Source organism: Terrabacter sp. Soil811, from assembly GCF_001429655.1.
GTDB lineage: Bacteria > Actinomycetota > Actinomycetes > Actinomycetales > Dermatophilaceae > Terrabacter.
This window is the reverse complement of the sequence record NZ_LMSX01000013.1, coordinates 1-57,671: the sequence shown is the minus strand read 5'-3', so window position 1 is coordinate 57,671 and position 57,671 is coordinate 1. Positions and strand designations below refer to the sequence as shown.

44 protein-coding genes (1 of these 44 running past the window's edge) are annotated in these 57,671 nt (G+C 71.1%); 36 read left to right on the top strand and 8 right to left on the bottom strand.

The features are described 5' to 3' along the window. The 4 genes in view from ASH01_RS21320 to ASH01_RS21305 are tightly spaced (at most 59 nt apart) and all read left to right on the top strand, a layout consistent with a single transcriptional unit that may run on beyond the window. Positions 1–1,812, top strand: partial view of a bifunctional acetate--CoA ligase family protein/GNAT family N-acetyltransferase gene (locus tag ASH01_RS21320; protein ID WP_082620076.1) — the 3' portion only. 888 nt of this gene lie to the left of the window's left edge; 1,812 of the gene's 2,700 nt are visible here — the last part of the coding sequence; the start codon falls outside the window, past its left edge; the stop codon is at positions 1,810–1,812. A gap of 59 nt (positions 1,813–1,871) precedes the next feature. Further along, the gene (locus ASH01_RS21315) at positions 1,872–2,471 is read left to right on the top strand and encodes a DUF5998 family protein (RefSeq protein WP_056781029.1); all 600 of its coding nucleotides are present in this window, start codon (positions 1,872–1,874) and stop codon (positions 2,469–2,471) included. A gap of 10 nt (positions 2,472–2,481) precedes the next feature. Continuing rightward, the gene (locus ASH01_RS21310) at positions 2,482–3,642 is read left to right on the top strand and encodes an alkaline phosphatase family protein (RefSeq protein WP_056781259.1); all 1,161 of its coding nucleotides are present in this window, start codon (positions 2,482–2,484) and stop codon (positions 3,640–3,642) included. Between the two features lie 11 nt (positions 3,643–3,653). Continuing rightward, a complete protein-coding gene (locus ASH01_RS21305; RefSeq protein ID WP_020145510.1) occupies positions 3,654–4,346 on the top strand; it encodes a thymidine kinase in 693 nt (230 codons plus the stop codon). Positions 4,347–4,462: 116 nt separating this feature from the next. Here the strand turns inward: ASH01_RS21305 and sepH are convergent, their stop codons facing one another. Continuing rightward, positions 4,463–5,935 carry a septation protein SepH gene (gene sepH / locus ASH01_RS21300; RefSeq protein ID WP_056781026.1) on the bottom strand — a complete coding sequence of 491 codons (1,473 nt, stop codon included), beginning with the start codon at positions 5,933–5,935 and terminating at the stop codon, positions 4,463–4,465. Positions 5,936–6,112: 177 nt separating this feature from the next. On the opposite strand from sepH, the gene ASH01_RS21295 reads away from it, so the two are divergent. From ASH01_RS21295 to ASH01_RS21285, 3 genes are read left to right on the top strand one after another with little or no spacing between them, the layout of a single operon-like run. Then, on the top strand, positions 6,113–6,748 hold the full coding sequence (locus ASH01_RS21295) for a trimeric intracellular cation channel family protein (protein WP_056781024.1): 636 nt from the start codon (positions 6,113–6,115) through the stop codon (positions 6,746–6,748). Between the two features lie 59 nt (positions 6,749–6,807). Then, positions 6,808–7,935 (top strand): ferrochelatase, encoded by a 1,128-nt coding sequence (locus ASH01_RS21290; RefSeq protein ID WP_056781020.1) that lies wholly within the window; start codon positions 6,808–6,810, stop codon positions 7,933–7,935. A 10-nt stretch (positions 7,936–7,945) separates the two neighbouring features. Further along, the gene (locus ASH01_RS21285) at positions 7,946–8,833 is read left to right on the top strand and encodes an inositol monophosphatase family protein (RefSeq protein WP_056781016.1); all 888 of its coding nucleotides are present in this window, start codon (positions 7,946–7,948) and stop codon (positions 8,831–8,833) included. Positions 8,834–8,961: 128 nt separating this feature from the next. Here ASH01_RS21285 and ASH01_RS21280 read toward each other — a convergent pair whose 3' ends face one another. Further along, on the bottom strand, positions 8,962–9,147 hold the full coding sequence (locus tag ASH01_RS21280) for a hypothetical protein (protein WP_020145515.1): 186 nt from the start codon (positions 9,145–9,147) through the stop codon (positions 8,962–8,964). Between the two features lie 348 nt (positions 9,148–9,495). Here ASH01_RS21280 and ASH01_RS21275 point away from each other — a divergent pair, with 348 nt between their 5' ends. The 5 genes from ASH01_RS21275 (at position 9,496) to ASH01_RS21255 (ending at position 12,369) form a co-directional block, all read left to right on the top strand. Next, positions 9,496–9,795: a DUF4193 domain-containing protein gene (locus tag ASH01_RS21275; protein WP_020145516.1), complete on the top strand. Its 300-nt coding sequence runs from the start codon at positions 9,496–9,498 to the stop codon at positions 9,793–9,795. Positions 9,796–9,848: 53 nt separating this feature from the next. Then, complete coding sequence (gene dut / locus ASH01_RS21270; RefSeq protein ID WP_056781014.1) at positions 9,849–10,346, top strand: dUTP diphosphatase; 498 nt, start codon at positions 9,849–9,851, stop codon at positions 10,344–10,346. A gap of 95 nt (positions 10,347–10,441) precedes the next feature. Continuing rightward, positions 10,442–11,200, top strand: a complete 759-nt coding sequence (locus tag ASH01_RS21265; protein ID WP_056781011.1) for a DUF3710 domain-containing protein — start codon at positions 10,442–10,444, stop codon at positions 11,198–11,200. A gap of 10 nt (positions 11,201–11,210) precedes the next feature. Next, positions 11,211–11,639 carry an OB-fold nucleic acid binding domain-containing protein gene (locus tag ASH01_RS21260; RefSeq protein ID WP_200959055.1) on the top strand — a complete coding sequence of 143 codons (429 nt, stop codon included), beginning with the start codon at positions 11,211–11,213 and terminating at the stop codon, positions 11,637–11,639. Then, on the top strand, positions 11,632–12,369 hold the full coding sequence (locus ASH01_RS21255) for a DUF3159 domain-containing protein (protein WP_082620075.1): 738 nt from the start codon (positions 11,632–11,634) through the stop codon (positions 12,367–12,369). The genes ASH01_RS21260 and ASH01_RS21255 overlap by 8 nt, the downstream gene beginning before the upstream one ends. A gap of 24 nt (positions 12,370–12,393) precedes the next feature. On the opposite strand, the gene ASH01_RS21250 is transcribed toward ASH01_RS21255, so the two are convergent. After that, positions 12,394–13,080 carry a potassium channel family protein gene (locus ASH01_RS21250; protein ID WP_056781009.1) on the bottom strand — a complete coding sequence of 229 codons (687 nt, stop codon included), beginning with the start codon at positions 13,078–13,080 and terminating at the stop codon, positions 12,394–12,396. Between the two features lie 23 nt (positions 13,081–13,103). Next, positions 13,104–13,766 carry a potassium channel family protein gene (locus tag ASH01_RS21245; protein ID WP_056781006.1) on the bottom strand — a complete coding sequence of 221 codons (663 nt, stop codon included), beginning with the start codon at positions 13,764–13,766 and terminating at the stop codon, positions 13,104–13,106. A 205-nt stretch (positions 13,767–13,971) separates the two neighbouring features. Here ASH01_RS21245 and ASH01_RS21240 point away from each other — a divergent pair, with 205 nt between their 5' ends. Further along, positions 13,972–15,933, top strand: coding sequence for an APC family permease (locus ASH01_RS21240; RefSeq protein WP_056781248.1), 1,962 nt, complete (start codon positions 13,972–13,974; stop codon positions 15,931–15,933). Then, positions 15,930–17,204 carry a class I SAM-dependent RNA methyltransferase gene (locus ASH01_RS21235; RefSeq protein WP_056781002.1) on the top strand — a complete coding sequence of 425 codons (1,275 nt, stop codon included), beginning with the start codon at positions 15,930–15,932 and terminating at the stop codon, positions 17,202–17,204. Before ASH01_RS21240 ends, ASH01_RS21235 begins: the two co-directional genes overlap by 4 nt. Before the next feature lie 123 nt (positions 17,205–17,327). On the opposite strand, the gene ASH01_RS21230 is transcribed toward ASH01_RS21235, so the two are convergent. After that, entirely contained in the window at positions 17,328–20,405 is a 3,078-nt protein-coding gene (locus ASH01_RS21230) for a hypothetical protein (RefSeq protein WP_056780998.1), read from the bottom strand. 227 nt (positions 20,406–20,632) lie between these two features. Here ASH01_RS21230 and ASH01_RS21225 point away from each other — a divergent pair, with 227 nt between their 5' ends. From ASH01_RS21225 to ASH01_RS21195, 7 genes are all read left to right on the top strand, one after another. Continuing rightward, complete coding sequence (locus ASH01_RS21225) at positions 20,633–22,411, top strand: HNH endonuclease signature motif containing protein (RefSeq protein WP_056780996.1); 1,779 nt, start codon at positions 20,633–20,635, stop codon at positions 22,409–22,411. A 126-nt stretch (positions 22,412–22,537) separates the two neighbouring features. Continuing rightward, a complete protein-coding gene (locus ASH01_RS21220) occupies positions 22,538–22,963 on the top strand; it encodes an acyl-CoA thioesterase (RefSeq protein ID WP_162263918.1) in 426 nt (141 codons plus the stop codon). A gap of 80 nt (positions 22,964–23,043) precedes the next feature. Further along, positions 23,044–23,499, top strand: coding sequence for an Hcp family type VI secretion system effector (locus tag ASH01_RS21215; protein ID WP_162263917.1), 456 nt, complete (start codon positions 23,044–23,046; stop codon positions 23,497–23,499). A 143-nt stretch (positions 23,500–23,642) separates the two neighbouring features. Further along, positions 23,643–24,821 carry a methyltransferase gene (locus ASH01_RS21210; protein ID WP_162263916.1) on the top strand — a complete coding sequence of 393 codons (1,179 nt, stop codon included), beginning with the start codon at positions 23,643–23,645 and terminating at the stop codon, positions 24,819–24,821. 97 nt (positions 24,822–24,918) lie between these two features. Next, positions 24,919–27,723 (top strand): aconitate hydratase AcnA, encoded by a 2,805-nt coding sequence (gene acnA, locus ASH01_RS21205; protein ID WP_056780983.1) that lies wholly within the window; start codon positions 24,919–24,921, stop codon positions 27,721–27,723. 125 nt (positions 27,724–27,848) lie between these two features. Continuing rightward, positions 27,849–29,000, top strand: coding sequence for a C39 family peptidase (locus ASH01_RS21200; protein WP_056780981.1), 1,152 nt, complete (start codon positions 27,849–27,851; stop codon positions 28,998–29,000). A 114-nt stretch (positions 29,001–29,114) separates the two neighbouring features. Then, positions 29,115–30,422 (top strand): peptidase C39 family protein, encoded by a 1,308-nt coding sequence (locus ASH01_RS21195; protein WP_056780978.1) that lies wholly within the window; start codon positions 29,115–29,117, stop codon positions 30,420–30,422. Between the two features lie 31 nt (positions 30,423–30,453). Here ASH01_RS21195 and ASH01_RS21190 read toward each other — a convergent pair whose 3' ends face one another. Further along, positions 30,454–31,221 (bottom strand): VOC family protein, encoded by a 768-nt coding sequence (locus ASH01_RS21190; protein ID WP_056781246.1) that lies wholly within the window; start codon positions 31,219–31,221, stop codon positions 30,454–30,456. Positions 31,222–31,252: 31 nt separating this feature from the next. Here ASH01_RS21190 and ASH01_RS21185 point away from each other — a divergent pair, with 31 nt between their 5' ends. The 10 genes from ASH01_RS21185 to ASH01_RS21140 all read left to right on the top strand — a co-directional run bounded on the left by ASH01_RS21185 (position 31,253) and on the right by ASH01_RS21140 (position 40,820). Then, positions 31,253–31,645, top strand: a complete 393-nt coding sequence (locus ASH01_RS21185) for a hypothetical protein (RefSeq protein ID WP_156023365.1) — start codon at positions 31,253–31,255, stop codon at positions 31,643–31,645. A gap of 160 nt (positions 31,646–31,805) precedes the next feature. Then, positions 31,806–33,671, top strand: a complete 1,866-nt coding sequence (dxs, locus tag ASH01_RS21180) for a 1-deoxy-D-xylulose-5-phosphate synthase (protein ID WP_056780975.1) — start codon at positions 31,806–31,808, stop codon at positions 33,669–33,671. Between the two features lies 1 nt (position 33,672). Then, entirely contained in the window at positions 33,673–33,990 is a 318-nt protein-coding gene (locus ASH01_RS21175; protein WP_056780972.1) for a hypothetical protein, read from the top strand. Positions 33,991–34,141: 151 nt separating this feature from the next. Further along, a complete protein-coding gene (locus tag ASH01_RS21170) occupies positions 34,142–35,362 on the top strand; it encodes a substrate-binding domain-containing protein (RefSeq protein WP_056780969.1) in 1,221 nt (406 codons plus the stop codon). A gap of 16 nt (positions 35,363–35,378) precedes the next feature. Next, a complete protein-coding gene (locus ASH01_RS21165) occupies positions 35,379–36,113 on the top strand; it encodes an ABC transporter ATP-binding protein (RefSeq protein WP_056780966.1) in 735 nt (244 codons plus the stop codon). Continuing rightward, positions 36,110–36,862 (top strand): ABC transporter ATP-binding protein, encoded by a 753-nt coding sequence (locus ASH01_RS21160; RefSeq protein ID WP_056780963.1) that lies wholly within the window; start codon positions 36,110–36,112, stop codon positions 36,860–36,862. Before ASH01_RS21165 ends, ASH01_RS21160 begins: the two co-directional genes overlap by 4 nt. Further along, complete coding sequence (locus ASH01_RS21155) at positions 36,859–37,743, top strand: branched-chain amino acid ABC transporter permease (RefSeq protein ID WP_056780959.1); 885 nt, start codon at positions 36,859–36,861, stop codon at positions 37,741–37,743. The genes ASH01_RS21160 and ASH01_RS21155 overlap by 4 nt, the downstream gene beginning before the upstream one ends. Then, positions 37,740–38,876 carry a branched-chain amino acid ABC transporter permease gene (locus ASH01_RS21150; protein WP_082620073.1) on the top strand — a complete coding sequence of 379 codons (1,137 nt, stop codon included), beginning with the start codon at positions 37,740–37,742 and terminating at the stop codon, positions 38,874–38,876. Before ASH01_RS21155 ends, ASH01_RS21150 begins: the two co-directional genes overlap by 4 nt. Then, positions 38,873–39,805, top strand: coding sequence for an alpha/beta fold hydrolase (locus ASH01_RS21145; protein WP_056780954.1), 933 nt, complete (start codon positions 38,873–38,875; stop codon positions 39,803–39,805). Before ASH01_RS21150 ends, ASH01_RS21145 begins: the two co-directional genes overlap by 4 nt. 70 nt (positions 39,806–39,875) lie before the next feature. Then, entirely contained in the window at positions 39,876–40,820 is a 945-nt protein-coding gene (locus ASH01_RS21140) for a DUF1254 domain-containing protein (RefSeq protein WP_056781241.1), read from the top strand. Between the two features lie 27 nt (positions 40,821–40,847). Here ASH01_RS21140 and ASH01_RS21135 read toward each other — a convergent pair whose 3' ends face one another. Next, entirely contained in the window at positions 40,848–42,737 is a 1,890-nt protein-coding gene (locus ASH01_RS21135) for a helix-turn-helix domain-containing protein (RefSeq protein WP_082620072.1), read from the bottom strand. A 68-nt stretch (positions 42,738–42,805) separates the two neighbouring features. After that, positions 42,806–43,627, bottom strand: a complete 822-nt coding sequence (locus tag ASH01_RS21130) for a 3-hydroxybutyrate dehydrogenase (protein ID WP_082620071.1) — start codon at positions 43,625–43,627, stop codon at positions 42,806–42,808. 202 nt (positions 43,628–43,829) lie between these two features. Between ASH01_RS21130 and ASH01_RS21125 the strand changes: the two genes are divergently transcribed. The 5 genes from ASH01_RS21125 to ASH01_RS21105 all read left to right on the top strand — a co-directional run bounded on the left by ASH01_RS21125 (position 43,830) and on the right by ASH01_RS21105 (position 57,063). Continuing rightward, positions 43,830–45,392 carry a carboxylesterase/lipase family protein gene (locus tag ASH01_RS21125; RefSeq protein ID WP_235509690.1) on the top strand — a complete coding sequence of 521 codons (1,563 nt, stop codon included), beginning with the start codon at positions 43,830–43,832 and terminating at the stop codon, positions 45,390–45,392. 20 nt (positions 45,393–45,412) lie between these two features. After that, positions 45,413–46,222, top strand: coding sequence for a 2-oxo acid dehydrogenase subunit E2 (locus ASH01_RS21120; protein WP_056780949.1), 810 nt, complete (start codon positions 45,413–45,415; stop codon positions 46,220–46,222). Between the two features lie 1,361 nt (positions 46,223–47,583). Then, entirely contained in the window at positions 47,584–50,328 is a 2,745-nt protein-coding gene (locus ASH01_RS21115) for a CBM96 family carbohydrate-binding protein (RefSeq protein WP_056780946.1), read from the top strand. A gap of 1 nt (position 50,329) precedes the next feature. Beyond that, on the top strand, positions 50,330–56,809 hold the full coding sequence (locus ASH01_RS21110; protein WP_156415701.1) for an RHS repeat-associated core domain-containing protein: 6,480 nt from the start codon (positions 50,330–50,332) through the stop codon (positions 56,807–56,809). Next, entirely contained in the window at positions 56,809–57,063 is a 255-nt protein-coding gene (locus ASH01_RS21105; protein ID WP_056780938.1) for a S1 RNA-binding domain-containing protein, read from the top strand. The genes ASH01_RS21110 and ASH01_RS21105 overlap by 1 nt, the downstream gene beginning before the upstream one ends. Positions 57,064–57,671 lie beyond the last annotated feature (608 nt).

Genomic DNA, 57,671 nt, shown 5'->3' with positions numbered 1-57,671 from the left:
GGGGTCAAGGCGCTCCTCGTCCTGTCGGCCGGGTTCGCGGAGGCGGGCGAGGAAGGAGTCCGCCTGCAGGAGAAGCTCCGTCGTCGAGTGCGCCGCGCCGGCATGCGCATCGTCGGACCCAACAGCTTCGGCCTCATCAACAACGACCCGTCCGTGCGCCTCAACGCCACCCTCGCCTCGGTCATCCCCGAGTCGGGTCGGCTCGGCCTCTTCGCCCAGAGCGGTGCGCTCGGGGTCGCGGTGCTCGCCTCGGCGGCCCGCCGCGGCCTCGGCATCTCGGTGTTCGCGTCGGCCGGCAACCGCGTCGACGTCTCGGGCAACGACCTCATGCAGTACTGGATCGACGACCAGGAGACCGACACGGTCGGGCTCTACCTCGAGTCGATGGGCAACCCGCGCAAGTTCTCACGCATCGCCCGAGCGCTCGCGGCGGTCAAGCCCGTGGTCGTGGTCAGCTCGGGGGTGTCGAGCTTCGCCGCCCCTCCCGGGCACCGCACCAGGGTGACCAACGTGCCCCCTCAGGCGTTCGACGCCCTGCTGCGCCAGGCCGGCGTCATCCGCGTCGAGAACGTCCACCAGCTCTTCGACGTCGCCCAGCTGACGCTCCACCAGCCGTTGCCGAAGGGCGACCGCGTCGCCATCGTCGGCAACTCCGACGCCCTCGGCGCGCTGAGTGCGAGCGCGTGCGTCAGCTGGGGACTGCGGGTGACGCACGGCCCCGTCTCGCTGCCGCCGCAGGCCTCGGCCGAGGAGTTCGCCGCCGCGCTCGACGCGGCCTTCGCCGACCCTGAGGTCGACAGCGTCGTCGCCGCCTTCATCCCGCCCCTCGTGACCCAGGACGAGGAGGTGCACATGGCGGTCCGCACCATCGTCGCCGACCACGAGAAGCCTTGTGTCGCGACGTTCCTCGGCATGCGGGGTGTCGGTGACGGTCTCTCCTACGAGCAGCACGGCATCCGGCGGTCGGTGCCGGCGTACTCGATGCCCGAGGACGGCATCCGGGCCCTCAACGCCGTCACGCGGTATGCCCTCTGGCGCCAGCGCGACCGCGGCACCCAGGTTGCCCCGGTGGGCATCGACCGGCTCCGTGCGGAGTCGCTCCTCGAGGGCTATCTCGCAGGCAGTCCCGACGGACGCGCGCTGACGCGCGAGGAGGCGCGCGACCTGCTGGGCGCCTACGGCATACGTGTCTGGCCGGCGGTGGAGGTCGCGGGCGTCGACGCGGCGGTGGCCGCCGCCGACGAGCTGACCTACCCCGTCATCCTCAAGTCGACCTCGCCCGTCGTGCGTCACCAGCCCGGCCTCGTCGGGGTGCGTGGCGACCTCGTCGACGCCGAGGCCGTCCGCGACGCGCACACGTCGCTGACCCAGCGTCTCGGGCCGCTCGGGGCCGACCGGTTCGTCGTGCAGCGGATGGCCGTGCCCGGCGTGTCCTGCGTCATCCGCGCCAGCGAGGACCCGCTCTTCGGTCCGGTCGTCAGCTTCTCCGTCGCCGGGCCACCCACCGAGCTGCTCGGTGACGTCGCGCACCGCATCCCGCCGCTCACCGACGTCGACGTCACCGACCTCATCGACAGCGTCAAGGCGGCGCCGCTCCTCAGCGGCCACCGCGGCGCCGCCCCGGTGCACCGGGCGGCGCTCGCCGACCTCATCGCACGGCTGTCGGTCCTCGCCGACGACCACCCGGAGCTGTCCTCGGTCGAGCTCAACCCCGTCAACGCCTGGACCGGCGGGGTCGACGTGCTCGGCGCCGAGGTCGTCGTGCGACCGGCCCTCGTGCGCAAGGACCCGGGCCGGCGCCGGATGACCTGACGCAGCACGGTGTGGACCGCTCGGAGAGGTCACGCCCGCGCTGGTGCAAGGATGGGGGCATGCGACGCGTCACCCCGGGCACCGGCCGAGCCCTTCCCGAAGACCTCACCGAGGCGATCACCCGTGCCGGCTACTACCCCTCGCTCGTCTGCGACGTCGTCGAGTCGGCGATCGCCGACGACGAGGTCGTCTCGCACCTCGTGCACCAGGAGACGACCTTCGACCACGAGACGGTGCGCCGTCACGTGACCGTGCTCGTCGTCACCCCGCAGCGGCTCGTCATCGCCCATGCCGACGACCACGCCGAGTCCGAGGACAAGCTCATGGCGACGGCCACGACCGAGACGGTGCCACTCGCCGCCGTCCGGGGCGTCATGCTGACCCACGTCGTGGCGCAGCCCGACACCTTCGCGCCGGGCACGCACGGCCGTGACCTCACGCTGACGCTCGGGTGGGGAGCGGTGAGCCGGCTCGACATGATCCCTGCCGCCTGCGGCGACCCCGACTGCACGGCCGACCACGGCTTCGAGGGCACCATCGCCTCCGACGACATCTCGCTGCGCATCAGCTCGGCCGCCGACGGTGAGGACGCCGTGGGTCGGGCCATGAGCTTCGCCCGGGTGCTCTCCGCGAGCATCGGTGGCGGCACGGCCCGCTGACCAGCGCACCGTGGCCGACGACGTGACCGCCCACGCGCCGACGCCGACCGACTGGTCGGCGGGCACCCTGGCCTCCGTGCTCCCGTCGGTCGCCGACCGACTCGGGGTGCCCGCGTATGCCGGCCGCGACGTCTTCGACCTACCCACCGTCCCGCGCACCGTCGTCGTGCTCGTCGACGGGCTCGGTCACGACCTGCTGCGACAGCGCAGCGGCCACGCACCCTTCCTGCGCAGCCATCTGGGCACCGCCCACCGGGTGCCGTGCGGCTTCCCGACGACGACCGCGACCTCGATGGGGACCTTCGGCACCGGCCTTCCTCCTGGCTCGCACGGGCTCGTCGGCATGCAGGTGCTCGATCCGGCCACCGACCGGTTGCTCAACGAGCTGTCCTGGGAGGACGGTCCCGACCCGCGCGCCTGGCAACCGAACGAGACCGTCTTCGAGGCTGCCGAGAACGCCGGCGTCTCGGTGACGATGGTGGGTCCGCACTACTTCGACGGGTCGGGCCTGACCACCGCCGCGCTGCGCGGCGGGCGCTTCCGCTCCGGACGCACACTCGACGACCGTGTGTCGGCCGCCGCGTCAGCCGTGCGGGCCACGCCACGAGCCCTCGTCTACCTCTACTGGGGCGACGTCGACAAGATCGGCCACGTCCACGGCTGCCAGTCGTGGCAGTGGGGCGACGAGGTCGAGTCGGTCGACGCCGCGCTGCGACAGCTCGCTGCTCGCGTGCCGGACGACACCTCGATCGTCGTCACGGCCGACCACGGCATGGTCGACGTGCCCTTCCACGACCGGATCGACCTCGTGCACGAGCCCGGTCTCATGGCAGGCGTGCGCCATCTCGGCGGCGAGCCGCGCAACCTCCAGCTCTACGCGGAGCCCGCCGCCGCCGCCGACGTCGAGGAGGCGTGGGCAGCCCGTCTCGGTGACCGTGCCCGGATCCTCACCCGTGAGCGCGCCGTCGACGAGGGGTGGTTCGGCCCGGTGCGAGCGGGGGTCGAGGGCCGCATCGGCGACCTGCTCGTCGTCACCGAGGGGTCCTTCGCCGTCGTCCACTCGGGGCTCATGCGCCGCGAGGTGGTCGCGCTGCTCGGGCTGCACGGCTCGACGAGCGACGCGGAACTCGCCGTGCCGGTGGTCGTGGTGCCACCCCGCCGCGGCGCCTAGGGTGGTGCCTCGTGGCTGAGCTCGTCTTCTTCTCCGGGACCATGGACTGTGGCAAGTCGACCCTCGCCCTCCAGATGGACCACAACCACGGCGCACGGGGTCGCGTCGGTCTCATCTTCACCAAGATGGACCGCGCCGGCACCAACGTCCTCAGCTCGCGGCTCGGTCTCTCGACCGGGGCGCTCGAGGTCCGCGACGACCTCGACTTCTGGGAGGCGATCGTCGACCGGGCCACGGCGGGCACCCGCATCGACTACCTCATCTGCGACGAGGCCCAGTTCTACACCAGCGACCAGGTGGAGCAGCTGGCGCGGATCGTCGACGAGATGGACGTCGACGTCTTCGCCTTCGGCATCACCGCCGACTTCCGCACCGAGCTCTTCCCGGGCAGCAAGCGGCTCATCGAGCTCGCCGACAAGGTGCAGGTGCTCCAGGTCGAGGCGCTGTGCTGGTGCGGCCGTCGGGCGACGACGAATGCCCGAGTCATGGACGGCGTCATGGTCGTCGAGGGGGAGCAGGTCGTCGTCGGCGACACGAAGCCGGGCACGACCGGTCTCGTCGAGTACGAGGTGCTCTGCCGGCGGCACTACATGCGACGGATGACCTCGCACGCCGCGCGGGCCGCCGCGATCTCGCCCGAGGTGCTGCCCTTCGACCTCGACGTGTGCCCGCTGCCACCGCTGCCGATCACCCAGGCCGACTAGCGGAGTCCCTCGCCCACCGATGGCGTATGCCGTCCTGCGGGCTCCCGAGGGCCGCTCACCCGGGTGCAGCGGCCCCGAGCTCATCGGGCGCGACTGGCGTGTGAGGCGCGGCGCCGTCAGTCGTTCTTGCGGCCGAACATGATGTCGTCCCAGCTCGGCACGCTGGGCCGTCCCGACTTGCGCGCCGGAGGAGCGGGTCGGGGGACGGGCTTGGCCGCCGGGGCCGCGGCCCTCTGCTCGACGACGTCGTAGCCGTCGTCCTCGGGCTCGTCGGGCTCGTCGGGCTCGGCGGACTCGTCGCCGTCGTCGGCGTCAAGGGACGGCTCGGACTGCGCGGTGGGGACACGTGACAGCCGTCGGGCGTCCTCGCGGCGGCGCATGGCCGGACGCAGCGGCTGCTCGACGGGGACGGGCTCGGACGGCGTCTCGTCCACGACGGCATCCGCGGCGTCCGCCTCGACGTCGGCGAGGCCTATCTCGTGGGTGCCGTGCTGCTCGGCATCCGACTCGGGCTCGGAGGCGGGCGGGCGCTCGGGCTCGTGGGCGCCGACGGGCCCGGGCTCGCCCGGCGCCGGGTCCGCGTCCTGGTCGGTCGTCGGCTCGGGCGCCTGCCGCACCGGCTGGGTCGGCTCGGTACGGCGTGCCTTGCGGCGGGCGGCGTCGACCCCGACGCGCTGCTCGACGGATCCGGTCTTGACGACCTCGGGGTCGTCCTCCGGGTGCGTGTGCGCCGGGGGAGGCAGCTCGTCGCGGGGGTCGCCGGCGAGCTCTTCCAGCGGCAGGGCCTCCTCGGGCGCCTCGTCGAGACCGGGGACCTCGGTGGACTTGGGACGGCGACGACGGCCGCGCTGGGCGCTGCGCTCGCGCATGGCCGCCATGAGGTCGACGGTCTCGCCCTCGCGGCGGCGCATCGTGGAGGCGCCGACCCCACCCTCGGCCTCGACGTCGTAGACGCGGCTCGGACGGTTCGAGGCGCTGAGGTGCGGGGCCGGGATCGGGCCGGGAACCTGCTGGTCCTCGTCCTCGCTCAGCCAGCGGGCCTCGTCGTCGACGGCCGAGACGGTGCGGGCGAGTGGGTCGTACTGCCAGGCGGCCTCGCGCTCGCGACCACCGGCGGTGAAGAGCAGCAGGACGGTCCAGGCGCCCTTGTCGGTGCGACGGGAGTCCCAGCGTGCCGTGACGGAGTCGATCTCGCGGGTGCGCAGACGCTCGGTGACGCGCGCGTCGAGGGTGGGTGCTGCACCGTGGGAGCCGCCGCGCGGGCGCAGCCGGACCTGGCGGGCGAGGCCGGCCACGTGCTCGCGCTCGGCGAGGATCGGCCCCTCGTAGCGGTGCACCTTCTCGACGGGCCAGCCGGCGCGCTCGGCGACCTCCTCGGCGGTCAGGCCGGCCCGGATCATCGCCTGGACGTCCTTGGGCCGCAGGCCTCCCGAGATCTCGATCTGGAGCTGGCCGAGCCGCGGTCGGTCGCGCCGCACCGCGGCACGGAGCGAGTCGTCGAGGGGGACGGAGAAGCGGTGGCCCTCGTCGTCGGCCAGCAGCAGGTGCAATCCGTCCTCGTGGACGCCGACGAGCCTGAGGTGCTGCATGGGTGGGTCTCCCGGTACCGAGTCTGCGTGGTCCTGCCGTGAAGGTGCCCGGTGGCTCGCGTCGCGCGACGTGATGTCGCGTCCCGAGGGGCCGGCCGTGCGCCGTGCTGTCGAGCATGCCACCGGGCCGGGTGCCCACCAAAGCGACCACGCCGCACGGGTACCGTTTGCTCTGGCATGCCTACCTCTTTCGCGTCCGCGCAGCTCGCCCTCGACCTCGTCGGCGTGTTCGTCTTCGCGCTCTCCGGCGGCCTCGTGGCCGTCAAGAAGCGTTTCGACCTCTTCGGGGTGCTCGTGCTGGCCTGTGCCGCGGCCCTCGGCGGCGGCATCCTGCGCGACCTGCTCATCGGCGACATCCCGCCGGTCGGCATCAGCGACTGGCGGCTGCTGACCGCCGCGGCGCTCGGCGGTCTCGTCACGTTCCTCTTCCACCCGGGCGTCGAGCGCATCACCCGGTTCGTCCGGGTCCTCGACGCCGCCGGCCTCGGGGCCTTCGCGGTCGCGGGCAGTCTCAAGGCCGTGACGACGCTCGGGGTGTCGCCGATCGCGGCCGTCCTCGTCGGCGTCATCACGGCGGTCGGGGGCGGGGTCGTGCGCGACCTGCTGGCGGGCCAGGTGCCCGAGGTCCTGCGCCGCGAGCTGTATGCCGTCCCGGCCATGCTCGGGTCCATCCTCGTCGTTGTCGCCGCCCAGCTCGGCTCGCTCCAGGACTGGGTGCTCTGGACCGCCGCGGGTCTGGTCTTCGCCCTCCGGATCCTCGCCGTCCGCCTCGACCTCAACGCCCCGACCCCGTTGCGCTCCAACCCGACCTGACGACGGCGCACCACAGCCGACCCGTCCCACGCACCCTTTCACCCACCGATGGCGGAGACATGACACCTGACGCAGCACCGACGCCCGACGAGCCCCAGCCCTCGCCGCTCGAACCGTACGACGCCGTGATCCTCCTCGGCTTCGGTGGTCCCGAGGCGCCCGACGAGGTCATGCCCTTCCTGCGGCGGGTCACGGCCGGACGGGGCATCCCCGACGAGCGTCTCGAGGCCGTCGGTGAGCACTACCATCACTTCGGGGGCCGCAGCCCCATCAACGACCAGAACCGGGCGCTCATCGCGGCCCTGCGCGCCGAGCTCGACGCGCGCGACATCAGCACGCCGATCGTCTGGGGCAACCGCAACAGCGAGCCCTTCATCGACGACGCCCTGCGCGAGAGCCACGCGGCCGGCCACCGCCGTGTCGTCGCCCTGACGACGAGTGCCTACTCGTGCTACTCCTCCTGTCGCCAGTACCGCGAGAACCTCGCGGACGCCGCGGCCACGGTGGCCGAGGACGGTGTCGAGCTGCAGATCGACAAGGTGTCGCAGTACGCCCGGCGTCCCGGGTTCGCGGCCGCCAACGCAGGCGAGCTCGTCCGGTCGCTGCGGACGCTCGACGGCGCGCCGGACGCGGAGATCGCGCTGCTCTTCGTCACGCACTCGATCCCCGATGCCATGGACGACACGTCCGGACCGGGCGACGGCGAGGGCAACCTCTACCAGCGCCAGCACCTGGCGCTCGCGTGGCAGCTGACCGAGGAGGTCAACCGCGTCCTCGGCCGCGACCTGACGGGCGAGCTCGTCTTCTGCTCGCGCTCGGGTCCGCCGACCCAGCCGTGGCTCGAGCCCGACGTCAACGACCGGATGCGCGAGCTCGCGGCCGCCGGCGTCCGCACGGTCGTCACGGCCCCGATCGGCTTCGTCAGCGACCACATGGAGGTCGTCTACGACCTCGACACCGAGGCGCAGGAGACGGCGGACGAGCTCGGCCTCACCCACGTGCGCGTCCCGACGGTCGGCACCGACTCCGTCTTCGTGCGCGATCTCGTCGACGCCCTGCTCGAACGCGCGGCGGAGGCCCGCGGCGAGGACGTCCCGCAGTTCGAGGGTCGGATGCCGTCGGTGTGCGCGCCCGGGTGCTGCCCCAACCTGCGCCAGGCCCGTCCGGCCCTGTGCGGCAGCGACTGAGGGCGCCGCGATGACCACCGCACGCCCCGTTCCCGCGCTGCCCGACGGAGTCACGGTCGAGGAGCTCGAGCGGCTCTGCGTCGAGGTCGCCGTCGAGGCCTCGCGCTTCATCCGAGACGAGCGCCCGCCCCGGATGGGTGTCGCCGCGACGAAGTCGACCGAGACCGACGTCGTGACCGTCATGGACCGACGCTCCGAGGAGCTGCTCCACCGGCTCATCCAGGCCGCCCGCCCCGACGACGGCATCCTCGGCGAGGAGGGTGCCGACGTCACCGGGACGTCCGGTCTGACGTGGGTCCTCGATCCCATCGACGGCACCGTCAACTACCTCTACGAGATCCCTGCGTATGCCGTGTCCGTGGCCGTCGTCGTCGGGGACGCCCACTCCCAGGGTGGGTGGACCCCTGTCGCGGGCGCCGTCGCCGACCCCTGCCGCCGCCTCGTGCACCACGCCGGCCGGGGCACCGGCGCCTGGACGAGCCCCGAGGACCCGACCGAGTCCGTGGCTCCGGAGCGTCTGTCCGTCTCGGCCGAGGACCGCCTCGCCCGCACCCTGCTCGCGACCGGCTTCGGCTACGCCCCCGAGGTGCGCGCCCGGCAGGCCGAGGTGCTCCGGCGGGTCCTGCCCCTCGTCCGCGACATCCGACGCATCGGCAGCGCTGCTCTCGACCTCGTGCGGGTGGCCGAGGGGTCAGTGGACGCCTACGCCGAGACCGGGCTCAACGCCTGGGACCTCGCGGCGGGCTGGCTCGTCGTCGAGGAGGCCGGGGGCGTCGTCGTCGGCGCGGGAGAGGAACCCGGGTCGGCGCCCGGCACCGCCCTCACCGTCGCCGCGGGGCCCGCCCTCGTCGACCAGGTCCGCGCCCTCTTCGTCGCGCCGGTGGACGCAGCAGGCTGACCGTCACGCGCGTGCGCCCAGGACACACGACGACGCCCCACCCGGCCGTGCCGGGTGGGGCGTCTGTCGTCCTGGAGGAGCGGACGGCATACGCCCGCTGGTGTCGTGGTGTGTCGCTGGGACGCCGCTCAGGCCGCCTGGAACGGCTCGAGCTCGGGGACGCGGATGCCGTTCTCCGTGGCGAGACGGGCGAACGACTCCAGCTCGCCGGTGTGCACCTGCACGCGGTAGTCGTCACCCGCCTGTCGCGCCTCGGCGAGGTCGCCCAGCGCGTCGTTGACACGTTGCCTGATCTGGTCGACGAACTCGGTCATGGGTGCCACCTCCGGGCCTGGGTTGTCGATCGGTCGAGTCCGGAGACCCTACCGCGCCGTAGGACCACCAATGTGCACCCGCGATGGTCGGCGAATGGCAAAGCCCAGGTGAACTGTTCGTCCGAAAAGGGTAGGCGTGAGTGGTGCGGGAGGGCCCGCGTCTCAGGCCTTGGCTCGGACAACGTGACAACGCGGTGGGGATCGGGCACCATACGCGCACGCGGACATGTTTCGTCGCTGTTAACAACGTCGTTGATCGCACGGGTTCTCCGGGAACAAGCACGGGCCCACGAGCGTTCTCCGCGTCACAGACCGCAAGGCGCAGACGAGTAGAAGTGAGACAACGAGATGGCAACCGATTACGACGCGCCACGCAAGACTGACGACGATCTGAGCGAAGACTCCATCGAGGAGCTGAAGTCCCGTCGGGTCGACAAGACGTCGTCCAGCGTGGACGTCGACGAGACCGAGCAGGCCGAGGGCTTCGAGCTCCCGGGCGCCGACCTCTCCGGTGAGGAGCTGTCGGTGCGCGTCCTGCCCAAGCAGGCCGACGAGTTCACCTGTGGGCGTTGTTTCCTCGTCCACCACCGCAGCCAGCTCGCCAAGGAGAGCAACGGCATGATGATCTGCACGGAGTGCGCCGCCTGAGCGCATTCCACACCGGGCAGCAGCACGGCCAGGAGCAAGTAGGGTCGGTCCTCGTGACCGACCCTTGTGCTGTCCCGGTCCGGAGGCTCGACCCCGACCTGGCGCTGCCCCGCTATGCGCACCCCGGTGACGCCGGTGCCGACCTCTGCTCGCGCGTCGACGTGACCATCGAGCCGGGGGAACGCGTCCTCGTCCCGACCGGCGTGGCCCTCGCCCTGCCGGCCGGCCACGCGGGCTTCGTGCACCCGCGCTCCGGCCTCGCCGCGCGCCACGGCATCTCCATCGTCAACGCCCCCGGAACGGTCGACGAGGGGTACCGGGGCGAGATCCTCGTCAACCTCGTCAACCTCGACCCGCGCGAGACGTTCACGGTGCGGCGCGGTGACCGCATCGCCCAGCTGGTCGTCCAGCGGGTCGAGCGCGTGCAGTTCGTCGAGGTGGATTCGCTCGACGAGACCAGTCGGGGGGACACTGGACACGGATCCACCGGTGGGTTCGCCACCGGCGGCGCCGCCTCGCCGACACCGGGGGAGACGCCCACCCGGGCGTGATCATCGGATACGGTTCGCCGGGCGCTGCGTCAGCGCCGACGACCGCGGGCGGGCATCGTGCCCACCGTGCAGCAGGACTCAAAGGACGGAATGACGTGGGACTCTTCAGCCGGGGCAAGTCGAAGGACCGCCCGGACACCGATGCCGTGGACCGTGCCGACGACCTCGAGCAGGACGAGCTCGCCGAGGACGGCGCGCTCGACGGCGACGCGGACGGTGACACCGCCGCCTCGGCCACGTCCCGACCGCTCGACCGCAGCGAGGTCGAGGACGACTCCGACTACCTCAACCTCGGCGCCATCTGGCTGCGTGGACAGCAGGGCATGGAGCTGCGCCTCGAGGTCAACGAGCAGGAGCAGCAGATCACGGGCGTGACGGCCGTCATCGGCGAGTCGGCGGTGCAGCTGCAGGCCTTCGCGGCCCCGCGCACCGAGGGTGTCTGGATCGACATCCGCAACGAGATCGCCGCGAGCATCGTCGATGCCGGCGGCACCGCCGAGGTGCTCACCGGCGAGTTCGGCGAGGAGCTCCTGACCCGGATGCCGCAAGCCGGACCCGACGGCCGCACCGTCTTCATGCCGGCCCGTTTCGTCGGCGTCGACGGCCCCCGCTGGTTCCTCCGAGCCGTGGTCTCCGGCCGCGCCGCGATCGAGCCGGCCGCCGCCGAGGCCGTGCACGACGTGATCCGGACGACGGTCATCGACCGCGGCGAGGAGGCGATGCCTCCCCGCGAGCTGCTGCCCCTGCGCCTGCCCGACGCCGACGGCGCCGTCCAGGCCGAGGAGGGCGCTGTCGAGGGCGGCCCCGACCTCAACCCGTTCGAGCGCGGACCCGAGATCACCGAGGTCCGTTGATGGCCGGCCCGTGTCCCGCACCGCGTCCCAGCCGGACGCACCCGTGACCACGGGCCAGCCCGGCGCCCTGCGTCGGCTCACCGACCGCCTCACGCGCTCGTCGCACGAGATCGAGGCGGCCGAGCTGCGCCGTGAGTCCTCGGACCTCGACGGCGTCGTGCACATCGGCGACGCACCCCAGCGGATCACGGTCACCGTGTGCGGCGAGGTGCGTTCCGTGACGCTGCGCCCGCGCGAGGAGACGCCCGCGCTCGACGTCGAGGTCTGGGACGGCACCGAGTCGCTGCACCTCGTGTGGCTCGGCCGTCGGCGCATCGCCGGCATCATCCCCGGTGTCAAGATCCAGGCCACGGGCCGCATCACCACCCGCCGGAAGGTCAAGACGATGTTCAACCCGGCGTACGAGCTCATCGGCCGGGCGGGGCAGGCGCATGGCTGACGCCGACGGCCGGGCCGTCGGCCCGGGCGGAGAACGCGCCGGGGAGGGCGACGCGGTCGTCCGCTCCGAGGCCGACCTGCGCCGCTACGACACGGTCGAGGAGCTGCTCCGCGACAAGCTGTCCGACGCCATCGGCGGGTGGCGCGGCGCCGTCGAGTCGGCCGTCCCGACCCTGGCGTTCGCCCTCGTGTGGGCACGCACCGAGAACCTCCGCACCTCCCTCGTGGTCGCCGGTGTCCTCGTGGCCGTCCTCCTGCTCGTGCGTCTCGTGCAGCGACAGGACCCCCGCTTCATCGCGTATGCCGCCGCGGGCGTGGGGATCTCGGCCTTCTTCGCGCTGCGGTCGGGTCGGGCGGAGGACGCCTTCCTGCCGGGCATGCTCCAGAACGCCGCGCTGCTCGTCCTGCTGCTCGTGACGAACCTGACGCGGTGGCCGCTCTTCGGCTTCGTCGTCGGCGTCGCCGAGCCCGAGGCGTTCGCCGAGAACCCGACGTGGTGGCGTCGCCACTCCGGCATCGTCACGGTCGCGGCACGACTCGCCTGGGTGCTCATCGCCCTCAACGTCGTGCGGCTCTCGATCATGGTGCCGCTCTACCTCGCCGAGCAGGTGGCCGCGCTCGGGGTGGCCAAGGTGGTCCTCGGCTGGCCGGCCTACCTGCTCGCCATCACGGCGATGGGTGCCATCCTGCTCCGCGGGCGCACCCCGATCGACCCCTCGCGGCTCGCCTGACGCTCGACGCCGGCGACCTCGGGATCAGTCCTCGAGGCTCGTGTGGTGCCGCTCGCCCGGGGCGACGAGGTCCTGGAGGCGGTCCTCCTGCTCCGTCGTCGTGATGAAGAGCAGCTCGTCGCCGGCCTCGATCGCGTCGTCGGGCGTGGGAGCGAGCGGGCGCTCCTCGCGGATGATCGCGACGAGCACGGTGTCGGTGGGCCAGTCGACGTCACCGACGCGGCGCCCAGCGAAGGGGCTGCCCTCGGGCAGGGTGATCTCGACCATCGAGGCCCGGCCCTGCTGGAACTCGAAGATGCGCACGAGGTCGCCGATGCTCACGGCCTCCTCGATGAGCGCCGTCATCAGGCGTGGGGTCGACACCGCGACGTCGACGCCCCACGACTCGTCGAACATCCACTCGTTCTTGGGGTTGTTGACGCGCGCGACGGTGCGCGGGACGCCGAACTCGGTCTTGGCGAGCAGCGAGAGCACGAGGTTGGCCTTGTCGTCACCGGTGGCGGCGACGCAGACGTCGGACTCCTCGAGCCGGGCCTCCTCGAGGGCGGCGAGCTCGCAGGCGTCGGCCAGCAGCCACGACGCCTCGGGCACGCGCGAGGCCTGGACGTCGTCGGCGTCCTTGTCGATGAGCAGCACCTGGTGCCCGTTGCCGAGCAGCTCACGGGCGATGGAGCGGCCGACGCTTCCGGCTCCGGCGATGACGACGCGCATGGGGTTGTTTTCTCCTGTGCCGGTCAGTGGGCGGCCGGGGCCTGGTCGCAGAGCCGCTCGACGCGAGCGAGGTCGTCGCGCGGGACGGTGAGGTGCACGAGGTCGCCCTGCTGGACGACCATGTCGGGCCGGGGGAGCGTGCCCTCGCCGAGCCGGGTGACGTAGGCGACGCGGGCGCCGGTCTGCTCCTCGAGGTCGGTGAGGTGCCGGCCGACCCAACCCTCGGCGAGGGGGACCTCGGCGATGACGATCTTGCCGCTCGGGTCGGTCAGCTCGGGCACGGCGCCCTGCGGCAGCAGCCGCTGGATCATCTGGTCGGCGGTCCAGCGCACCGTCGCGACGGTCGGGATGCCGAGGCGCTGGTAGACCATGGCGCGCTGCGGGTCGTAGATGCGGGCGGCGACGTGCTCGACGCCGAACGTCTCGCGCGCCACGCGGGCGGCGAGGATGTTGGAGTTGTCACCGCTGCTGACGGCCGCGAACGCGTAGGCCTCGCGGATGCCGGCGGCGATGAGGGTGTCGCGGTCGAAACCGATGCCCGTGACCGTCTGGCCCTCGAAGGAGGTGCCCAGCCGGCGGAACGCGGAGGCGTCCGCGTCGATGATGGCGACGTCGTGGCCGTTGCGGCCCAGGGTGCGGGCGAGGGTCGACCCGACGCGGCCGCATCCCATGATGACGAAGTGCACGGACGCGACGCTACACCGTGACGCCGTCGCCCAGTCTGCAGGCCGCGCGGGCTGGACCGGGGAGCGAAACGGTCGGGACGGCATACGTTCTCGGGGTCGTGTCCACGACGTCCCGAGTGGGTCAGTGCGGGGAGCTGATCCGTCATACAGTTGCGTCGTGCCCGGTACCGGTTCGCTGTTCAAGCGCCTCCTCCTCGGTCGCGCGATGCGCAGCGACAAGCTCGGGGAGACCTTGCTGCCCAAGCGCCTCGCGCTGCCCATCTTCGCGAGCGACGCCCTCTCGTCCGTGGCCTACGCGCCCGACGAGATCCTGCTCATGCTCGGTCTGGCGGGCGGCGCCTTCGTCGCAACGCACAGCTGGCAGGTCACCGTCGCGGTCGTCCTCGTCATGGTCGTCGTGGTGGCGTCGTACCGCCAGAACGTGCACGCCTACCCCTCGGGTGGCGGCGACTACGAGGTCGCGACCGTCAACCTCGGCCCACGGGCCGGCCTCACCGTCGCCAGCGCCCTTCTCGTCGACTACGTCCTCACCGTCGCCGTGTCGATCTCGTCGGGTGTGCAGAACGCCGCCACGGTGCTCGGGTTCGTGCGCGGGCACGAGGTCATCGTCGCGGTGGCTCTCATCGCCTTCCTCACGGCGATGAACCTGCGCGGGGTGCGCGAGTCGGGCAAGGCCTTCGCCGTGCCGGTCTACGCCTTCATGCTCGCCATCATCGGCATGGGCATCTACGGCTTCATCCAGCACTTCACGGGCTCCCTGACCCCGGCGGAGAGCGCCGGCCTGACCCTGAAGCCCGAGGAGGGGCAGGGTCTCACCGGTCTGGCCGCGGCGTTCCTCCTGCTCCGCGCCTTCTCGTCCGGGTGTGCGGCCCTGACCGGCGTCGAGGCGATCAGCAACGGTGTGCCCGCCTTCAAGAAGCCCAAGAGCGCCAACGCCGCGACGACCCTGCTGCTCATGGGCACGCTGTCGGTCGTCATGCTCGGCTCGATCATCGCGCTGAGCCAGTGGACCGGCGTCAAGATCGCCGACAACCCGGGCGCCCAGCTGCTGCGCGACGGGCAGCCTGTCGGCGACTCGTACATCCAGCACACCGCGATCGGCCAGCTCGCCGAGTCGGTGTTCGCGAACTTCCCGATCGGTGTCGTCTTCGTCTCGATCGTCACCGGCCTGATCCTCGTCCTCGCGGCGAACACGGCGTTCAACGGCTTCCCGGTGCTCGGCTCGATCCTCGCCCGCGACGGCTACCTGCCCCGGCAGATGCACACCCGCGGCGACCGGCTGGCCTTCAGCAACGGCATCCTCATCCTCGCCGGTGCGGCCATCGTCCTCGTCATCGTCTTCAAGGCCGAGGTCACGGCTCTCATCCAGCTCTACATCGTCGGGGTGTTCGTCTCGTTCACCACCTCGCAGGTGGGCATGGTCCGGCACTGGACGCGCCACCTCAGGCTCGAGCGCAACCCCAAGGAGCGGGCCCGGATGCAGCGCTCGCGCGTCATCAACGCCGTCGGCGCGGCGATGTCGGCGACGGTGCTCATCGTCGTGCTCCTGACGAAGTTCCAGGCCGGGGCGAAGTACGCCATCCTCGCGATGGTCGTCCTCTTCGTCCTCATGCTCGGGATCAAGAAGCACTACAACCGGGTGCGCGACGAGCTGGCCATCGACTGGGACGTCGAGCGGCCGATGCTACCGAGCCACGTGCACGCGATCGTCTGCATCTCCAAGGTGCACAAGCCGACGATGCGCGCGCTGGCCTACGCCCGGGCGAGCCGGCCGTCCTACCTCGAGGCCGTGACGGTCGACGTCGACCCCGACGAGACGCAGGCGCTGCTCGACGAGTGGGACAAGCGCGAGATCCCGGTGCCGCTCAAGGTGCTGTCCTCGCCGTACCGCCAGATCACCAAGCCGATCCTCGACTACGTCCGGTCGATCCGCAGCGGCAACCCGCGCGACATCGTCACGGTCTACCTGCCGGAGTACGTCCTCGGGAAGTGGTGGGAGCAGGTGCTGCACAACCAGAGCGCGTTGCGCCTCAAGGCCCGGCTGCTCTTCACACCAGGTGTCATGGTCGTCAGCGTCCCGTGGCAGCTGCAGTCCTCCGAGGGCGCCGAGCGCGACTGGATCGACGAGCCCCCGATCAGCGGCTCGGTGCGCGGTGGAGCGCTGTGAGCGGTCGCCAGAACCGCGAGCGGGCCGCCGGTGGCGAGTCTCTCGTCGGGAGGGAGTGGACCGTCGAGGTCGGACCCGTCGCCCACGGCGGCCACTGCGTGGCCCGTCACGAGGGTCAGGTCGTCTTCGTGCGCCACACGCTGCCCGGTGAGCGCGTCGTCGCACGCGTCACCGAGGGCCGCGTCGGTGACAGCTTCGTGCGCGCCGACGCCGTCGAGGTGCTCGAGGCCGCGCCTGGTCGTGTGACCGCACCGTGCCCGTATGCCGCCCCGGGCCTCTGTGGTGGCTGCGACTTCCAGCACGCGTCCCTCGACACCCAGCGGGCGCTCAAGGGTGCCGTCGTGCGGGAACAGTTCGCGCGCGTTGCCGGCCTCGACGTCGATGTCGTCGTCCAGCCGGTGCCGGGCGACGAGGAAGGGCTGCGCTGGCGCACCCGGGTCGAGTTCGCCGTCGACGGTGCCGGCCGAGCGGGTCTGCGCGGACACCGGTCGAGCGACATCGTTCCCGTCGAGGACTGCCTCATCGCCACGCGGGCGGTCATCGACTCCGGCGTGCTCGACACCGAGTGGCCGGACGTCGAGTCGGTCGACGTCATCGATGCCGTGCACCCCGACGAGCCGGTGCTCGTGCCGCTGCCTGCGCCCGAGGGTGGGAGTGGTGGCGGCGGAGGCCTCGTCGGCGAGCTGGCCCGCGACGGGGACTGGGAGGGCGAGTACGTCGTCTCGGCCCGGGGCTTCTGGCAGGTGCACCCGGGCGCGGCCACGACGTTCCTGTCACGCGTGTCGACGCTGCTCGGGGCGGAGCCGGGGGACCGCGTCCTCGACCTCTTCGCGGGCTCGGGTCTCTTCACGATGCGGCTCGGTGAGCTCGTCGCGCCGGACGGATTCGTCCTCGGCGTCGAGGGTGATCGCCGAGCGGTCGAGAACGGCGAGTCCAACACCGAGCACCTCGAGAACGTCGAGTGGCGCGCCAACCGTGTCGACCGTGAGCTGCGGTCGCTCGTCGGACAGGGCGTCACGGCAGACCTCGTGGTGCTCGACCCGCCCCGGACGGGTGCCGGCAAGGACGTCATGGCCCTGGTGGCCGGGATGGGGCCCCGACGCGTCGTCTACGTCGCGTGCGACCCCGCAGCCCTGGCCCGCGACGTCAAGGCGGCTGTGACCCACGGCTACGGCCTCGTCTCGCTCGAGGCCTGGGACGCCTTCCCGATGACCCACCACGTCGAGTGCATCGCCGTGCTCGAGCCGCAAGATGGGTCGACGAGCGCCTGAGCTCTTCCAACGCGCAGCACCTCAGCCCGGGGGTGGTCACGTCCGCGCCGCGGGGCGAGCACCGGGCGAGGAGGATCTCGGCGGCACGCGCGGCACGCGCGGCGGGTCTGGGCGGGTCCTGCGTCAGTGCATGACGGCGAGGCCGTCGACACCGGACGCCTTCGTGGACGTCGTGCGGATGACGACGGAGCCGGTGCGGGTGACCGTCTGAAGGGGCAGCCAGCGGATCTGGCGGTACACAGTCGTAGCACTGTAGAGACTGACGCGTCCCAGCCTGACTCCGGCGTGGTAGACGTCGACCGCTCCGCAGGTGGGACAGGTCGTCACCACGATCGCGACGCGGCGCGCCTGCACCGAGGTGCGGGTCAGCGACACCCCGGTGCTGGTCGCACGGGAGACGGTGCCGTACGCGTAGGCGCTGCCTGCGCCGCGGGTCCACCCCGCCGAGGCGGCCAGGGCACGGTCGTCGAGCACGACCGATGTGCACCGTTCGCCGCTCCATGCGCTGAGGTTGCCGGCAGAGTCGCGGGCCCGGGCGCTGAAGCAGTACTGCTTCCCGGCTGTCAGTGTCGTCGACACGTTCGTGCCGTGCACTGCACGCCACGCTGTCGGGTAGGTCAACGCGGCGAAGCCTGCGTTCCAGGGCGCCGCGCGGTAGCGGATCTCCACTGAGCCGAGGCCAGAGCCGCCGGAGTCGCTGGCCGTCCAGGCCAGCTTGAGTGCCGTGGTCGTCAGCACCGACGGCAGGGCGCCGAGAGCGACGGTGGGCACGGTGACGTCGACGGACCAGGTCGTTCGCGCGATCGCGGACTGCTGACCGCTCGGGTCCGTCACGCGGACTGCGCTCGAGTGCTGCCCCGTCCGCAGTGCAGCCAGTGACCACACCGGCGAGCACGGAGCCCAGGCGGCTCCGTCGAGCTGGCACTCGCGCCGCAGGCCACCCGGGGCGTCGTCAGGGTCGGTGGCGCCGACGGTCAGGTTCGCGGTCGACGTCGTCCAGGCGGGGGCCGCGAGGGAGGCCGACGGAGCGGCCGAGGTAGGGACCAGCCACGACACGGACGAGCCGCCCGGAAGCTGCCGGGCGAGTTTCGGGGTCGCCGAGCGCAGGTCGAACAGCCGGGTGGTGGGCGGGTCGCCGTAGGGTGCTCCGGTCACGGCAAGAAACTGCCCTGTGGGGTCCCACGAGAGGTCCGTGGCGCCGGCGTGGGTCCCGACGAGGGTGGACGCGCCCCCGCTGAGCGTGGTGACGCGGATTTCGCCCGAGCCGCCCCAGCCGGTGAGGGCGTACGCCACGCGCCCGGAGCGCGAGACGGCCAGTGCCGCTGCCCCGGCCGTTCCGGGGATCGGAGTCCGGGATCCCGACACAGGGTTGACCCGCACCAGTCCCGCCTCGGAGTCTGTCGTGGCGACCAAGGCCGCACCGTCCGGGGTCCACGCAGGTCTGGACAGACCCGCGGAGGCGGGCACGACCGTGGCTGGACCACCGGTGACGGGGACAGTGACGAGTGAGGCTGCACGGTTCTGGCTGCCGGAGTAGCCCGGCCTGAGCAGCACCACCGTGGAGCCGTCTGGGCTCACATCCGGGTCGCGGTCGGCGACGAGCGAGTCGGACGTCAGGATCCTGACGCCGTCACCGGACGATCCCAGCACCCTGACGGAGCCGGCGTACGGGCCCTCGGAAACGACGATCCTGTCTCGGGTGGGCGAGACGGCGACACCGTCCGTTGAACTCCGCCCACTGCCCAGCATGCCGCCGTTGGTGACGCCGCCATCAGCGTCGTAGGCGCGAATCCCGTTCGCCGTCGTGACGAGGAGCCACCGCGACGCCACCGTCAGCGGGACCGGCTCGGACGCCACCTGACGCCCGTCCGTGGTGAGCAGCACGACGCGTAGCGCGTGGGCTCCGGTCACGAGCGAGGAGATCGTGGTGCGACCGGTGGTGCCGCCCGGCACCGTCTGCAGGGCCAGAGGGGTGCCGCTTCCGAGGTCCTCGATGCGCCATCCCCTGATCAGACTCTGGCTCAGCGTCGTCGGGGCCGTCCAGGAGAGGTCCAGCCGCCCGGGCGATGCCGATCCGGCCACCGCCTGGGGTCCTGAGTAGGTGGATGGCTGCTGGCCCACGACCGTCCCCAGCTCCCACTCGCCGACGTCGCTCGACATGACAAGGACGCCGTTGCCCTCCACCGAAGCCGCGGGTCCCGCCGCATAGCTGACGGTGACCGTGCACTCAGATCCAGACGAAAGGGTCAGGCCCTCGCAGGTGGAGCCGGACACGGTCAGCGGGGCTGACGTGGACATCGCCGAGTCCACGATCCGAGCTGCGCCCAGCGACAGGGGCTCAGTGCCGGTGTTCGTGACCGTCACCGGTGTCGTGGTCGAGTCGCCCGGGGCGGCCGTCACCACGGTCAGTGCAGAAGTGGCCAGCGCGTGGGTGGCTTCCGGCGTGTGCCAGCGCAGCTCAGCGCGCAGCCGGTGTCCGTTTCCGCAGTCGAGACTCGCATCCACGCTGATGGAGGCGTAGAGGCCGTCCACGGAACGCGCCGCCCGCGACACCGTCGCGGTTCCGCCAGGCGCCGCGCCTCCCGCGCCGCTCCCGCAGAAGTCACCGGACATGGCCCGCATCTTCAGCATGCCCTCCGCGTCCCCGACGGTGTACGTGCCATCGGCGACGTCAGCAGGGAGCACCAGTGCCTTACGCCAGGATCCCGCGGAGAACGAGATGCCGTTGTCCCAGCCCTGTGTCAGGGCCGGCGTGCTCGAGGCGGTCGCCACCACCGTCGAGCGCTGTGTGTCGTCGCCGCCGGCGGCCTCGTCCCACACCAGTGTCAGAGACACGCGGTTCGGGTCATACGGTCCCGCCCACACGGGGACCCGAGCAGTGACCGGAGCTGACTCGGCGCTGTCCCCGGCCGAGTTGCGGGCCGTGACCATGTAGGTGACCTCGACGTCGACGGGGGCACTGCGGTCGGCGTAGCTCCACATGGTCGACGTCGTGGCCGTGGGCACCACCCAGTCGGCGTCATAGCCGGGGCCGCGCCGGTGGACGACGTACGTCGTCGGCACGCCGCCCGTCTGGGTGGAGCCTCGGTACCAGTTCAGCATCACACCATCGACGCCGACCGACGAGCTCAGTCCCCACGGGGGCTCGGGAAGCGCCGGGGCTGCCGAGGCGATCGCCGTCGTCGTGAACAGGGTGGCCACACTGACCACCAACGCCATGAGGCAGGCCAACGGGCCCCGCATCCGTGCACCCAACGCTGTCTCCGGTGAGTCAAGCGGCAGCGGGCCGGCCGGCGGCAGCCCCCTGGCCGCGCGTGGACACTATAGGCGGCACATCAGCCTGACCGGTCGGGACCGCGCACTCACCCTCACGTGGGTGGTCAGTCCGGGCAGAGGGCACTGTCGGTGGATCGTACTAGTGTTCGAACATGGAGATGGGGAGCGCCGGCGAGAGCAGCGAGGTCGCTGCGGGTGGCGTGCTGTCGTTCCTGACACAGATCCCCGCTGACGTCTTCGACGCGCTGCCACCGGTGGCCCAGGCGGCAGTCGTGGCACGTGTGGTGCCAGAGCGCCTGCGCAGTCTCGACACGGCGAGCGCCGAGGCGGTCCTTGCTGTCGCGCAGCGCGCGATGAACGTCCTCGGCGCCGTTCAGGACCTCGCGCTCGCGGCCTGCGTTCGACGCGAGGAGCTCGACTTCGCCGATCTGGACGGTGAATGGGGTGACGGCTCGGAGTGGCGGCCCTCGTCGGTGAAGATCGTGGCCTCCAGCGTCGCGCCCGTCCTGTGCTCGACGCCGCGCGGCGCCGAGTCGCGGGTCGCCGACGCGCTCTGCCTCGTCGAGGACCTCCCACGCACCTTGGCAGCCGCACTCGGCGGGCGGCTCACCCAACGGCAGACGGGCGTCGTGGCGGACCGAGCGGGACTTGTCGCGGTTGATGCTCGCCCGGCCTTCGATGCCGTCGTGATGGAGACCGGGGTGGAGTCGCTGACGCCCGCCCGGCTGCGACGCCAGTGCGAGCGTGCCGCCATGGCGATCGACCCGGACGCCGTTCATCGTCGGGCGGAGCACGGTCTGCGTGACCGCTTCGTGCGGGTGGAGCCGGGACTCGACCCGGGCACGACGTGGTGGAAGGCGTCGCTGCCGGCGGGGGACTCGATGCAGGCCTGGGGCGCCGTCGATGAGCTGGCCCACGAGTACGTGCGTGCCGACCCGGCCCGGTCGATCGACCAGGCGCGGGCGGACGCCTTCCTCGACCTGCTGCTCGGGAGCGCCCAGGTGTCCACCACCGTCGAGCTGGTCGTGCCCACCTTCACCGTTCCCTCGACGGACGACCAGTGGAGCGTTGCCCTCCGAGGTCCATACGACGCCGGGGCCGTTCCCTCCGCCGTGCCGGTGGACGTGTGGCCGGGCGGCCCGTCTGGTCGGCAGGCCCAGCCATCTGCCCCCAACGCGTTCGACGACGCCGACGCAGCCCCGGATGCCGAGGCCGGTGCTCGCGCTGACGCCGATGCAGCCCCAGATGCCGATGCCGGCGCCGGCGATCTGGCGTACATCACCGGTCCCCGGCTCACGCCGGAGCATGCGATCGGGTCCGAGCTCTTCGGGTCCGAGCTGTTCGGGTGCGAGCCCGGGTCGCGCGTCGGCTTCAACGAGGACCTGTCCGCTGTCGGGGCGTGGCACGCGCACGATTCAGCGCTTGCGGTGGCCGACACCAGGTCAGCCAAGGTGACGACGAGCCCCGATCAACGTGTTGGCAGACGATGGCGACGACCGCGGCTCGGCGTCCGGCATCCGCGGTTCGGCTGGATGCTCTCGGACGTGCTGGCAGAGGTGCTGTCCGACCCTGACGTCGTGCTGCGCGTGACCCGGGCCGACGCGTTGACCGGCGTCACGGTCGCCCGCGACCCCGCGATCTACCGGCCCAACGCTGCTCTGGCACAACGCGTTCGGGACCGCGACCGCACGTGTCGGTTCCCGGGGTGCGGTGTCGCCGCGCGCCGGTGCGACCTCGATCATGTCGTGCGCTTCCCCGACGGCCCGACCACCGAGGACAACCTCGTCTGCCTGTGCCGGACCCACCACGGTTTCAAGCACCACGCCGGCTGGACGCTGACGTCGGAAGCCGACGGCACATGCACGTGGAGCTCGCCGACCGGACGCTCCTATGTGACGCACCCAGCAGACGTCAGGCTCGACGCTGCCTGAGGTGGACTCGTGGCCCCTAGGATCTCGACGGTCGCGAAGGCTCGCAGCGTCCATTTTGTGTCTCCCAGCTGGCCGTCTGCGGACCTGGCGACGAAGGGGTGCGCACGTCACGAAAGGATGGGGGTCATGTCGTTCAGCTATCCCGTGGCCGTGAAGTTCTCCGAGATCGATCTCGCCGGCGTCGTCTTCAACTCCCACTACCTGACGTGGTGCGAGGACGCGAAGATGGCCTTCCTCGACCGCCTCGGCTACGGGCCCTACCGCTTCGCCGACGAGCACCGGCTCGCCCTCGTCCGGCACGCGGAGATCGACTGGACCGCGAGCCTCAAGCCGCTCGACCATGCCGACATCCGCGTGGTCGTCGACCGGATCGGCACGTCGTCGTTCACCCTTCGACACGAGATCTGGCGCCGGGGCGAGCACCCTCTCCTCACGGCCACGTGCGTCATCACCTACGTCTGGTTCGACACCGAGGCCGGCGCGAAGGCCGAGCTCGATCCCCATTTCCGGGACGCCCTGACGGGTGAGGGCACCGGCGACGGGCTCGTCTGAAGGCCTTCTGGCGCGGACCACCGCGGTGCTAGCGTCGACGGACGTGCTCGGCATCGGGTGGAGGCGACATGGATGCGTTCATGAAGTTCGACGGTATCGACGGCAGCAGCCAGAGCAAGGACCACAAGGGCGCCATCGACGTCGTCTCGTGGAACTGGGGTGTGACGACCCAGACGAACGGCTCCGGCAGCGGCGGCGCGTCCGGACGTCCGCGGGCCCACGAGTTCCGGATCGTGCACCGCTATGACCTCGCCTCGCCCCACCTCGCGTCGTTCGCCGCGACCGGCAAGCACCTCAAGGACGCGACGCTCAACGTCGCCCATCCCGGCGCCCACAAGGACTTCCTCACGGTGACGATGAAGGACCTCGTAGTCACCGAGGTCCTGGTCTCCGGTGACGAGGACGACGTCGACGAGGAGGTCGCCCTCCAGCCCGCATGGATCCGCTTCGACTACGCGGAGCCCGGTCCAGGCGGGGGTGCGACCGGGCGAACGTCCAGCGTCACGTGGGACATCCGATCCAACAAGCTGGGCTGACCTCCGGCCCCGACGGCGCGAACCCTCACCACGTCCCGCTGGACGAGGTGCTCGAGCAGGCGCTGACGCGCTTGCGCGCAGGCGACGGGCCGGGTGCCGAGACGGCGCTCGCCGCGGCGACATGGACACCAGATGACGTACGCGTGTTGCACCTTCGAGCGGTCGCAGCGCACCTGCGTCGTGACGACGCCGCCGCAGAGCGGCTCGTCGCTGAGGCGATCTCGGTGGCCACGGACCCGGTGGTGCTCGCGAGCCTGCACAACGACCTCGGCAACATGCGGCTGGAGGCCGGGGACCCGGCGGCCGCCATCGCGGCCTACGAGTCCAGCCTCGCCGTCCACCCGACCGACGTCCCGACGTGGGCCAACCTCGCCACCGCGCTGCGGCTGGCCCGGGACCCGGCCCGTGCCGGGGAGGCCGGGCTCAGGGCCCTCGAGCTCGAGCCAATGAGTTCGCTCGGGCGGGGTGCCCTGACCGCGGCCGTGCTGGCCCTGACCGCCGACGGAGCGGAGGCCCGGGCCCTCGAGCTCGTGCGTCGGTGGGTCCGTGTCGACCCCGACCATCCTGGCGCCCGACACCGCCTCGCAGCGCTCGGCGGGCTGCCCCCGCCCGACCGGGCGCCGGACGACTACGTCGAGACGCTCTTCGACGCCACGGCCGAGGCCTTCGACCCGCACCTCGCCGGTCTCGGCTACCGCGCGCCGGAGCTCGTCGCGGACCGGGTCGCCGCGGTCCTGGGCCGGCCGGCGGGTGAGCTCGACGTGGCAGACCTCGGCTGCGGCACGGGCCTCGTCGGGGCACTCGTCCGACCGTGGGCGCGCACCCTGTCCGGCTGCGACCTCTCGGTCAACATGCTCCGGCTAGCGCAGGTGCGCGGCTGCTACGACGTCCTACAGCGCGCCGAGCTCGGCGCGTTCCTCCGGGCCGAGCCCACGGCATACGACCTCGTCGTCGGTGCGGACACTCTCTGCTATCTCGGGGACCTCGGCCCGACGACCACGGCCGCAGCGTGGTCGTTGCGGCCCGGCGGTGTCCTCGTGGCGACCGTCGAGCGGCTGGTCGACGGGGTGGGGGACTGGCGGCTCACGTCGTCGGGGCGCTACGCCCACGGCGAGGAGTACCTGCGGTCGGTCAGCGCCGTCGCCGGTCTGGGAGACGTCGAGGTGACCCCGGTCCACCTCCGCCTCGAAGCGGGTGTCCCGGTCGAGGGACTGCTGTGGTCGGCGCGTCGACCCGTCACAGGGAGCGGTCCGACCGCTGCGGGAGAGAGGCCGGCACAGGGGGCGACAACGGCGCGAGCGGAGGGAAGGATGGGCGGGTAGGGGTGGACTGACAAGGACGAACGCGTGTGGTTAGATATATCTTGACGTCAAGATAAATCGAGCACCGTGACATCAGAGTTGCTGGAAGGAGCCCGTCGTGGGCAGTGTTGACAGCTTCAAGGCCAAGGGGACCCTCGAGGTCGGTGGCCAGTCCTACGAGATCTACCGCCTCGCAGGGGTGAAGGGGCAGGAGACCCTGCCGTACAGCCTCAAGGTCCTCCTCGAGAACCTCCTGCGTACCGAGGACGGCGCGAACACCACCGCCGACCACATCAACGCGGTCGGCTCGTGGGACGAGAACGCCGAGCCCGACACCGAGATCCAGTTCACGCCGGCCCGCGTGATCATGCAGGACTTCACCGGTGTGCCCTGCGTCGTCGACCTCGCCACGATGCGTGAGGCCGTCGCCGACCTCGGTGGCGACCCGGCCAAGATCAACCCGCTCGCCCCGGCCGAGCTCGTCATCGACCACTCCGTCATCATCGACGTCTTCGGCCGCGCCGACGCCTTCGAGCGCAACGTCGAGATCGAGTACCAGCGCAACCGCGAGCGCTACCAGTTCCTGCGCTGGGGCCAGACCGCGTTCGACGACTTCAAGGTCGTCCCGCCGGGCACCGGCATCGTCCACCAGGTCAACATCGAGCACCTCGCCCGCACCGTCATGGTCCGCGAGATCGACGGCGAGCGCGTCGCCTACCCCGACACCTGCGTCGGCACCGACTCGCACACGACGATGGTCAACGGCCTCGGCGTGCTGGGCTGGGGCGTCGGCGGCATCGAGGCCGAGGCGGCCATGCTCGGCCAGCCCGTCTCGATGCTCATCCCGCGCGTCGTCGGCTTCAAGCTGAGCGGCTCGATCCCCGTCGCCGCCACGGCCACCGACGTCGTCCTCACGATCACCGAGATGCTGCGCAAGCACGGTGTCGTCGGCAAGTTCGTCGAGTTCTACGGCGAGGGCGTCTCGCAGGTGCCGCTCGCCAACCGCGCCACCATCGGCAACATGAGCCCCGAGTTCGGCTCGACGTGCGCGATCTTCCCGATCGACGAGGTCACCCTCGACTACCTGCGCCTCACCGGTCGCTCCGACGAGAGCGTCGCCCTCGTCGAGGCGTACGCCAAGGAGCAGGGCATGTGGCTCAAGGCCGGCCCCGACCAGCCGGAGGCCCGCTACAGCGAGTACCTCGAGCTCGACCTCTCGACCGTCGTCCCGTCGATCGCCGGCCCGAAGCGTCCGCAGGACCGCATCGCTTTGACCGACGCCAAGGACGCCTTCCGCAAGGTGCTCCCGACGTACGTCGCGCACGAGGAGGGTGACGCGGGTGCCGCCTCGTCATTCCCGGCCAGCGACCCCACCCCCCAGGGCACCGTCGAGGGCACGAACGGTGGCGACCGTCCGGCCGACTCCGGTGGCGTCAGCGGCCGCCCGTCGAAGAAGGTGTCGGTCACCGACGCCGAGGGCCGCGAGTTCGAGATCGACCACGGCATCGTCTCGATCGCCTCGATCACGAGCTGCACCAACACGTCCAACCCGTCGGTGATGATGGCGGCCGCGATGCTCGCCAAGAACGCCGTCGAGAAGGGCCTCTCGGTCGCCCCCTGGGTCAAGACGTCTATGGCGCCGGGCTCCAAGGTCGTCACGGGCTACTACGACAAGGCCGGCATGTGGCCCTACCTCGAGAAGCTCGGCTTCCACCTCGTCGGCTACGGCTGCACGACGTGCATCGGCAACTCGGGTCCGCTCAACGAGGAGATCTCCAAGGCGATCAACGACAACGACCTCGCCGTCACGTCGGTCCTCTCGGGCAACCGCAACTTCGAGGGGCGCATCAACCCCGACGTGAAGATGAACTACCTCGCGAGCCCGCCGCTCGTCATCGCCTACGCCCTCGCCGGCACGATGGACTTCGACTTCGCGTCGCAGCCGCTCGGCCAGGACACGGACGGCAAGGACGTCTTCCTCGAGGAGATCTGGCCGGCACCCGCCGACGTCGAGCGCACCATCGCGAGCTCGATCAGCCAGGAGATGTTCACCGAGGACTACGCCGACGTCTTCGCGGGCGACGAGCGCTGGCAGTCGCTGCCGACCCCGGAGGGCGACACGTTCGCCTGGGACGGCGAGTCGACCTACGTCCGCAAGCCCCCGTACTTCGACGGCATGTCGATGGACACGACCCCGGTCGCCGACATCGAGGGCGCCCGCGTGCTCGCCAAGCTCGGCGACTCGGTCACGACCGACCACATCAGCCCGGCCGGCGCCATCAAGAACGACAGCCCCGCCGGGAAGTACCTCGCCGACCACGGCATCGAGCGCAAGGACTTCAACTCCTACGGCTCGCGCCGCGGCAACCACGAGGTCATGATCCGAGGCACGTTCGCCAACATCCGCCTGAAGAACCTCCTCCTCGACGGCGTCGAGGGCGGCTTCACGCGCGACTTCACCAACGGCGGCGAGCAGTCGACGATCTACGACGCCGCCCAGAGCTACGCCGCTGCCGGCACGCCGCTCGTCATCCTGTCGGGCAAGGAGTACGGCTCCGGCTCCTCGCGCGACTGGGCCGCCAAGGGCACGAGCCTGCTCGGCGTCAAGGCAGTCATCGCCGAGAGCTACGAGCGCATCCACCGCTCCAACCTCATCGGCATGGGCGTCATCCCGCTGCAGTACCCGGCCGGCCAGAACGCCGACTCGCTCGGCCTCGACGGCACCGAGACCTTCTCGGTCACCGGCATCACGGCCCTCAACGAGGGCACGACGCCCAAGACCGTCAAGGTCGTCGCCACCAAGGAGTCGGGTGAGACGACCCCGTTCGACGCCGTCGTGCGCATCGACACCCCGGGTGAGGCCGACTACTACCGCAACGGCGGCATCCTCCAGTACGTCCTGAGGTCGCTCGTCAACAGCTGACCCGCAGGCCAGCCCAGCCCGCCGGGCCCGTATGCCGTACGCCACGGCATACGGGCCCGTCGCCGTGTGCGGGCGCTCGGGGACCCGGCCGGACGGCATGCGCACTCGGATGGCATGCTCGTCGCGTGACCGAGCGACACGCCATCCTGACCGTGTGGGAGACCGGTTTCGACTGGTCCCCGGCACCCGACGTCGACTATGCCGACGTCCACGTCGACGGAGCCGAGGCGATGACCTACCGCGCGCGGGTCTGGGAGTCACCGGTCGTCGAGTCCCCTTTCGCCGCAATGGAGCTCATCCCGTCGTGGAACGCCCGGACGCCGGCCGGCACGTGGCTCCGGGTCGAGGGGCGGGTGGCCGACGACGCCGGCTGGACGCCGTGGTTCACCTTCGCGCGGTGGGCCGAGGACGACCCAGCGGGGGAGTCGCCGATCACCCGGACCACGGTGCCCGGACAGACCTTCGAGCCGGGGAGCGTCTCGACGGACACCTGGCTGTCCGCGCCGGGACGAGGCGTCGACCGGTGGCAGCTGCGCGTCACGGCCCTCGCACTCCCGGATGACGGGATCGCCTGGCCCACGGTGACGCTCGTCGCCGGCGCGGCCTCACGCTTCACCGTCACACCTGACGAGTCGACGAGCCGACCCGGTGTGGGGCAGGGTCACGAGGTCGCGGTCCCGCCGCACTCGCAGCGGCTGCACGTCGGGTCGTTCCCCCAGTGGGACAACGGCGGGCAGTCGTGGTGCTCACCGACGTCGACGACGATGCTCCTCGAGCACTGGGGGAGAGCGCCCTCACGGGACGAGGCCTCGTGGGTCGGGCACGACACCGACCCGGAGGTCGTGCACGGCGTGCGTCGCGTCTACGACCTGGCCTACGGCGGGGCGGGCAACTGGGCCTTCAACACCGCGTATGCCGGCGCGCGAGGGCTGCGTGCCTACGTGACCCGCCTGCGCGACCTCACCGAGGTCGAGGCGTTCGTCGCGGCGGGCATCCCGCTCGTCGTGTCGGTGGGCTTCCGCGAGGACGAGCTCGACGGGGCCGGCTACGAGACCAACGGCCACCTGCTGACGGTCGTCGGCTTCACGGACGCGGGTGACGTCGTGTCCAACGACCCCAACTCCCACCGCATCGCGAGCAACGAGCAGGTGCGCAGCGTCTACCGCCGCGACCAGTTCGAACGGGTCTGGCTCGGCACCAACGGAGGGCTGACCTACGTCATGCACCCGCGCGACGTCGCGCTGCCGTCCTCGCCCTCCGAGCCGAACTGGCGCTGACGCGTCAATTTCCTCCACATCGCGTCCTCATCGCGAGAATTTGCGACGCCAACGCCCCACGGGGCGAGGACCGGGTGTTGACTGGCCGCGCGATCCCCCTCCGGAAGGTGTGCCATGCCCAGTCGCTCGACCGTCTCAGCCGCCCCGTTCCAGCCCAGCCGTCGCTCGCTGCTCGCGGGTGCGGCCGCGGGCGCCGCCGCCGGTGCCGCCCTCGTCGGCGTCTCCGACGCGCCGGGGGCCCGCGCGGCCGAGAGCAAGAAGGGCGGGGCCGACCGGCACGTCCACTACACCTCCTGGTCGGGCAGCGACCTCGTCTTCGGGCCGTTCGACCGCACCCTCGACTACACCGACCCGCACGCCACGGCGGGCACTCCCGTCACGTACGAGGTCGCGACCTGGACCTCGCCCGTGGTCGCGCCCGGCTTCGGGCTGACCGAGCTCGTCGCCTCGTGGAACGCCGCGACGCCCGGCGGTTCGTGGGTCGAGGTGCGCGTCCGGGGCACCAGCGCCGGCACGACGACGAAGGACTACGTCCTGGGCCGCTGGGCGTCCGAGGACCCCGCGGACGGAGGCGGCATCCACCGCACCTCCGTCGCCGGCCAGGGCGACACCGTGGCGACCGTCTTCACCGACACCCTCGCGACCCGCACCGGCTACTCCCTGACGGACTGGCAGCTCGAGGTCCGGCTCCTGCGTCCCCGCGGCACCTCCGACACGCCGTGCGTGTCCGTCGTCGGGGCGATGGCCTCGGCCCTGCCCGACGCCAAGAAGGTGCCGCGCAGCCCCAACGGACCTGCCTGCGGCACGACCCTCGACGTCCCCACCTACTCGCAGGAGGTCCACGTCGGGCACTACCCGCAGTGGGACAACGGCGGCGAGGCCTGGTGCTCACCCACCTCGACGTCGATGGTCGTCGCCTACTGGGGCGCCGGGCCGACGGCGTCCGAGACCGCGTGGGTTGACCCGCCGGTCGACGCCCAGGTCGACTTCACGGCACGCAACGTCTTCGACTACACCTACGACGGCGCCGGCAACTGGCCCTTCAACACCGCGTATGCCGCCACACGCGCCGACCTCCGTGGTTTCGTGACGCGACTGCGCACTCTCACCGAGGCCGAGGCGTTCATCGCCGCAGGCATCCCCCTCGTCGTGTCGGTGTCGTTCAAGAAGGGCGAGCTCACGGGCGCGGGCTACGGCACGAACGGCCACCTCATGGTCGTCGTCGGCTTCACCCCGTCCGGCGACGTCGTGTGCAACGACCCGGCCTCGCACCTCGTCGCGAGCGACGACCAGGTGCGCGTCGTCTACGACCGGGAGCAGTTCGAGAACGTCTGGGTGCCGCACAGCGGGGGCATCGTCTACGTCATCCGGCCCGCCGACCGTCCGCTGCCCCCGGCGCCGGCACACGAACCCAACTGGTGACCTGACGCCCGGTCCGGCGTGGCCTCGGGCGTCACCGACCGAGGCCCGACCTCGGGTCGCGGTCGGTGATGCAGTAGAGGGCGCCGGCCGGGTCGCGGAGCGTGGTCCACCCGCCGCCGTGGTCGGCCGCGACGGTCGCGCCGAGGCCCACGTGTCGGGAGACCTCGGTCGGCCGGTTGTCGCACGCCAGGTCGAGGTGGCCGGTGACCGGACCGGTCGAGGGCTCGACGAGCCGCTGCAGGAGCAGCCGCAGCGGGATGCCGTCCGGACGCACGAGGTGGCGGAACTCCGGGCGGCTCACGGACCCGCGCAGCGGCCAGCCGGTCAGCTCGGACCAGAAGGTGCACTCCGTCTCGTAGGCGGCGGCCGGGATGTCGAGGCACACCTGGTCGACGACACTCTCGTGCTCCTGGGGCCACCGGGTCGGCCAGGGACGTTGGGCGAGCGGCTCGTGGACGAAGCAGAAGACGAAGCCGCCGGGGGAGCGGAGCACGACGTACCCGTGCTCCGACCCGTGGACGACCTCGGCGCCCAGCCCTGCAGCCCTGACCGCTGACTCTGCGGCCGAGCTGACGTGCAGGTCCAGGTGGATCCCGGGCACGGCTGCATCGTCGGCGGCGGTGCGCTGGATCTTGAGGTAGGGGTCACCGACCGGTGGGAGCAACGTCGTGAACTCCGCGTCGTCCCCGCGAGCCGGCGACACGGCATACCCCGTCACTGCCGACCAGAAGTGGGTGCCCGCCGCGTGGACGTCGGGAGGGAGGTCGAGGAAGGCCGTGACCCAGCTGACCGTCGTCATGCTCCGAGAGTAGGCGAGGCAGACTGGGAGCATGCCGACTCCGACCTCCTCTGCGTCTCGAGGACACACCCCACCGGGGTGGCCGCCTGGCGTCCCGCCGGCCCACACGCCCGGCTGGGAGGACCGCGCCGTGCTGTGGCTGCTCGACCAGTGCCCGCCCGACTACCGCGCGTATGCCGGGTGGCGGCGTCACCCGATCGCGCTCGCGTGGCTGGCCGGTCGGCACCTCGACGGGCAGGTCGTGGCGATGCGGGACGCGTGGCGTGAGGCACGCGTCGCCATCGGGCCGCACGTGCCGGCAGACGCCCTGACCGAGATCCTCGGGCAGATCGAGGCCGAGGGGATCCGGCTGCTGGCGGCCTCGCGCTCGGCGCGGCTGCTCCACGAGGCGCTCCAGGGCAAGGTCTTCGCGCCCCGCCTCTGAGCGCGTCAGCCGGGACGTCGGGCGTCGGGTTGCCGGGTGGAGGTCGTGTGACGAGACCGACAGGGCCTCGTGCGCACGGTTGGGAGCCGCTGGACGTTGACCCGTAGACTCGATCGACCCACCCGAGTGGGTCGAGACACCACCGAGAGGACGAGGCAGCGTGGCCCTGCTGGAGACGATCACGAGCCCCGCGGCACTCAAGGCGCTACCGGCGACCCAGCTGCCGGCGCTGGCCGAGGAGATCCGCACCTTTCTCGTCACCGAGGTCTCCAAGACCGGTGGACACCTCGGCCCGAACCTCGGCGTCGTCGAGCTGACGATCGCGCTGCACCGGGTCTTCGAGTCGCCTCGCGACACCCTCGTCTTCGACACGGGCCACCAGGCCTACGTGCACAAGCTGCTCACCGGGCGGCACGACTTCAGCAAGCTCAAGAAGCAGGGCGGGCTCTCCGGCTACCCGAGCCGCGCCGAGTCCGAGCACGACGTCGTCGAGAACTCGCACGCCTCGACCGCGCTCTCGTGGGCCGATGGCATCGCCAAGGGCCGCCGGCTGTCGGGAGAGAGCGACCGGCACACCGTCGCGGTCATCGGTGACGGCGCACTGACCGGGGGCATGGCATGGGAGGCGATCAACAACATCGCCGTCGACAAGACCCTGCCGCTCGTCATCGTCGTCAACGACAACGAGCGCTCCTACGCGCCGACGATCGGCGGGCTCGCCGACCATCTCGCCACGCTGCGCACGACCCGTGGCTACGAGCGGTTCCTCGACTGGGGCAAGCGGTCACTCGCCAAGACGCCGGTCGTCGGCGGCGCGATGTTCGAGACGCTCCACGGCGTCAAGAAGGGCATCAAGGACATCGTCGCCCCGCAGGGCATGTTCGAGGACCTCGGCCTCAAGTACATCGGTCCCGTCGACGGCCACGACGAGCAGGCGCTCGAGCGGGCACTGGCCAAGGCCAAGGACTTCGGCGGCCCCGTCATCGTGCACGTCATCACCCAGAAGGGCCGCGGCTACCAGCCGGCCATCGACGACGAGGCCGACCAGTTCCACGGCGTCGGCAAGTTCAACCCCGAGACCGGCCTCCCGTTCGAGGTCTCGGGGCGCATCTGGACCGACGAGTTCAACGAGGAGATGGTGGCCATCGGGGCCGAGCGCCCCGACGTCGTCGCCCTCACTGCCGCCATGCTCATCCCGGTCGGCCTCGACGGCTTCGCCGCCGCCTATCCCGACCGCGTCTTCGACGTCGGCATCGCCGAGCAGCACGCCGTCACGATGGCGTCCGGGCTCGCCTACGCGGGCTTGCACCCGGTCGTCGCCGTCTACGCGACCTTCCTCAACCGGGCCTTCGACCAGCTCCTCATGGACTGCGCGCTCCACCGGGCCGGCATCACCCTCATCCTCGACCGGGCCGGTGTCACCGGCAGCGACGGCGCATCGCACAACGGGATGTGGGACATGACGCTCACCTCGATCGTGCCCGGGCTGCGCCTCGCCGCGCCCCGCGACGGCGAGCAGGTCCGACTCCAGCTGCGTGAGGCCGTCGACGTCTCCGACGGCCCGACGGTGATCCGGTTCCCCAAGGGCGACGTCGCCGACCCGCTGACCGCCGTCCGCTCGATCGGCGACGTCGACGTGCTCTTCGAGAACGCCGGTGACGACGTCGACCTGCTCGTCGTGGGCGTCGGTGCCTTCGCCGGGCTCGCCATCGAGGCCGGCGAGAAGATCGCCGCTCACGGACGCACCGTCCGCGTCGTCGACCCGCGGTGGGTGCTGCCCGTCAGCGACGACGTCGTCGCCCTCGCCCGCCGGGCGAAGGCGGTCGCCGTTGTCGAGGACAACCTCGTCAGCGGCGGGGTCGGCGCGGCCGTGACCCTCGCGCTGCGCGAGGCGACCGTCGACGTGCCCGTCCACACGTACGGCATCCCGAAGCGCTTCCTCGACCACGCCTCTCGCGGCCAGATCCTCGAGGAGCTCGGCCTGACCGGCGACCAGGTCGTCGCGGACCTCGAGCCGAGGCTCTGACATGAAGCTCCGGGACGCAGCCGACGTGACGACCGCCCCCATCGCTGCCCTCGGGCTCGTCGGCGGCTACGTCGTCGCCCGCGAGAGCGGCATCCGACCCCTCGGAGGCGTCGTGCTCGGTGCGGCCGGCCTCTATGCCGGACGTAGCTGGGTCGCCAAGGCCGGGGGAGCCGGCGCCGCGGGTCTCGCGACCGTCTACCTCGGTGGCTTCGGCGCCTCGCACGTGCTGGCGAAGAAGATCGGTGCGTGGCCGGCGGTCCTCACCGTGGCCGCGGTCAGCGCTGCCGCTTCCTGGGTCGTCGCCGACCGCCCTCGCTGAGTAGGGGCGAGACACATGCCGACACCTGCTTTGTGGTCTCCGGTCCCACCGCGGGCCGTTCGAGGCTGAACTACTTTCGCCGAAACGGTTGGGCGTCAACGGATCTCGTTGCAGCAAAGGCGCGAGCGCCCACCAGAGGTGGAGGACATCGGTGTCCAAGCGGTGGAGTCTCGCGCTCGCGAGCGCCATGATCACGTTGTCGGTCGCGGCCTGCGGCTCTCCCGGCCAGCCGGGCGCACCGGCTGCCGACAACGGCACGGGGGCTGCCTCCGGCGGTGCCGGCGCCCCGTACAAGGTCGGCCTCGTCTACTCGAAGTCGGGCCCGCTGGCCAGCTACGGCGAGCAGTACCGCCAGGGCCTCACGGCCGGCATCGACTTCGCCACCAAGGGCACCGGCGCGGTTGCCGGTCACACGATCCAGATCACCGAGCAGGACGACGCGGGCGACCCGGCCAAGGCCGTGGCCTCGGCGACCGATCTCATCGGGCAGGGCAACACGATCATCGCGGGCTCGACGTCGAGCGGCGTGGCCCTGCAGGTCGCGCCGCTGGCCAAGGACAACAAGGTGCTCTTCATCTCGGGCCCGGCTGCCGCCGACGCCGTGACCGGCGCCAACCGCTACACCTTCCGATCGGGTCGCCAGACCTACCAGGACGTCGCGACCGCGGGCAGCATCCTCGGTGACGTCAAGGGCAAGAAGGTCACGGTGCTCGCGCAGGACAGCGCCTTCGGCAAGGCGAACGTCGCCGCCGTGACGGCCATCCTCGGAGCCAAGGGGGCAACGGTGAGCGCCGTCGAGGTGCCGTCGGCCGCGACCGACCTGACTCCCTTCGCGACCAAGGTCAAGGGCGCAGCCCCTGACCTGCTCTTCGTCGCCTGGGCCGGTGCCAACGCGACGGCGATGTGGACCACCCTCGGCCAGCAGGGCGTCTTCGACTCCACGAAGGTCGTCACCGGGCTCGACATCAAGGCGACGCACGCCCTCTTCGGCGAGGTCGCGACGAAGATCAACTTCCTCTCCCACTTCTTCGAGGGTGCGGCGGACAACGCCGCCTACCAGGCGCTCGACGCCGGCTTGAAGAAGCAGGGCGCCACCGTCGACCTGTTCACCAACGACGGCTTCGTCGCCGGCCAGATGATCGTCCACGCGCTCGAGGCCGGGGGAGACGACGTCGACAAGATGGTGACCTCCCTCGAGGGCTGGACGTTCGACGGTCCCAAGGGCTCGCTCGAGATCCGAGCCGAGGACCACGCGCTCCTCCAGCCGATGTTCACGGCCACCCTGAAGAAGGACGGCAGCAACGTGGTGCCACAGCTCGTCGACACCCTCGACGCGGCCACCGTCGCACCGCCCGTCACCCCCTTCAAGTGATCGGGCACCCTCCGTCGTGATCAGCGCAGAGGCCGTCGGCTGGAAGGTCGGTGGCGCCCAGATCCTCGACGACGTCTCCCTGACCGTCGGGGCCGGTGAGCTGCTCGGCATCATCGGCCCCAACGGCGCGGGCAAGTCGTCGCTCGTCAACATCCTCAGTGGGGTGACCAGTCCGTCCTCCGGCCGGATCATCCTGCAGGACAAGGAGGTCACCGGAGCGAGCGCCACCCGGCGCGCACGTCTGGGACTGGCGCGCTCCTTCCAGACGTCGGCGCTCTTCGACGGTCTGACCGCGGGAGAGAACGTCCGTCTCGCCATCCAAGCCGTCGGGCCGGCGGCGTTCTCGCCCTTCCGCGGCGCCGGACCGGCATCGTCGGGCCAGATCAAGGCCCTCCTGACCCGAGTGCGTATGCCGGGTCGCGCGCAGACGCTCGCTCGTGACCTCTCGCACGGGGACCGTCGCAAGCTCGAGCTCGCCATGGCCCTCGCCTCCGAGCCCGCCGTGCTGCTCCTCGACGAGCCCATGGCGGGCGTGTCCGCAGAGGACGTCGACGGCCTGAGCGAGATCATCGGCGAGGTCCGGGACTCGGGGGTCGCCGTCGCGATGGTCGAGCACCACATGCACGTCGTGCTGGGCCTCGCCGACCGTGTCGCCGTCCTGCACCACGGGCAGCTGCTCGCCGTCGGTGCCCCGACCGAGGTGACCGCCGACGAGCGGGTCCAGCAGGCCTACCTGGGAGAAGCCCTGTGACCGAACGCAACCCATCCGCACCCGAGTCGTCGGAGGCAGCTCCCGTCCTGGCCCTCGAGGACGTCCACGTCCGCTACGGCGGGTCCCACATCCTCCAGGGCGTGTCCTTCGACGTCCCCGCCACCGGTGTGACGGCGCTGCTCGGGCGCAACGGCGTCGGCAAGACGACGACGCTCAGGTCGATCATCGGGCTGGCCCCGCGCACCGGCCGGATCCTGCTCGAGGGCACCGAGATCCAGGGCCGGACGACCGCACGCATCGTCCGTGGAGGCATCGGCTACGTCCCCGAGGACCGAGAAGTCTTCGGGGGTCTCACCGTCGAGGAGAACCTGCGCCTCGTCGACCCGGACCGTGGGGTCGACGCCCCCGTGGTGGCCAGGCTCTTCCCGGACCTCGTGTCCCGGCGCGGCCAGCGGGCCGGCACCCTCTCGGGGGGCCAGCAGCAGATGGTCTCGCTGGCCAGGGTCCTGCTTCGGGAGAACGTCCTCCTGCTCATCGACGAACCCACCAAGGGCCTCGCCCCGAAGCTCGTGACCGAGGTCGCCGACGTGCTCGCCGAGGTGGCCCGCACGACCCCCATCCTGCTCGTCGAGCAGAACCTCCCGCTCGTGCGTCGCATCGCGGACCGGGTCGTCGTGCTGGACGCCGGAGCCGTCGTGCACCGTGGCGCCACCGCCGACCTCGTCGCGGACGCGGACCTGACCCGCGAGCTGCTCGGGGTCTCGATGCGGCGGGCGGGTGTGGCATGAGCGACCTCGTCCTGCTCCTCGTCACGGGCCTCGGCCTGGGGGCCCTCTACTTCATCGCGGCGAGCGGGCTCAGCCTGATCTACGGGCTCATGGGCGTGCTCAACTTCGCCCACGGCGTCTTCATGACGGCCGGGGCGTATGCCGCGTGGCTGACGATGGGTGCCCTGCCCGTCGGTTGGCCGGTGGCCGGACGCCTCGTGGTCGGCGTGCTCGTGGCCGTCACGGTCGGGGCTGTCGTCGGTCTCGTGGTCGAGGTCGTCCTCATCCGGCCGCTCTACCGCCATCACATCCAGCAGGTCCTCGTCACGGTGGGCCTTGCCCTCGCGGGCGTGGCTGCTGCACAGGGGATCTGGGGCGCGGACCCGCGGCCGGTCGAGTCGCCTGCTTGGATGAGCGGGACGACGGACGTCCTTGGCGCACGGCTGCCCAACGACCGCTTCGTCTACCTGCTCGTCGCCGCCGCGCTCTTCGCCGGGCTTCTCGCGCTCCTTCACCTGACCCGCCTCGGCCTCGTGATCCGCGCGGGCGTCGAGAACCGGACGATGGTCGAGGCCCTCGGCATCAACGTGCACCGGACCTTCACCACCGTCTTCGCCCTCGGCGGTGCCGCGGCGGGTCTCGCCGGGGTGCTCTACTCGCAGTACGCCGGGGCCGTGTCACCCGCGCAGGGCGGCTCGCTGCTCATCTTCGCCTTCATCGTCGTCGTCATCGGCGGCATGGGCTCCCTCACGGGCACCGCGGTCGCCGCCGTCGTCGTCGGGCTCGTCCAGCAGCTCGCGAACTACTACGCGGCGAGCGGGGTCGGCGACCTGTCGGTCGTGCTGCTCCTCGCGCTGGTGCTCCTGCTCCGACCGACCTCGCTGAAGGGAGCGACGGCATGACGTCGCGCACGGACCACCTGACGCACCCGCATACGCCATCCACGACCCAGGAAGTGGTGGCCGGGACGGTGACGCCCGTGGCGTCGGGGGAGGGCCACGGCGCGCGCCGGATCGTCCGGGCGCTGCCCGCCGTCGTCGTGCTGGCCGTGCTCGCCTACCTGCCCTACCTTCCGGTCGAGCTGCCGGGCGTCCTCCCGGGCCGGGTCAACGGGCCGGGCTCGATGCAGCTCCTCGCGACGTGTCTCGTGATCGGTGGCATCGCCCTGAGCTACGACGTGCTCTTCGGCCGGACCGGCCTGCTCAGCTTCGGGCACGCCCTCTTCGTCGCGGCCGGCAGCTATCTGCTGACGATCTCCCTCTCGACGTGGGCCCTGCCCCTTCCGCTCGCGGTGCTCGTCGCTCTGGCCCTCTCCACGGGGCTCGCCCTCGTCGTCGGCGCGATCGCGCTGCGCGTCGGCGGTATCGCCTTCGCGATGGTGACCCTCGCATTCGCCCAGGCCGCCTCGATCATCGTCATGCGCAACCCGGGAGGCGTGACCGGCGGTGAGGAGGGACGCCCGCTCGACCGCGACGCCGTGCCGGACCTGCTCGTCGGCGTCGCCAACGCGCCCTACCGCTACTGGCTGGCGCTGTCCTTCGTCGTCGTGGCCTGGGTCGTCGTCACGGCCCTCGTGCGGTCGCGGGCCGGGCGCGCGATGGCGGCCGTCCGCGAGAACGAGCAGCGCGCCGCGGTCCTCGGCTTCGGGACCTACCGCGTCAAGCTGCTCGCCATCGTCGTCGGGTCGTCCCTCGGAGCCCTCGGCGGGGTCGTCCACGCCCTCGTGCTCGGCGGCTCGAACCCCCACCTGACGACCTCGGAGTTCACCCTGTCCCTACTCGTCATGGTCGTGCTCGGAGGTGCGGGCAGCCGCTGGGGCGCCCTCGTCGGCGGCGTGCTCTACACGTATGCCGATGCCCGGCTCGTCGAGGTCAGCAACGCCGCGTTCCTGCAGGACCTGCCCGTCGTCGTGCGCCAGGTCCTGTCGCAGCCGTTGTTCATCCTCGGCGTCTTCTTCGTCGTCGTGGTCTACTTCGCTCCGTCGGGCCTCACCGGGCTCGGCGGCAGACTGATCAGGAGGTCAGGGTCCAGATGAGCACCACACCGTCCGCGTTCGTCATCGAGCTGCCCGAGGGAAGCCTCGCCATCCACGACCTGAGCCTGGGCACGCCGGCGCCCGACGCGCCCGTCGTGCTCGCCGTCCACGGCATCACGGCCAACGGCCTGTCGTGGCGCCGGGTCGCCGACGAGGTGGGTCGTCGCCACGGGCCCGGCGGTGTGCGCTTCCTCGCGCCCGAACTGCGTGGACGCGGCGACAGCCGCTCGGCGCCGGGACCCTACGGTCTCGGTGCACACGTGGACGACCTGACCTCGATCGCCACCGTGTTCGGCTCCGCCCCGGTGCTCGTCGGCCACTCCATGGGGGCGTTCATCGCGGCCCTCGCCGCGGCCCGGCATCCCGAGCGGTTCCCGGCGGCCGTGCTCGTCGACGGGGGCCTGGCCTTTCCCGTGCCCGACGACCTCGACGTCGACGCCGCTCTCCAGTCGGTGATCGGGCCGGCCATGGACCGGCTGTCGATGCGCTTCGCCGATCCGGCGGCATACCTCGGCTTCTGGATGGGGCACCCGGCCCTCGGACCGGTGCTGCACGGGCCCGGTGGCGACGCCGCTCGGGCCTACATCGAGCACGACCTCGTGCAGGATCCCTCCGACGGTCAGTGGCGCAGCACGTGCGTGCTCGAGGCCGTCCGTGCCGACGGCGCCGACGTCATGGCCGACCGCGAGACCCACGCCGGCCTCGCGACCGCGGTCGGGGAGGGGGTCCAGGCCGAGCTCGTGTGGGCCGAGCGCGGCCTGCTCGACGAGCCGCAGGGGCTCTACGACGAGTCACGGCTCGCGGCCCTGCACCTGCCGGAGGGCGTGCGGACGACCCGGGTCGACGCGAACCACTACGACGTCATCCTCGGGGACCCGGGCGTCGCATCAGTCGTCGACGCCGTCGACCGACTCCTCCTCCCGGGCTGACGACGACCGGGACGGCGTTCACCGTCTGTGGGTGATGCCCGCCTGGCGCACGTCGGCCGATCCTGCCGTCATGACCGGTATCCACGTCAATGCAGACACGTTCGCCCGCGCCGAGACCGACCGGATGTTCACCGCGATCGCCCGGGATGCCGGCGGCGTCAACCAGCTCAACCACTCCCGGGTGCCCACACCGCTCGACCACCAGCCGGTGATCCGGATGAACCGCGACACGCTCTACAGCGCGGCGATCGTCGACATCACGAGCGGCGCAGCCCTCAGCCTCCCCGACACGGGAGACCGGTACCTCTCCGCGATGGTCGTCAACCGCGACCACTACGTGAACGCCGTGTTCCACGAGGCCGGCACGTACGAGCTCACGACAGACCGCTTCGACACCGACTTCGTGTGCGTCGCGATCAGGACGCTCGTCGACCCGGCCGACCCCGACGACGTCGCGGCCGTCAACGCCGCCCAGGACGCCATCACCCTCTCGGCCCGCTCAGCGAGCCCGTTCACGGCGCCGGACTACGACGACGGATCCCTCGACCGGACACGGGGCGCGCTCCTGGAGCTGGCCAAGGACTACCCGGGTTTCGACCGGGCCTTCGGCGCACGACAGGACGTCGACCCGGTGCGCCACCTCCTGGGCACCGCGGCCGGCTGGGGTGGCCTCCCGTCCGAGGAGGCGACGTACGTCAACGTCAGTCCCGACCTGCCCGTGGGGGAGTACCGGCTCACGGTGCGTGACGTCCCTGTCGACGGCTTCTGGTCGGTCAGCGTCTACGACGGCGACGGGTACTTCGCCGACGACGGAAGCCGCGTCAGCCTCAACAACCTCACGGCGGACCGGGACCCGGACGGCTCCGTGACCGTGCACTTCGGTGGGTGCGGCGACGGCCGGACGAACTGCCTCGGTATCACGGAGGGGTGGAACTACCTCGTGCGCCTCTACCGCCCGCGGCCTGAGGTCCTCGACGGCACGTGGACGTTCCCGGAGGTCTCGCGCCTCGGCTGACCGTGCTGTCGTGCTGTCGTGCACGGGTCAGGCCGGGGCCTGGAGCGCGCGGAGACGCAGCGCGATCTGCAGCTCGAGCGCGTGGTCGGGGTGCTGCCAGGACTCCCCGAGCAGGGCCGCGATGCGCTCGAGCCGTTGCGAGACCGTGTTGACGTGGACGTGGAGGGTGCCCGCGGCGTGGCGTGGGCTGCCGCCCGCGGCGAAGTAGGCCGCGAGCGTGCCCACGAGGTCGGTGCCGCGCCGCTCGTCGTAGTCGAGGACGGGGCCGAGCAGCTTGCGGACGTACTCGTCGACGTCCGGCGACGAGCCCACGATGAGCCCGGCGAAGCCGAGCTGGGTCGCCGCGGCGCCCTTGCCTCGGTGGCCGAGGGCGATGAGGGCTCCGACGGTGCGGTGGCCCTCCTCGTGCGCCTCGGTGATCCCGTCGACGTCGGTGACCGGACCGACACCGGCCACCGTGACGCACGTGCGCTTGCCGATCCGGGCTGCCACGGCGCGGGCCAGGCCGTCGGGCTCGGTGCCGGGCACGAGGGCGATGACGTCGCCGTCGTGGGAGCCGACGAGCGAGGCCTCACCGGTGGCGGCACTGGCGGAGATGAGCAGGGCCCGGTGTCCGGTCGGCTCGTCGCCGCGGAGCACGAGCAGGCAGAAGGGCCGCTGGGGGTCGAAGCCGACGGCGCGGGCGAGCGCGAGGCGCTCCTCGCGCGAGCCACGCGCGCTGACGAGGTCGCTGACGAGTCGGTTGCGGGCGGACTGCCTGGCGTCGGCGGCCTGGCGCTCGAAGAGCAGGACGAGGGCGGTGACGACACCGGCGCGCTCGACGGTGCGCTGGTCCGAGTCGCTGAGGGTCGGGCCGCCGACGTAGATCGTGCCGAGCCGTTCGCGGGCTGCGGTGACGGCGACGGCATAGACACCGTCCCGTTCGACGAGGCGACCGGCGGCCAGGCCGGGGAGCGCGTTGAGGGCCGCGAACGGGTCGCCACCGGCAGGGTCGTGCTCCGGCGCCGGGCCGGACGAGCTGTGGCGATGCCCGGTCTCGTCGACGAGCACGGCCCACCCTCCGAGCAGCTCGGCGAGGGCGTGCGTGATGTCGTCGACCCCACCGCCGCCGAGCACGAGGGAGGCGAAGCGGTCGTGGGCCGCGGCGGCCTTCTCCACGCCCTCGGCATACTGCCGCACGGTCTCGTGGGCGTCCGAGAGGGCGGCCAGCGCGTTCTCGGCGTCGGCGAGGGCGCGTGTCTGCACGAGGGTCACCGCGGCCAGGGTGGCGAGGTTGCCGAGGAGTCCGACCTCCTCGCGGGTGAACGGGCGCGACGACCGGTTGGCTGCGAACAGCACACCGACGAAGTGCTTCTCGACGATGAGGGGCGTCCCGCAGATCGCGATGATGCCCTCCTCGCCCACGGCCCCGTCGATGGCGTTGGTGTGCCGGAAGCGCTCGTCGGCCCAGTAGTCGGCGGTCCAGTAGGGCTTGTGGGTCGAGGCGACGAGACCGCCGAGGCCGGCCCCGAGCGCCAGACGCACGGACTGGAACGCCGCCGAGACGGACCCGTCGGTGGCCCGCATGAAGGTGTCGCCGGCGTGGGGGTCGTAGAGCGTGAGGTAGGCGAGGTCGGTGCCGACGAGGCGGCGGGCCCGGCGGACGATCGCGTCGAGCACCGAGCCCGGGTCGCTCTCGGTCGCGAGCTCACGGGCCGTGTCGAGCAGGGCCGCGAGGCCGGCCTCGCGGTGCTGGTGGACCTCGCGGGCGCTCGTGATGCGCAGGGCCAGGTCCCGGGCCTCGGCCGGGGCGTCAGCGGCGGCGATCTCGGCGACGGTGGCGTCGGCGGCGAGCAGCTCGAGCAGGGCGATGACCTGGTCTGCCTGCTCGGTGCCCACGTGCTCGGCGGGCGGCTGCGTCTCGCTGCGGGTGGCCACGGGCAGATCCTAGGCGGGTCGGGTCTCGGGTGGGTCGGGTGAACGGGGCGACGGCGGGCTGGGCCCGCTCAGTGGGCCGTCCAGCCGCCGTCCATCGAGAACGACGTGCCGCTCATCGAGCCCGATGCCGGTCCGCACAGGAAGAGCGTGAGCGCCGCGACCTCGTCGGGCTCGACGAGGCGCTTGACCGCGACGGGCGCCAGCATGACCTTCTCGACGACCTCGGACTCGGGGATGCCGTGGGTGCGCGCCTGGTCGGCGATCTGCCTCTCCACCAAGGGCGTCCGCACGTAGGCGGGGTTGATGCACGTCGAGGTGACGCCGTGCGGGGCCCCCTCGAGCGCGACGACCTTCGAGAGTCCTTCGAGCCCGTGCTTGGCGGTGACGTAGGCCGACTTGAAGGCGCTGGCACGCAGGCCGTGGACGCTGGAGATGTTGACGACGCGACCCCACCCGCGGTCGTACATGTGCGGGAGGCTCTGCCGGATCAGACGGAACGGCGAGGTGAGCATGAGGTCGAGGATGAAGTCGAAGCGGTCGAGCGGGAAGTCCTCGATGGGGCTCACGTGCTGGATGCCGGCGTTGTTGACGAGGATGTCGACCTCTGTGGGCAGGTCGGCCAAGGCATCGAGGTCGGCGAGGTCCGCCGTGATCGTGGCGACGCCCGAGCCCTCGGCCAGGGCTGCGAGGCCCTCCTCGTCCCGATCGACGGCGTGCACCTTGGCGCCGGCGGTCGCGAGCGCCCGCGCGACACTTGCCCCGATGCCGCTCGCAGCGCCGGTGACGAGCGCCGTGCGCCCGGTGAGGTCGATGGGGTCGTTGACCGCCAGGGAGCCGCGCTGCTGGCGGTCCGGGGCGTCGTCGCGTGCGTCGGTGCGGGCGTCGGCCATGCGGGAAGACTAGGTAGGCGATCCGGAGCCACCTGTGTGGTGACCTGACACAAAACCCGGCAACCCATGTGGGTCCCGCTCACCTTCGGTCACCGCGTGCGAAAGGGTCCCGGCGGCTGTCGCGGACCTGCCGCCGCACCGGGACCTTCGCCTCTGGCCCGCGCCGCGTCGTCCGCTCGACGATGAAGGGGTGGAGACCGTCGTGAGGACGAGATGTGGGACGGTGCAGGGCTTCGTGCACGAGGGGGTGCACACGTTCCTCGGCATCCCCTATGCCGCACCACCCGTCGGAGCCGCTCGGCTCCGGCCACCCCGGCCACCGGACCCGTGGCAGGGCGTCCGCGACGCGACGAGGCCGGGTGCCGAGCCGCCTCAGGTGGCGCCACCGTCGTCCGGTGGGCCGCCGGCCGGAGCGGGGGAGAGCTGGGACGACGTCACCGGCGCCTTCGAGCAGGTGCGACGCGCTGCCCCGTCCTCGGACTACCTCAACCTCAACATCTGGACGCCCGAGCCCGGTCCGGGCGGTCGGCCGGTGATGGTCTGGATCCAGGGCGGCATGTTCGAGCTCAGCTCGACGGCGGCGTACGACGGACGACAGTTCGCACGTGACGGGGTCGTGTGCGTCGTTATCAACTGGCGCCCCGGCGCAGAGGGCTTCCTGTACCTCGACGACGGCATCGCCGACCTCGGTCTGCTCGACCAGGTCGCAGCCCTGGCCTGGGTGCGCGACAACATCGCGGAGTTCGGCGGCGACCCGGCCCGCGTGACCGTCTTCGGGGAGTCGGCCGGGGCGATGAGCATCGGCTGCCTGCTGGCGATGCCGGAGGCCGCGGGACTCTTCCGCCGAGCCGTGCTGCAGAGCGGTGCCGCGCACCACGTGAGCGAGCCCGAGCACGCCCTGAGCATCGCCCACGACCTCGCCCACCGCCTCGGCGTCCCGCCGACGCGCGAGGCCATCGCGGGCACCGGGGTCGCGCGGCTGCTGACGGCCCAGGCCGACCTGAAGCGTGACCTGCTCGCGGACCCGGACCCGGAGCGCTGGGGCCCAGCGGTGGTGACGAGCACGATGCCCTGGCAGCCCGTCGTCGACGGGTCGGTGCTTCCGGGGCGACCGATCGACCGGATCGCCGCGGGCTCGGCCGCCGACGTCGACGTCCTCATCGGCACCAACACCGAGGACTGGCGGCTGTGGCTCATGGTGAGTGGAGCGTTCGCCGGGATCACCGACGACATCCTGTGCGGGCCGGTCAGCACCCATGGCCACCAGTGTCTCGAGGCCTACGGCCTCGACCCGCAGGTCGCGCTGCACGCCTACCGGGCGCACTACCCGCGAGCCGTTCCCGGTGACCTGCTGGCTGCGGTGCAGACGGACTGGTGGATGCGGATCCCCGCCATCAGACTCGCCGAGGCGCACGCGTACGCCCGCTCACCCGCGCCTTCCCCGGGAGCTCAGGCCGGGACCTACATGTACGAGTTCGCCTGGGGTGCGCCGGGACTCGGCGCGGTGCACGCCCTCGAGGTCCCCTTCGTCTTCGACACGGCGAGGGGCGACACGCCACTCTTCGGGCCGTTGCTCGGAGCGGACCCGCCCCAGGAGCTGGCGCGGACGATGCACTCCGCCTGGGTGGCCTTCGCGTCGACCGGAGACCCGGGTTGGGCGGCATACGACACGGACCACCGCATGACGATGCGCTTCGACACCCCCAGCGCTGTGGTCGACGACCCTCGTGTCTGGGAGCGGGCGTTCTGGGAGGGCCTGCGGTGAGCGGGGACCACAGCCTTCCAGTGGGCTATGTCGTCCGTCGGATCCCGACGGGACGCCAGCCCGTCCTCGACCGGCTTGCCGGGGCGAGCCGTCGGTTCCAGGTGCACGCGCTCGTCGAGCTCGACGTCACGAGGGCCGCGGAGCGGATGCGGGCGGATCCGGAGGAAGGCGTCTCGTGGACCGGGTTCGTCATTGCCTCGGTCGCGCGGGCCGTGTCGTTGCACCCGGAGCTGAACGCCCGCCGGGCCGGTGGTCGGCTGGTCTGCTTCGACCGCGTCGACATCGGTGCCACGGTCGAGCGCGGCACACCCGACCGCCCTGCCCTCGATGTCGTCGTCATCCCGGGAGCAGACCGGCTCACGTGCGCCGAGACCACGGCGCTGCTCCACGAGGCCAAGGTCGGGCAGGCTCCGCCGCACGAGGTCACCCGCCCGATGGCCGCGATGCTGCGACTGCCGGGACCACTACGACGGGCGGCCATCCGCGCCGCAGGGGCTCGACCAGGAGTCTCGGCGCGCTTCGGTCCTGCGATCGGCGTGACGTCCCTGGGCATGTTCGCACACACCTGGGGCTGGGCGATCCCGCTGGCCCCGCTGACCGTGATCGTCACCGTGGGCAGCGTCACCGAACGACCCACGGTGGAGTCGGGGGCCGTCGTCGCGAGGCCGCGACTGCCCCTCACGCTGACCTTCGACCACGCCGTCGTCGACGGAGCGCCGGCGGCCCGCTTCGTCGACACGCTCCGCGAGCTCGTCGAGACGGCAGCCGCCCTCGATGACGGCGCTCGCCGAACCGCGGCCGCTCCACGGCCAGCGCGCGACACGGCCTGACGCGGACGATCCCGCGAGGTCCCACTCAGATGTCGCGGAATACTGCGACGACGACAACTGAGCGTCGGCTCTCAGGGCTCTCACCTGCGCAAACGTGATGTGGCCCGCGACGCTATCCCGATCCGTTCGGCGCTGATTGGGCACTCGGTAGGCACCCCGTGGTGCGAAAAGCGTGCCAAGGAACAACAGCCTGCAAAGGGCACCAGCGAACCGGTCGGCGCGCCGGCATACGCTGCTCACGGCGAGCGTGTGTCTAAGCGCGGCAGAGACGGCGGCGGACGTCTCGACCCGTTCCTCCGCTCGGCTGCGGCAACCCTGGGGTGAGGTAGAGGTAGGGGGCCCGCGGCAGCGTTTGCGCCGGGCGCGTGCGCCGACTGAGCATGGGTGGGCAGCGGACTCGGATGGGGGAGCCTCGCTGCTCGCGGGGTAGCGCGCCACCGCGGCGGTGAACGCGATGAGTTCGGCCATGGCTCGGTCCAGCACCCCCGCCGTACAGAGACCGGGGAGACCGTCCGCCGCCGTCGACTCGGGCGAGCGCCGCCCGGTCACGGCGGGGTGTGGGCCCATCCGCGCATGAAGCTCACCGCTTCGACTGAGGCACGCGCGTCGTGGCGGGCTCGGGCCAACGACCAGACGGCACGCAGGGTCCACCTCCGCATGCTGCAGCACAGCAGCTCGAGCCGTTCCTGTTGGGGTGGCTGGCGGGCGCGACAGCGACTCGAGCCACAGTCGCCGCCACTCAAGTCGAAGGGTCGGCCACCAGGGGGAGCTGTTCCATCACCTGGTCACCACCTGCGCGGGCGGCGACCGCGATGGCGGCCGCTGTGCGGACCTTGTACCGCTGGTCACCGGGCAGCTTAGCGAGCGGCAGGTACCGGCTATTCCCGACAAGGGATAATCCTTCGACGGTGCCTCATGTGCCACGCGCGGTCGTGGCTGCGTAACGCGGGGGCGTCTTTGGGGTCATTCTCCGCAGGGTGATCCACACTGAGCGATACGACAACTTTTGGGCGACTCGACCGTGTAGCGGGACATGACGGTCCTCCGACTCAGTGGAATCGCTCAAGCCCGTTTTGCCCGGGCTATTGCCTTTTCGGATCAGCCGCGACATGATCCTCGCGCTAACCCAGAGTTGAGACTGGGTGTTGAACAGGGGAACAAACTTCATGCGCCGATCGTTCGTGCCCGCCTGCCTCACTGCAGGTCTTCTTGTCGCTATGCCTAGCGTCACCCAGCCCGCCGTTGCTGCCCCGCAGGCCGCGGCGGCAACGACGACAACAACGTCTGTTTCCGCGTCTGTGAGTGCTGGGCAGGCTGCTCAGCAGGCGTCCGCGACGGGTAATCGCGTCAAGGTACCTGGGATGACGTCCCAGACGACGGAGACCTTCGCGAACCCGGACGGCTCCTTCACCGACGAGATCGCGGTCGAGCCGGTTCGGGTGAACCGGGCCGGGGCGTGGCTGCCGGTGGACTCGACCCTCCAGGCGAACCTGGACGGTTCCTGGTCTCCGAAGGTGTCGGCGACGTCGATGCGCTTTTCCGGCGGTGGCACGCAGCCGTTGGCGGTCGTGACCCGCGGTGGGGTCACGGTGGATCTGACCTGGCCCGAGTCTCTACCCGTGCCGGTCATCGAAGGCGATACGGCGATCTACCAGGAGGTCTACCCCGGTGTGGACCTGGAGGTGACAGCGGCCGGCACGAGTCTCACCCACCGGATCGTGGTCAAGTCCCGCGCGGCCGCCAGCGATCCGAGAGTCCGCACGGTGCATTACGGCCAGACGGTGCGCGGCGGCCAGAAGGTGTCCCTGCCGGGTGGCGGTATGAAGGTCACCGACGGCTTCGGGCAGACGGTGTTCGAGTCGCCGGAGCCCATCATGTGGGACTCCAGCTCGAGCCCCACACCAACCTCGACCGGTACCGGGACGTCGTCGTCTAAGCAGGTCACGGCCACGAAGCTGTCCGCCGCTGGCGCTGACACGGGTGGCGCGTCCGAAGACGCCTCCGGCGGGACGTCCGATGCTCCGGTCGAAGGCGACCGCGTCTCTGAGCTGTCCTCGAGCATCACCGCGGACACTCTCACCGTTGCACCCCCTGCGGCCGTCCTGGACTCCGCGTCGACGAGCTACCCAGTGATCATCGACCCCCCGCTCGGGACGAAGGTGCCCACCTACACGATGGTGGACGCGGCGTACCCGACGGTCTCGTACTACAAGTACCCGTCCGCGGACCAGGGGGTGGGCTACCAGGACTTCTCAGCGTGGTCGCGCAAACGCCTCTTCTACGGGTTCACCACCTCCGGCTACAACGGCACGCTGGTCAAGTCGGCCACGTTCAGCGCCTACGAGGTGTACTCGGCGACCTGCTCGGCGGGCACGGTGGATGCGTACCTGACGAACATGATCTCCAGCGCCACCACGTGGAACAACCAGCCCAGCCGAATCGGGTCGATCCGTTCGTCGTTCTCCGTGAAGGCGGGACGTTCGGACTGCAACTCGGGCGGCTACTGGGGCTCGTGGGACGTCAAGAGCGCCGTCGTGGACCGCACGACGGCGAAGGCCTCGACGACCACGATTCAGCTGGCCGGCCGGAGCGAGACGACCGACTCGTCGTGGATGCGTTTCGCTGGCCCGTCCACCGCCAACTACCCGCGCCTGAGCGTGGTCTACACCCATATCCCGTCGCAGGTGTCGACCGGAGACATGAAGGCCCCGACGTCCACGACCTCGTGCTCGACGTCCAGCACGAACCCGGTGACGATCAAGACCGACATCGCCAACAACGCGTATTTCTACGCCAAGGTCAAGGACGGCGACACCGGGACCATGTACCTCGATGTCCTGATCGCGTCGCAGACCCTGTCAACAGCAGGGTTCTCGGTGACCGCCAACACCCTAAGTGCTCAGCAGAAGATCGCCATCCCCACGACCCTGACCAACAACGGGGTCTACAGCTGGAAGGCCCGCGCACGCGACGACGACGGCGGCGTCGGGGCCTGGTCGGCCTACTGCTGGTTCAAGGTCGACAACACCAAGCCCAGCCCGCCTGAGGTGGTGGTTACCGGCGGCAACGAGCAGCTGCTGCCGGCCGGGACGACGAGCGTCGGCCTGACCTTCACCCAGACGGACGCGAAGTACTTCGACTGGAAGCTCGGCACCAGCACACAAGCCCGTAAGACAGCGACATCGGGCAGCGCGCCGGCCACAGCGTCCCTCAACGCGGACGTCACCAGTGTCACCGCGCAGGCGATCGATGCCGCGAACAACGTCAGCAACTCCAGCCCACCAGTGTGGCTGGTGCGTGCGACACCGCAGCGGCTGGCGGGCTTCGGCTTCAACTCGATGACCGATCCCGGCGCGGTCACCGGCTCGCCCTACGGCGCCCAGGCCGACCAGTGGCACCTGCCGATCAGCCCGGACCAGACCCCGTGGACCGACGGTCGCTACGCGGGTTGCGTCAGCGGCACCGACGCCAGCGGGAACCCGCTGCCGCCGTGCAGCACCCCGGCCGACTTGGCCGTGTCCTTCCCCGACGGGTCCTCGCCGGTCTCCGATGACCACCGCCCGGTGCGTACCGACGCTTCGTTCACGGTCGGGACCTGGGTGCACGTCGACGAGGACGCCGGCGTGCAGACCATCCTCGCCCAGGACGGCACGGACGGGTACCGGCTGGAGTACGTCCCGGACTTCCAGGACGCCAGCATGACGACGCCGGCGCCCCGGTTCGTGTTCTCGGTCGGATCGGGCGCCTCCACGGTCAAGGTCGCTGACGCCCTCCCGGCCACTGAGGCTCGAACGAGCCGGTGGGTGTATGTCGCCGGCATCTACAACAAGCTCTCGGCGAGCAGCTCGGAGATCACGGTGACCGCCGTGACGAAGTACGGCGTCGACGACAACGGGCAGGGCCCGATCGACCAGGAGGTCACGAGCGCGCCCGTGGCCCTCAGTCGTGCCCTGACGTACGCCACCGGGACCTTCCGGCTCGGCGACTCCGCCGTGAGCACGCCCCTGCGCGGCTCGGTCGACAACCTGTCCTTCTACCAGGCGGCGATGGCTCAGCTTTCCCTGAGCGATGCCGCGTCTGAGAACTACCCGGGGGCAGGAGCCTGACATGCCGGTTCACCAGCAGCCATCCGAGAAGTCCACCGGCCTAAGCCGTCGCCGAGCCGTCACGGCCCGGCCTCAGAACGGCCGCCGTAGGGCTGTCGTCGGAGTCGCGGTCAGCGCGGTGCTGGCCGGCGCAGCCCTCGTCGCGGCCCCGCTGGCCCAGCCTGCCCAGGCCGACGACACCAGCTTCGGTGCGCCGGGCGCGGCAGCCACGGTTCCGGCCGCGATCATGACGGGCCCCGCCGCACCCAAGAAGCTGGTCACCACCCCCGGCAAGCCCGTCGCCCACCGGGGCCACTCCGTCCCCGCGCCCACCAACGCCACGCTTCGGACGTCGCCCACGCCTGTTGGGGGTACGGCGACCCTCGCCCTCGACGGGGATGCCGCGAAGGCGGGCACGATCTCGGCACGGCTCGTGACCGCGCAGCAAGCGGCAGCTGGCGCCCCCCGCGTGACTGGGTCGAAGGGCACCGGCAGCCAGAGCGTCAACGTCAAGCTGACGCGCAGCGCCGGAAACGCGCTCACGGTGACGGTCACGCCGCTCGCACCCTCTGCCCCCACGACCGCGTCCACGGCGCCGACGTCGACGCAGACATCCACACCCCGCCCGAAGACTGGCTCGGCAGCAGGTGCCGCGGCAGGGGCCGAGCTGCTGATCGACGTGTCGGCGTTCCCCGTCTCCGGTGACGCCCTGACCCGCCTGGTCGCCACGCGCGCCGGCAAGGCGATCCCGGTGACCGCGGTCCCGAAGGGGTCGGCCACGGCCGCGGCGCCCGGGCGGACCGCGAGCGGTGACACGACGGTTCGGGTCCCCGTCAGCCTGGCATCGGCATCCGTGACCACCCTGACGACCGGCGCGTCCGGCGCGTCCGGCGACTACGCCGCGACCGACCTGTCACCGGCCTCGACATGGGGTACCAGCGAGCAGTTCGGTGCGTTCACCTGGTCCTACCCGGTGACGACGCCCGCGTCGGCCGGAGGCCTGGACCCCGACCTGAGCATCGGCTACGCCTCGACGTCCGTGGACGGACGGCTTTCCTCGACGAACAACCAGCCCTCCTGGGTCGGAGAAGGCTTCAGCCTTGACCCGGGACACGTCGACCGCGCCTTCGCCTCCTGCACCCAGGACGCGACTGCGGGCAGCAACAACGCCGCTTCCAAGACGGGCGACCTGTGCTGGAAGAACGACAACGCCTCGATCACGTTCAACGGTTCGGCCACCCGTCTGGTCAAGGACGCGAGCGACGCCACGGGGCAGACGTGGAGGCTGGAGAACGACGACAACTCCAAGGTCGAGCACCTGACCGGGGCCGCGAACGGTGACGGTGGCAGCGCCGGCACGGACGGCGCGGGTGAGTACTGGCGGCTGACCACGACCGACGGGACCCAGTACTACTTCGGCAAGGCCCAGACCGACGGCACCACCCCGGTTACGACGCAGTCGACGTGGACGGTGCCGGTCAACGGTAACGACCCCGGCGAGCCCTGCTACAACAGCTCGTTCGCGTCCGCGTTCTGCAACCAGGCATGGCGCTGGAACCTGGACTACGTCGTCGACGCCCACGGCAACTCGATGACCTACCAGTACACCAAGGAGCTCAACCAGTACGGGCAGAACCGCGCCGCCACGTCCGTCAGCTACGTCCGCGGCGGCCACCTCAGCCGGATCTCCTACGGCCAGACCCGCGGCACCGAGTCCGCCAGCAACGACACCGCACGGGTCGAGTTCACCGTCGCCGAGCGGTGCGTCCCGCGCACCGGCGTGACCTGCCAGGTCACCACCCCGGACGAGCTGACCGACGCGACCAAGGACGCGTGGCCCGACGTCCCGTTCGACATGATCTGCGCCCCGGGCGCCACCTGCACCACCTCGCAGTCCTCCCCGACGTTCTTCACCCGCAAGAAGCTCACCGCGATCACCACCAAGGTGCTGCGCGCGGGTGCCCTGACCGATGTCTCACGGGTGGACCTGTCCCAGTCGTTCCCGCCCACCGGGGACCTGACCAGCCCCGCCCTGTTCCTCGACAGCGTCACCACGACGGGCCTCGTCGGCGGGAGCGCGAGCCTGCCCCCGATCCAGTTCGGCAAGCAGCAGCGCGAGAACCGGGTCGACTCCAACAGCGACGGCTCGCTGCCCATGTACAAGTACCGGGTCAACTCGGTCTCGACCGAGAGCGGGGCCTCGATCACCGTCGTCTACATGGGCGCCGACTGCACCACCAAGCCCACCGACCCGCAGACCAACACCAAGCGCTGCTTCCCCAGCTACTGGTACCCGAACGGAAGCCAGACCGCGGTGCTGGACTGGTTCCACACCTACCCGGTGGCCAGCATCACCGAGGACGGCGGCTCGACCACGTCACTGCCCACCTCCACCTCGTGGACCTACACCGGTGGAGCCGCCTGGCACCTTGACAACTCCCCGGTCCCGCCCGACGGCAAGCACACCTGGTCCGACTTCCGCGGGTTCGGCACCGTCACCACCCGCGTCGGCGACCTCAACGAGCCCACCCCCATCCTGAGCAAGTCGACCTACCTGCGCGGCATGGGCGGCACCGTCACCGCGAGCGACGGCACCACCGTCACCGACAAGGACCAGTTCAACGGGTTCACCCTCGAGGACACCACCTACAACGGCGCCACCGTCCTCGAGCGGAACATCTCCATCCCGTGGACGTCAGCAGAGACCGCCCGAGACGCGTTCGGTCCCTCGTTCGTCACCGGCACCGAGACCAGCCGCGCCATCACGGCCACCTCCGCCGGCGACCGCACCACCGAGTCCACGACGACCTTCACCCCGGACGGGTACCCGAGCGTCGTCGACGACCTCGGCGACAAGGCCGTCACCGGTGACGACCGGTGCACCCGCACCACGTACGCGGCCGTCAACACGGCCAAGAACCTGCGCGGCCTGGTCAGCACCGAGGCCACGGTCGCCGTGCCCTGCTCGGCCACCCCGAACAAGCTCACCGACACCATCAGCGAGACCCGCACCTACTACGACGGCAGCTCGACGCTGACGTCCATCCCGGCCACCGGCGACGTGACCCGGACCGAGTCCCTCGCCGAGGACGCCGCCGGTACCGGCACCCGCTACGTCCAGGCCTCCAAGACCGTCTACGACACGGTGGGCCGGCCCGTCGAGACCTACGACCCGCTCGGCAAGAAGTCGACCACCACGTACACCCCGGCCGACCACACCCCCACCACCGGCATTCTCGCCACCAACCCGCTGGGCCACACCATCACCAGCACCCTCGACCCTGCCCTCGGTCAGCCCACCAAGGTGACCGACGCGAACGGGCGCGACACCGTCATCAGCTACGACCCCCTCGGCCGGCGCACCAAGGTCTGGACGGGGTCCCGGGCCATCACCGCCGTGCCCAACCTCGAGTACACCTACCAGCTGTCCAAGACCGCGCCCAGCGTCGTCACCACCAAGACGCTGCTGGCCAACGGCACCAGCCAGGTCGCCTCGACCGCCCTGTTCGACGGGCTCCTGCGCCCCCTGCAGACCCAGACGCCCGTCCAGTACGACACCGTCAGCGGCGGCGTCGGGCGCGCCCTGAGCGACGTCGTCTACGACAGCCGAGGTCTGACCGTCACCGAGCGCGGACCCTGGCCCGACTCGGCGACCGCACCGGGGGCGACCTACGTCAGCAAGCAGACCCAGGAGGTCGGCCGGGCCGTCCTGACCGAATACGACGGTGCCGGCCGGGCCACCGCCAGCAGCCTGATGGCGTTCGGCACCGTGAAGTCCAAGACGTCCACCGTCTACAACGGCGACAGCACGGACACCCTCCCACCGGCCGGGGCGAGCGCCACCCGCGCCGTCGTCGACGGCCGCGGCCGCACCACGGCGCTGCGCGTGTACAAGGGCAACACGATCACCGGCACCCCGGTCACGACCAGCTACACGGTCAACAACAAGGACCAGATGGTCGGCATGACCGACACCGACGGGTCGACCTGGACGTGGACCTACGACCTGCTCGGGCGCAAGACCCGCAGCGTCGACCCCGACAGCGGCACCAGCACCAGCACCTACGACGACGCCGGCCGTGTGACCACCACCACCGACGGCCGCGGCACCGTCCTGACCTACGGCTACGACGACCTGGGCCGCAAGACCAGCCTCAAGCAGGGCGCCACCACCCTGGCCACATGGGCCTACGACGGCGCCAACGTCACCGGCGGGGTGCCCAACAGCATCGGCCGGCCCACCCGCTCCTCCCGCCTGGTCACGACCACCGTCGGCACGACGACCACCACGAGCGAGTACGCCACCACCGTCGACGGCTACACCAACGACGGGCAGCCCACCAAGACCACCACGACCGTGCCCGCCGCCGAGACCGGTCTGGCCGGCAGCTACGTGCGCAACAACTACTGGAACGCCAACGGGCAGCTGTCCTGGACCACCATGCCCACCGCGCCCGGGTTCGCCGCCGAGTCCCAGGCCTACAACTACGACCTGACCGGGCGGGCCTCGCGCCTGACCGCCGGAGCGAGCATCGTCTCGGCCGTCCAACGCGACGAGTTCGGCGCCGTCGGCCACTACCAGCAGTCCGCCGTCTCCGGCATCGGCGTCATCGTCGACCAGCTCTACGAGGCCGGCACACACCGCCTCCAGACGCTGAGCATGTGGCGCCCGCCGAGCACTACGATCACCAAGCCCGAGCTGTACACCACCTACACGTACAACGCTGCCGGGCAGATCACCACCGCCAAGGACGAGCCTGACACGGCGACCCCGGCGCGCACCGACCGCCAGTGCTACCAGTACGACCCGCTCGGTCACCTGACCCAGGCCTGGACCCAGTCCGCCGCCACCTGCGCCCTGCCGACCGACACCACCTACACCGCGTCCGGGCCGGCGCCCTACTGGGCCTCCTGGACGGTCGCCGACGACGGTCGCCGCCTCTCCGAGACCCAGCACGCCACCTCGAGCGCCAACAACGTCACGATCGGCTACACCTACCCGGCTGCCACGGTCCACCCCACCCCCGCGGCGCCGACGCCGGCCCACGCGCCGTCGAACGTCTCGCGCACCGCGGCGGGCGCCACCGTGAACTTCCCCGGCGGGTACACCGGCGGCGGCGCCACCACTCGCAGCGCCCTCGACTGGTCCGACAGCACCATGACCTGGGACAGCGAGAACCACCTGGCCACCGTCACCCGGGCCGGGAAGACCACCACCGCGAACGTCTACGACGCGGACGGCAACCTGCTCGTCAAGGCCGGTCTCGACGGCTCGCGCTCCCTCATGCTCGGCGACACCCAGATCAGCTACACCCCCGCTGTCGGGGCCACCCCGGCGGTGACCAAGGCCAAGCGCCTCTACATGTTTGAGGGGCAGGTCGTTGGTGTCCGGACCGGCACCGGGACCGCCGGGATCTACTACACACCGCCCGGCGCGCAGGGCACCGCACCGTTGCAGGTCAACGCCAACAGCAACGCCGTCACCAAGCGGTACTACACCCCTTACGGCGATGACCGCACCGCGACAGCCGGGTGGCAGAGCTTCGGCGGGTTCCTGTCTGGCAGCGGCGCCACGACCGACGCGCTCAGCGGGCTGACCCACCTCGGGGCTCGCGACTACGACCCCAACCTGGGTCGGTTCCTGTCCACCGACCCCGTCCTGCAACCCGACGACCCGTCCCAGCTCGCCGCGTACGGCTACTCGGGCAACGACCCGGTTAACCACTCCGACCCCACCGGGCTGGCCCGGATGGACGGGGACATCGGGCCGACCGCCAAGCAGCGCGCGCAAGGCAAGAAGACGTACGGGCCGATCATCCGCAGGCAGCGAGTCGAGTCCTACCGCAAGAGCCACGACGTCCGGCAGGAGTCGCACTACACGCAGCGGCTGCGGGCCTCGAACAACGCCCGCAAGGCCGGCTTCACCAAGTACACGATTCCCGGGGCTGGGACCTTCGACCACAAGAACGACACCGCCTCCAGCGCTGACACCGGCGGCGCCGCCGCCCGCGACATGTGGGACGTCGCCTGGGCCGTCGTCGCCGACGACTTCGTCGAATGCGGCCGGGGCAACGGCGGCTCCTGCGCCTGGGCTGCCGTCGGGCTCATCCCCGGAGGCAAGCTCGCCAAGGGCCTCAAGGTCGGCATCGAAGGCGGAGAAGCCCTCGCCAAGGGGACCCACGCCGCTGTAGCGGGCGAGGACACGGTTAGCTTGTTCAAGGCATCCCAAAAAGGCTTGGGAGAGAGTCACTACGCCAACGGGTATAAGCCCGCCGACTTCCCGGGGAACGGCGCCTACTTCGCTCGAGAGAAGGAAATCGCTGACAGCTACGCGTCGCACTACGGTGAAGGGGTGATCGAGACCCGCGTGCCGCGGGGCGCCTACGACGAGCACCTTGCCCAATACGAGATGAAATACCTCGGAGCGCCGCCTGGCACCGAGCTAGCGATTCCGCCGCACATGCTCGACTTCGTGAGCCAGTTCGAGAGGATTTGGCATTGATGTCCGACCTGACACCGCGCCGGGTCCGCGGCACCGTTACGCGACACGAGCCCTACGGCTTCTACGTGGACTTTGGTGAGAAGGCCGAGGGAGTCGTGGTCGTGACCATGGTGGCTCAGGATTCGTCAGAGTCGAATCCACCCTTTCCGGCGGTGGGTGCTGTCATTGATGCGGTCCTGCTTGGTTATACAGAGATAGGCGGCGAGCCACGTCTGTCCGTGCGTCCGCAAGATTTCGAGTCGCTCGACGAGTGAGCAGTTAGGTGCACTGGGCGGTCGAGTATGCCGGCAGTTCACCGCTTTGCAAGCCGCCAGGCGTGTCAGCGAGTGTGCGTGATGAACCGCAGCATTGGCACGGACCTCATGAAGCAGCAGACGCCGATCATGACTGTCATCTCCAACCCTAATGGGCGAGTTGTCACGATGCATCCAGGAATGCCGAGGTAAAATGGTGGTTATTCTGCTCAAAGTCCACGTACAAAACCAGTTGCACGAAACAATCAGGACCATTGAGGAGCCGGGAGAGCCATTCCTGCATTTCTGCCGTGCGGCTAGCGGCATGCAGGTGCGCTACGTCGATTTCATTTGGCCCTACTCGGACGCTATGCTGAACTTCTTTCAGTTGGCGGCGTGGATTGAAGATTTTCCACGAGCTCTGGACTCAGACGGACTATCCGATGAGGAGCGGGCAAGCGCAAGTAGGGTGCTTGCCGCGGCTAAAGAAGCACACTCCTTGGACGGATACCTGCTCATTGAGGGCTAGATGTACTGACCGGGCACGTTGGTTGAGGGAATGCGACTCATCGCTCTGAGCTGCTGACGTGGGAGGGCCTCCCGCGGTGGAGTGGAACTGCTCAAGGTTC

Bases quoted from the DNA above. Each gene is read 5' to 3' on its own strand.
- ASH01_RS21275 (WP_020145516.1), top strand. From the start codon at position 9,496: ATGGCAACCGATTACGACGCGCCACGCAAGACTGACGACGATCTGAGC.
- ASH01_RS21195 (WP_056780978.1), top strand. From the start codon at position 29,115: ATGCCCAGTCGCTCGACCGTCTCAGCCGCCCCGTTCCAGCCCAGCCGT.
- ASH01_RS21290 (WP_056781020.1), top strand. From the start codon at position 6,808: ATGACACCTGACGCAGCACCGACGCCCGACGAGCCCCAGCCCTCGCCG.
- ASH01_RS21190 (WP_056781246.1), bottom strand. From the start codon at position 31,221: ATGACGACGGTCAGCTGGGTCACGGCCTTCCTCGACCTCCCTCCCGAC.
- ASH01_RS21145 (WP_056780954.1), top strand. From the start codon at position 38,873: ATGAGCACCACACCGTCCGCGTTCGTCATCGAGCTGCCCGAGGGAAGC.
- ASH01_RS21240 (WP_056781248.1), top strand. From the start codon at position 13,972: ATGCGCAGCGACAAGCTCGGGGAGACCTTGCTGCCCAAGCGCCTCGCG.
- ASH01_RS21155 (WP_056780959.1), top strand. From the start codon at position 36,859: ATGAGCGACCTCGTCCTGCTCCTCGTCACGGGCCTCGGCCTGGGGGCC.
- ASH01_RS21140 (WP_056781241.1), top strand. From the start codon at position 39,876: ATGACCGGTATCCACGTCAATGCAGACACGTTCGCCCGCGCCGAGACC.
- ASH01_RS21225 (WP_056780996.1), top strand. From the start codon at position 20,633: ATGGAGATGGGGAGCGCCGGCGAGAGCAGCGAGGTCGCTGCGGGTGGC.
- ASH01_RS21185 (WP_156023365.1), top strand. From the start codon at position 31,253: ATGCCGACTCCGACCTCCTCTGCGTCTCGAGGACACACCCCACCGGGG.
- ASH01_RS21250 (WP_056781009.1), bottom strand. From the start codon at position 13,080: ATGCGCGTCGTCATCGCCGGAGCCGGAAGCGTCGGCCGCTCCATCGCC.
- ASH01_RS21315 (WP_056781029.1), top strand. From the start codon at position 1,872: ATGCGACGCGTCACCCCGGGCACCGGCCGAGCCCTTCCCGAAGACCTC.
- ASH01_RS21175 (WP_056780972.1), top strand. From the start codon at position 33,673: ATGAAGCTCCGGGACGCAGCCGACGTGACGACCGCCCCCATCGCTGCC.
- ASH01_RS21110 (WP_156415701.1), top strand. From the start codon at position 50,330: ATGCCGGTTCACCAGCAGCCATCCGAGAAGTCCACCGGCCTAAGCCGT.
- ASH01_RS21255 (WP_082620075.1), top strand. From the start codon at position 11,632: ATGGCTGACGCCGACGGCCGGGCCGTCGGCCCGGGCGGAGAACGCGCC.
- ASH01_RS21130 (WP_082620071.1), bottom strand. From the start codon at position 43,627: ATGGCCGACGCCCGCACCGACGCACGCGACGACGCCCCGGACCGCCAG.
- ASH01_RS21215 (WP_162263917.1), top strand. From the start codon at position 23,044: ATGAAGTTCGACGGTATCGACGGCAGCAGCCAGAGCAAGGACCACAAG.
- ASH01_RS21220 (WP_162263918.1), top strand. From the start codon at position 22,538: ATGTCGTTCAGCTATCCCGTGGCCGTGAAGTTCTCCGAGATCGATCTC.
- ASH01_RS21150 (WP_082620073.1), top strand. From the start codon at position 37,740: ATGACGTCGCGCACGGACCACCTGACGCACCCGCATACGCCATCCACG.
- ASH01_RS21285 (WP_056781016.1), top strand. From the start codon at position 7,946: ATGACCACCGCACGCCCCGTTCCCGCGCTGCCCGACGGAGTCACGGTC.
- sepH (WP_056781026.1), bottom strand. From the start codon at position 5,935: ATGCAGCACCTCAGGCTCGTCGGCGTCCACGAGGACGGATTGCACCTG.
- ASH01_RS21295 (WP_056781024.1), top strand. From the start codon at position 6,113: ATGCCTACCTCTTTCGCGTCCGCGCAGCTCGCCCTCGACCTCGTCGGC.
- ASH01_RS21105 (WP_056780938.1), top strand. From the start codon at position 56,809: ATGTCCGACCTGACACCGCGCCGGGTCCGCGGCACCGTTACGCGACAC.
- ASH01_RS21115 (WP_056780946.1), top strand. From the start codon at position 47,584: ATGACGTCCCAGACGACGGAGACCTTCGCGAACCCGGACGGCTCCTTC.
- ASH01_RS21280 (WP_020145515.1), bottom strand. From the start codon at position 9,147: ATGACCGAGTTCGTCGACCAGATCAGGCAACGTGTCAACGACGCGCTG.